The sequence below is a fragment of the Flavobacterium sp. SH_e genome (assembly GCF_025717045.1).
GTDB lineage: Bacteria > Bacteroidota > Bacteroidia > Flavobacteriales > Flavobacteriaceae > Flavobacterium.
The window spans coordinates 1-57,671 of record NZ_JAOVZN010000006.1 but is presented as its reverse complement, the minus strand read 5'-3'; the positions used below and the strand labels follow the sequence as shown (position 1 = coordinate 57,671).

Below are 57,671 nucleotides of genomic sequence, written 5' to 3'. Positions count from 1 at the left end.
ACAAGATAAATGAAATGGAAAAAGTAAAAGCAAAAAAACATTTAGGGCAGCACTTTCTTAAAGACGAAAGTATCGCAAAAGCAATTGCAGATACTTTGACTTTTAATGGATATGATGAGGTTTTAGAAATAGGGCCAGGAATGGGTGTGCTTACTAAGTATTTGCTTGAAAAACCAATCAACACGCACGTTATTGAGATCGATACAGAATCTGTAGCGTATTTGGATGCCAATTATCCAAAATTAAAAGATAAAATTATCTCTCAGGATTTCCTGAAGTATAATATAAATGAAGTTTACCAAAATAAACAGTTTGCCATTATTGGCAACTTTCCGTACAATATTTCTTCTCAGATTGTTTTTAGGACATTAGAGCTTAGAGACCAGATTCCAGAATTTTCTGGAATGTTCCAAAAAGAAGTAGCTGAGCGCATCTGTGAAAAGAAAGGCTCGAAAACCTACGGAATACTATCAGTTTTAGCCCAGGCTTTCTATGATACCGAGTATCTGTTTACGGTTAATGAAAACGTTTTTATTCCTCCGCCCAAGGTGAAATCGGGTGTGATGAGAATGACCCGAAAGGAAGATTATAGCCTTCCTTGCAGCGAGAGGTTGTTTTTTACAGTTGTAAAAACCGCTTTTCAGCAGAGACGAAAAACATTACGTAACAGTTTGAAAACATTAAATTTATCAGACAATTTGCGAGAAGACACTATCTTTGATAAACGTCCCGAGCAATTAAGCGTTGATGAATTTATTGAACTAACTCAAAAAATAGAAACCGATGGAGTTCAAAGTTAGTAAAGAATTTATACATCAGTTAGAAGAACTTATCAATAAGAAAAACGACAACGAACTTGAAGTTTTACTTAATGATTTGCACCACGCCGATATCGCCGAAATCTTAGATGAATTAGATTTCGATGAAGCAACCTATATCTTCAAGGTTTTAGATAGTGATAAAACAGCCGAAATTCTTCTTGAATTAGAAGAAGATCTGCGTGAAAATATCTTAAGCCGACTTTCACCAAAGGAAATCGCGGAAGAGCTTGATGAGCTTGAAACTAATGACGCTGCCGACATTATCGCCGAACTTTCCCAAGAAATAAAAGCAGAAGTAATCTCGGAATTGGTCGACGTTGAACACGCCAAAGATATTGTCGATCTTTTACGTTACGACGAAAATACGGCTGGTGGTTTGATGGGTAAAGAGCTTGTAAAAGTGAATGAAAATTGGAACGTTTTGACTTGCGTTAAAGAAATGCGAATTCAGGCTGAAAATGTTTCTAGAGTGCATTCAATTTATGTGGTTGATGATGAAAACCGTTTAAAAGGAAGGCTTTCTCTTAAAGATTTATTGACTTCTTCTACCAAAACTCAGATTGGTGAAGTTTATATCCGAAAATTAAATTTTGTAAATGTTGATACAGAAGATGTTGAAGTCGCTCGTATCATGCAGAAATATGACTTAGAGGCAATTCCAGTTGTTGATGAATTAGGCCGTTTAGTTGGAAGAATTACTATCGATGATATCGTAGACGTAATCAAGGAAGAAGCAGATAAAGATTACCAGTTAGCGGCAGGTATTACTCAAGACGTTGAATCGAATGACAGCGTTTACGAACTCACAAAAGCACGTTTACCTTGGCTTTTAATCGGAATGGTGATCGAAATTGTGGCTTCTTTTGTTTTGAAAGGTAATGAAGGAACTTTTCAGAAATATTCTACTTTAATCATTTTTGTGCCTTTGCTTTCTGCAACAGCAGGAAATATCGGAGTTCAGGCTTCGGCAATTGTGGTGCAAGGTTTGGCAAATGGAACTTTGAAAGATTTTAGTCGTGGTTATTTTACCAAAGAAATTACCGTTTCTATGATTTCTGGAAGTATTATCTCTTTGCTTTTATTAGGATATCATTCTATAATGTATCAGCAATATTTGGTAGGATTTGCGATTTCAATTTCAATGATTGTCGTGATTTTGTTTGCGGCAACTTTAGGCACTTTAGTACCGCTTTTCCTCAACAAAAATAAAATTGACCCCGCAATTGCTACTGGTCCGTTTATCACGACAACCAACGATGTATTTGGAATTATGCTCTACTTTGGAGTAGCAAACTTAATTCTTGGATTTTAGATTTTTGCCACAAATTAGCAGATAACAGTGATTTAAAATCTCTAAAATCTGCGTAATTTACAGGCGGAAAAAATGCTGTTTATCAGTTACAAATAATTAAAGCCAACCAGAATGAAAGTACACATTATTGGAGGAGGAAACCTTGGGGTTTCTATTGCCTTGGGAATTGCTAAATTCTCGAAAAACAACCAAGTTACTGTGACAAGAAGAAATACAGGAAGTATTCAATATTTATCTGAATACGGAATTACTGTTTCTAACGATAATAAACACAATATTCAGGATGCTGATGTTGTAATTTTAACCATAAAACCGTATCAGGTTGATACTGTTTTAGCTGAAATTTTGCCTGTTATTCAAAACAAAACGATTGCTTCAGCAGTAAGCGGGTTGTCTTTAGAAATGCTTCAGACTAAAACAAATTTTGAATATCCAGTTGTCCGCATTATGCCAAATATTGCAGCTCAATTTGGAGAATCGGCGACTTGTATTTCTTTTCCAGAAAAATATGCGGTAAATGCTTCGCCAATTGTTGATTTATTTCAAGATTTAGGAACAGCTCCAGTAATCGACGAAAAATTAATGGACGCGGCGACAGTTTTAGGCGCGTGCGGAACAGCATATGCGTTGCGTTATATTCGCGCGTCTATGCAGGCGGGAATTGAAATTGGTTTTGACTCTAACACCGCTTTGGCAATTGCAGCACAAACGGTAAAAGGAGCGGCTAAAATGCTTTTGGAAGAGCGTGTGCATCCAGAACAATTAATTGACCGTGTAACAACGCCTCAAGGTTGTACGATAGTTGGTTTAAATGAAATGGAACACAATGGTTTCAGCTCATCGTTAATTAAAGGGATTAAGACTTCTTTGAAACAGATCAAAGGTTAGGTTTTAAAGAAATTCCAATATTTTAAAATTCCAAATTCCAATCTTGTTGGGGTTTGGGATTTTTTGTTTTTAAGTTTAATCAATTATTCTCGAACAATATTTGATTACGGAAGGAAGATTGCTTTCATCTAGAACGTCTTTAAACATTGTACGATGATAATCGATTCCTAAATTCTCAATTTTAGTGCTGTCGATTTCATTGTTTTTCCTTAGCATCCATTCGACAAAAACCAATGAGTCTAAATTTCTAAGTGCTGGTCCTGTGCTCTTGGCGTCTAGTTTATGACAAGCTGCACAATTGGAATTAAAAATCTCTTTTCCTTTGTAAGCATCTCCTGTTAATTCAAAAGCTTGGGTTCCGCAAAACGAAATGGGTAGTTGAGGATCTAAGTTGAGGCGTGAAGGATTGTATTTTATTTGATAAAAGATAATACCAACAAGCAATATTATAAGTGATATTGATATCGAAAGGATTTTTCTGATTCTTTTCATTTATTAAGCTTACTAAATTGGAGTTTTATTTCAATCTGTTTAACGTATATTTCAAATAAACAAATCCCATAAGTCCTGCTAAAAATGAAGCAATTAGAATCGCAATTTTTGAAAAAACAATAATTTCAGGATTTTTGAAAGCCAGAACGGTAATAAAAATCGACATTGTAAAACCAATTCCGCCCAGCATTCCTGCACCTAAAATATGCGCCCATTTTAAATTTTTCGGTAAAGTGCACAAACCTGCAGTTACGCCGACAGAAGAGAAAAGTAAAATTCCAAGTGGTTTTCCAACTACTAGTCCGAGAATGATTCCGTAAGTGTTGGCATGATTTAAGCCTTCATGCCAGTTTTCGGTAATTGTTAAAGCAGTATTGGCAATTGCGAACAAAGGCAAAATGAAAAAAGCTACGGGTTTGTGTAAAAAATGCTGTAACTTGTATGAAGACGTTTTTTCGCCACCATCGCCAAAAGGAATAACGAATGCTAAGATGACACCAGTAATTGTTGCATGAACGCCAGAATTAAGCATAAAATACCACATTATGACTCCGCCAATGAGATATGGAATTAGGTTGTGAATTTTCATTCGGTTTAAAACAAAAAGAAGACACCAAATTCCAAGTGCAATTCCGAGATTTAGAAAAGAAATTGAAGTGGTGTAAAAAATCGCAATCACGATAATCGCACCCAAATCATCAATTACAGCCAAAGCAGTTAAAAATACTTTTAAGGAAGCTGGAACTTTTTTTCCAAGAAGTGACAAGATTCCAATTGCAAAAGCAATATCGGTCGCCATCGGGATTCCGGCTCCGTTTTGTGTGGTTGTTCCGTAATTTAAAACTAAAAATATTGCGGCAGGAACTAGCATTCCGCCAAAAGCAGCCATTATTGGCAAAGAGGCATTTTTAAAGTTTGATAATTCGCCATGATAAATCTCGCGTTCCAGCTCCAAACCGATTAAAAGGAAGAAGATGGTCATTAATCCGTCATTGATCCAATCTGTTATAGAATGTCCCGCAATTTCTTTTTCCCAAAATGCCACATACGGAATTTGAAAAGAGGAATTGGCAAGAAAAAGAGATAAAATCGTGACAAAGAGCAAGATAATTCCTCCTGATTTTTCGTTTTCAAAAAAGGCTGTAAAAGTCTTGGTTAATTTCATTGCAGAAGATTTTCTGGAGTATTGAAGTTAGAATTTGAAAATTCTTATTCTTTCAAAGTTAGAAAAAATCTAAGCAATAAAAAAGAGTTTGCCACGAAGGCTTGAAGACATGAAGCTTTTATTTTTTTGTCTTTCACTATTTCTTATCGATTTCGTGACTTTGAGAGATTAAAATCAAAATCTTAAACAATTCCTGTATTTTTGTATTTATAAAATTCAATACAAAATGAGTATAAAAATTCTTCATATCGACAGCAATAATCCAATTCTTTGGAATCAATTGGAAGAAGCTGGTTTCGAAAATCACGCTGATTTCAAATCTTCAAAAGAAGAAATCGAAGCAAAAATTCAAGACTATAACGGAATTGTAATTCGCAGCCGTTTCAAGATTGACAAGACTTTTTTAGATGCTGCAACAAAGTTGCAATTTATTGCAAGAGTTGGTGCAGGTTTGGAAAGTATTGATTGTGAGTATGCTTCTTCGAAAGGAATTCATCTCATTGCTGCTCCAGAAGGAAATCGCAACGCTGTTGCAGAACATTCGCTTGGCGTAATTTTATCTTTATTCAACAACTTAAACCAAGCAGACGCAGAAGTGAAAGCGGGACAATGGAACCGCGAAAGCAATCGTGGTCATGAATTGGATTTAAAAACAGTTGGGATTATCGGTTATGGAAATATGGGAAAAGCTTTTGCCAAAAAATTACGAGGTTTTGAAACAGAGGTTTTATGCTACGATATTTTGGATAATGTTGGAGACGAAAATGCGAAGCAGGTTTCATTGGAAGAATTACGCGAAAAAGCAGATGTTTTAAGTCTTCATCTTCCTTGGACACCAGAGACAGATAAAATGGTTAACAGCGCCTTTATAAATGCGTTTAAAAAGCCTTTTTGGATTATCAATACTTCTCGCGGTAAAAACATTGTGACAGCAGACTTAGTTGAAGCGATGAAAGAGAAAAAAATCTTAGGCGCAGGTTTGGATGTTTTGGAATATGAAAAACTTTCGTTCGAAACGCTCTTTCAAGATAAAAACACGCCAGAAGCTTTTCAATATCTTTTGGAAGCAAAAAATGTCTTACTGACGCCTCATATTGCAGGTTGGACTTTTGAAAGTCATGAACGTCTTGCTCAGGTAATTGTCGATAAAATCAAAGCGGTTTACAACAAAAAATAGCGTACAGGCTTTAGATTTTAATAACGAGGTTTTTCTTGTGAATTTTATTTAGTGAGATTAGTTTTATTTGTTAATTTTTAATAATATTGTTTCCGAATTTCAAAGAATGAGTCTAAATAGGTTCTTTTTTTTGAACTTTGGAGCATACCGAAAATCCTAAAAAGAGTAGGGAAAAGCTAACGATTTTAATTATGATTGAATGGTATAAAATTGCCATGTTCCAGAACTATGCAAACTTTAGCGGAAGAGCTAGAAGAAGTGAATATTGGTACTTTCGCCTTGCGACAGGAATTCTATTTTTTGCATTTGCTTTTTTAGCGATAATATTATCTGCAATTTTAGGTCCTACAGTTGGTCTTTCAATTGTGGGAGTTGTGTTTTTTCTTTACATGCTTGCTTCTATAATTCCTTCTTTATCAGTTACAGTTAGGAGAATGCATGATTTGGGCAAAAGTGGCTGGACAATTTTAGTTGCTTTAATTCCGTTTGCTGGACCTATTTGGATGTTAGTTTTGTTGATTACTGAAGGAGAGTTTGGAGAAAACTATTACGGTCCAGACCCAAAAAGTACAACAGAAGAAATTGATGAAATTGGAATTAATAATTAACTAAATAATATAAAAAATGGAAACAACAAAACCAGAAAGCTGGAACACGCCGTCGCAACCAAGACAGGAAAATAAGAAAGTATTAGCTGGACTTATGGGTATTCTTTTTGGATCTTTAGGAATTCACAAATTTGTACTTGGTTATACTCAAGAAGGAATTATACAAATCGTAATTAGTGTAGTTACTTGCGGAATTGGTAGTATAATCGGATTTATTGAAGGAATCATTTACTTGACAAAATCAGATGAAGAGTTTTACCAAACTTACCAAGTTGGTAAAAAAGGCTGGTTTTAAGAGAAAAACGCATATAATACTAGAATCCCATTCAATCAATTTTGAATGGGATTTTTTTATGCGGTAAATTGTCTTTTTCTGTTGTAATAAAAACTTTTAGGGATTGTTGCATGAAGTTTTGCTGTCTAATATTGCGAACTTTTTAAGAGTATTGCAAAGAAATAAAAACATGCTCATTTTGAAGTTATCAATATAAAATTATTTTTAAAGACATGGAAAACACAAATTCAGGAAAAGTAGAAAATAAAAAAGTGACTGCTGGGATTTTAGGAATCGTATTAGGCTCATTAGGGGTTCACAAATTTTATTTAGGATACCAAAAAGAGGGAATCATTCAATTAGTGGCAACCTTTGTTACTTGTGGTTTGGCAGGAATGATTGGATTTGTTGAAGGAATTATATATTTAACAAAATCGGATGATGAGTTTTATGAAACTTATCAGGTTGGAAAAAAACCTTGGTTCTAAGATTAGAATAAAAAGTCCCTTTCAGAAACGATTGGGATTTTTTGTTTTAATAAGGTTTATGTTGTCTAATCAATAAAAGCTTTAATAATGATTGAAATATATAAAAAGGTAGTTCTGCATAATTATGCGAGCTTTAATGGAAGAATACGAAGAAAAGAATATTTGGCTTTTATTTTAGTACACATTATTCTAGTAATAATATTGAATAAAATAGACAATGTTGCCAAATTGACTTTTGGAGAAGTTGAGATGGGAGCGTTAGAATTAACATACAATCTATTTGTATTGATTCCTTTAATTGGAGCAACGGTAAGGAGAATGCATGATGTTGGCAAAAGCGGTTTGTATGTCTTAATTCCATTTTATAATGTCATATTGCTATGCACAGGAGGTGAAGAAGGCACAAATAGATATGGTGAAGATCCTATAGATGAAATGGATTATTTAAGAGAATTGGGGAAAGATCTTAATTAGTTAAATAATGGATTTGGGAAAACACAATAGAGCATATTTATGATCTGTTTCCGTTCCAATTAAGAAAGAAAACAGAAAATCCCATTTGCTAATTAAGCAAATGGGATTTTCTAATTTTATATATCAAAAAATAAACTTAATCTTCCTTCTCAGATAATTTCTTTTCCAATTCAATCTGAAACTCTTCAATAACAGGTTTCATAGTACTTTCTGGAATATCTGCAATTCTAATGTACATTAAACCATCAATTGCGTTATTAAAAAGCGGATCAACGTTAAAAGCTACAACTCTTGCATTTTGTTTGATGTATTTCTTAATTAAAACTGGCAAACGTAAATTTCCTGGTTCTAATTCGTCAATGATTTTGTCAAACTTGTTCAAGTCAGATTCTGCTTCGTCGAAAATGAAATCTTTGTCGGCGTCTTTCAGTTTTACTTTGTACGCTTTTTTCGGGTGAATATATTGCGCGATGTATGGATCGTAATAATTAGATTTCATGAATTCAATCATCAACGATTTAGAGAAATCTGAAAACTGATTACTGATACTTACACCACCAACTAAATATTTATGTTCAGGATGACGTAAAGTGGTGTGAATAATACCTTTCCACAATAAGAACAAAGGCATTGGTTTTTGCTGATATTCTTTTACGATAAAGGCACGCCCCATTTCGATTGATTTGTGCATCATGTCGTGAAGTTCTGGTTCAAATCTGAAAAGATCAGTTAGATAGAAACCTTCAATTCCGTATTTTGGATAGATTTCAGAACCTAATCCCATACGGTAAGCTCCAGCGATTTTGTTTGTTTCATCATCCCATAAAAACATATGGTGATAATATTGGTCGTATTCGTCTAAATCGATAGATTCATTTGTTCCTTCACCAACTTCACGGAAAGTAATTTCTCGTAAACGTCCAATTTCGTGCAAAATGTTCGGGATCTGCTTTGCACTTGCAAAGAAAACCTCGTAGTTTTTGCTTTGTAAAAATCGGGAATCGCTATCTCTTAAAGCTTGAACTTCATCAATAAGTTTTGATTCGTTTGCAGGAGTAACGATTTTTTTTGGTGCTTTTGTGATTTTTAAGCTCGCTGTGTCAATCAGTTTAGTGTCTTTTTCAAATGGATTGGCAAGCATATAGGTTTTCTTTCTCAAAAATTCTGAATATTCTTCAAAAGATTCAATCTCATTTTGCTCAGATACAGAAATTGGTTTCCCTATACGAACTTTAATTACACGATCTTTCTGCGTAAGCAATTCAGAAGGTAATTTTGCAGTACGTAAAGTATCATCAATTTTAGAAAGCCAGTAGAATAATTTACTGTTTTTGGCATGAAAGTAAATAGGAACTACAGGAACTTTTGCTTTTCTGATTAATTTCAGCGCACCTTCTTCCCAAGGTTTATCAACTACTAATTTACCATCTTTATAAGTCGATACTTCACCAGCAGGGAAAATACCCAAAGGTTTTCCGTCGCTTAAATGACGTAAAGTTTCTTTAATTCCAATTACGCTCGACTTCGCATCCTTATGATTTTCAAAAGGATTAACCGGCATAATGTATTTTTTCATTGGAACAATTCTATGTAATAAGAAATTGGCAATGATTTTAAAATTTGGCTCTCTTTCAAGCATTAATTTCAAAAGCAAAATTCCGTCAATTCCTCCAAGCGGATGATTTGAAATGGTAATATACGCACCATCTTTTGGTAAACGCTTCAAATCTTCTTCAGGGATTTCGAACTTAATTTCCATTTCGTCCAAAATTCCGTTCAAAAACGCAAGGTCTTCCAAGTGTTTATTACGGTCGTAAATTTTATTAAGGGTCGAGATCTTAAGAACCTTCATAAGAATCCAGCCAGAAAATGTACCGAAAACTCCGTACTTTTCAACATTTATTGCCTTTGCAACTTCTTTCGCGGTAACTAAACCCATGTACTACTTTTAAATTATTAGAACAGCGAACAAAGATAACAAAAAAGTCTACTTTTCATTGTTTCCAAGACAAACTTTGCACTTTTTTATTACATTTGGAATCCTTAAAAAAATCACTGATGAAAATTATTTCTTATAATGTAAACGGAATTAGAGCTGCAATAAACAAAGGTTTTATTGAGTGGCTGCAACAAGCAAATCCTGATGTTATCTGCCTTCAGGAAATAAAGGCTACACAAGATCAAATTCCAGTAGACGATATTACAGCGGCGGGTTATCCGTTTCAATATTACTATCCAGCGACTAAAAAAGGTTATAGTGGAGTTGCTATTCTTTCTAAAACAAAACCAAATAATATTGTTTACGGAACAGGAATTCATCATATGGATTTTGAAGGCAGAAATCTTCGTGCAGATTTTGACGATGTTTCTGTTATGAGTCTCTATCTTCCATCTGGAACAAATATTGAAAGACTTGATCATAAGTTTATGTTTATGGATGATTTTCAGAATTATATAAATGAATTGAAACTTACAATTCCAAATTTAATTATCTGTGGCGATTATAATATTTGTCACGAAGCAATCGATATTCACGATCCGGTTCGTAACAAAACAGTTTCTGGATTTCTTCCTGCAGAACGCGCTTGGCTGGATGCTTTTATGAAATCTGGTTTTATAGATAGCTTCCGTCATTTTAATAAAGATCCGCATCATTATTCTTGGTGGAGTTACCGCGCAGGAGCGAGAGGAAACAACAAAGGTTGGCGTATCGATTATAATTTGGTCAGCAATGCGCTAGAAAATAGATTAAAAAGGGCTGTTATACTTCCAGATGCTATGCATTCAGATCATTGTCCTATTTTAGTCGAAATTGATTAATTTTTGGTATTGTTCTTGTAAAGTAAAATGCAGTTTAAATTTCAAGTATGAATTCAGATTCTTGCTTTTGGAGTTTGGAATTTAAAATTTGGAATTTAACTAAAAGTTTAGATTTGTTAAACGCCCCATAAAATAATTAAGTAAGATGATTAAAAAAGCCTCTATCGGATTGCTGGCAATAGCCTTATCCACAACCTCATGTGTTTCTAAGAAAATTTATAATGATTTGGAAACGAAATATTCTGATTTGAAAAAAGAGAATCGTTCTATTGCTGATGAAAATGAAAGTTTAAAGCAAGCAAAAAATCAGTTAGAACTAGATCGCGATAAACTGACTAAAGATTTAGCAAGCACAAAAGATGATTTGGCAAAACAAAAAGCCGATCTTGCTGCTGAACAAAAGAAATATAAAGTATTACAAGATTCTTACAATGCATTAGAGAAAAACAGCAACGATGCATTGGAGAAAAATATGGCTAAAAACCGTGAACTTTTAGCACAACTAGAAGCAAAAGGTAAAGCTCTTGCAGATGAACAAGCTCGTTTGGACAAAACAGCAGGTCGTTTGAAAGAACTTGAAGATATGATCGCCGCGAAAGAAGAAGCAATGCGAAAACTGAAAGAGACTTTGTCTAAAGCTTTAACTGGTTTTGAAGGTAAAGGTTTAACAGTTGAACATAAAAATGGGAAAGTTTATGTTTCTATGGAAAATAAATTGCTTTTTAATTCAGGAAGCTGGGCAGTTGGGACAGAAGGTAGAAAAGCGGTTGTAGAACTTGGAAAAGTTTTAGGTGACAATCCAGATCTTTCTGTTTTAATCGAAGGACATACAGACGACGATCCGTATGCTGGTTCTGGACCAATTGCAAACAACTGGGATTTGTCGACTAAAAGAGCAACAGCAATTGTTGCAATTTTAAGTGAAAACCCAAAAATCAATAAACAAAAATTAACCGCAGCGGGAAGAAGCGAATTCTCTCCTTTGGCAAGTAACACAACTCCAGAAGGAAAAGCTAAAAACCGTAGAATCGAAATTATCCTGACACCAAGATTAGATGAGATTGCGGAGATGCTTAATAGTATAAATTAAGTTGCTAAGGTTCTGAGATACTAAGATGCTAAGATTAAAAAAGCTCAAAGGTTTTTAACTTTTGAGCTTTTTTGTTTTTACTTTTTAGAATTTGAGATTTGAATTATTGAAGTTTAAAATTTTGTAACTTTGATTTCTAAAATAAGAATTATGGGACTTCCAGAATTGAAAGAAAAGATAAAAAATCAATTGGATTTGGCTGATGAAAGAGTTCTAAGAATTGTTTCTTCAGTTTTTGATAATTATTTAAATGAAGTGGTTTCTTATGATGCGAAAGGAAATCCTGTCACATTAACTGAATACCATAATAAAGTAGAAGAAGGTTTAGAAGATATTAAGTACAATCGAATAATTTCAAGTGAAGATTTGTCTAAAGAAATGAAAGATTGGGATAATGAATAAACCAACAGTTTTTTGGTCAGAAAATGCAAAATTAGATTTTAAGGAAATTTATTTTGAACTTAAAAGTAAATATTCAAAAAAAACCGCATTAAAAGTTAGAGACGAATTATTTAATAGTGCGAATAGTATCATTTGTGCCGAGCAATTTCAATTCGATGAATATAGAATAGATTGTCGTAGAATTGTGATCAGAAATTTTAAAATTCTATATCAAATAAAAGATGAATCTGTTTTCATTGTTAGGATTTTCAATACATTTCAAAATCCATTAAAAAGTTTAAAATAAACAGAGGTTCAAAGGGACAAGTAACAAAGGCTCAAAGGTTTTTACTTTTGAGCCTTTTTTATTTCCTGCAAGGTTTTAAAAACTTAGCACGACGGCTTATCAATTAAAAATCTTGTACTTTTTTTAACCTTTATCAAATTTCAATTTGAAAAATCCCTTTGTACCTTTGTCTCTTTGCAACTTTGAACCTTTAAAGAAAAAATGAAATACACTACATTACCTAACACCGATATAAAAGTTAGTAAAATATGCCTTGGAACAATGACTTTCGGGCAGCAAAATACAGAAGCAGAAGGGCACGAACAAATGGATTATGCTCTTGAAAGAGGAGTTAATTTTTTTGATACTGCTGAAATGTACTCGGTTCCTGCAAGTGAAGCGACTTACGGAAGCACAGAAAAAATTATTGGAACTTGGTTTAAAAAATCAGGAAATAGAGATAAAGTTATTTTGGCATCTAAAATTGCTGGTCCAAATCCGAATTTTGGTTATATGCGTGAGAAATTGGATTTTTCTCCAGCAAGTATCAAATTTGCTGTTGAGCAAAGTTTAAAACGACTTCAAACCGATTATATTGATTTGTATCAAATGCATTGGCCGGAAAGAAAAACCAACAATTTTGGTCAGCGTGCTTTTCACGGCCATGATGATGTTTGGGAAGATAACTTCAGAGAAATTCTTGAAACTTTCGACGGATTAATCAAAGAAGGTAAAATCAAACACATTGGAGTTTCTAATGAAAATGCTTGGGGAATGATGCGCCTTTTGGAAGAAAGCAAATACAACAATCTTCCAAGAATCAAAACCGTTCAAAATCCGTATTCTTTATTGAACCGTTTATTTGAAGTGAATTCTGCAGAAGTTTCAAAATATGAAAATGTTGGTTTACTTGGATATTCACCTTTAGCCTTCGGAGTTTTGACTGGAAAGTTCTTAACTGGAGAAAGTCACCCGAAAGCGAGAGTTAATCTTTTTCCGCAATACAAACGTTACAATAGTGACCAATGTACCGAAGCGACTAAATTGTATCTAGAAATTGCTAAAAAACATGGTTTAACGCTAACGCAACTAGCAATGGGATTTGTGTTACAACAACCATTTTTGACAAGTTCTATTATTGGAGCGACAACTATGGAACAATTAAAAGAAAACATCGATACAATTGATGTGGTTCTTTCGAAACAAATCTTAGCAGAAATTGATGCGGTTCAGGCAGTAATTCCAGATCCTGCGCCTTAAAAATGTCTACAGTTAAACCTAACAGGTTTTAAAAACCTGTTAGGTTTCCGACAAAATACAAAATCCCGAAAATTTATTAGTTGTCGGGATTTTGTGTTTAAAAGCTTTACAAATTCAAAACCTGATCTTTAGGATATTTTACTCGGTAACTTATTCTGATCTTTTTGGTTTCATTTGGTTTCAGCTGTAATTGCCAAGTCAAGATTCCAGTTTCGGCATTTACTTTGGCGCTGTCGCTTTGCAATAATTCCACTTCGATTTCTTTATTGGTTGTTAATGGATATTGATCTTTCAATAAAAGTTCAACCAATTCTTTTTTATTATTTCGAATGGTAATGTCGTACGTAAAAGTCTGTTCTTTTCTAGAAGATAAAAACTTAGTTCCCGATTTGTCAGCCACTTTTTCACGTTTGATCGAAACCTTTTTATCACGACCCATACTTAAATTCAAAGTGTCAGAAGTTTGATTCGGTTCGATAAACGTTTTTCCAACATACATACCTTCAAAAATGATATTTGCTTCGCCTTGCAATAAATTGTATTTGCTGTAATCTGCAATTTCAGCAAGTAAGAAAGCTTCATTTTCTACTTTTGGAACAGCATAATATTTATACGTTGCTGGAAGTTTAATCTCTTTTAATGAAACACTATGAACTTTTCCGTTAGAAAGAATGTCGTACGGAATATCAATATCAAAAGCAATATTAAGCTGGTTTTCTGAAACAGTTGTAAAATCAGAAATAGTAGATTCTTCCATAACAGGTGCCGCAAGCGCATCACTGTTTTTTTTCTCCTTCATCATTCCAAGAGCACTACTTTGTATTTGGTTTGCAGTAGCTCTTTGATTATAACCATAATTAGCATTGTTTCTCAAAAACCAAGAACTTAATATCGGAGCCTGATTATTTTGATTCGGATAACCGCTTGATAAAGTCAGTTTTACTTTTTTCCAGTCAACACCAGTGTTTTGAGCTACTTGAGCTTTGTAAACCATATTGATTGGCGCATTTACACTTTCGGTGCGCAAATCATAAAATGGAACCCAAGACGCGCTTTGTGTTAAATATGAAATCTCTAACGGAACAATTCCGGCCGCACTGTTCATTACCTGGACAATTAATTTTCCTGATGAAGTTTTTTCTTCTTTACTTGAATCAATTTCGAGTTTGTTGTTCAGTTTTTGAAGCGTTTCGTTTAGCTTTTTCTGTTTATCGGTTAATATATTGATATTATTGGCGATTTCGATTTGTTTGTTTTTATAATAATCAACCATTTTCATCAATTCAGTAACATTCAATCCAGAATTTGTTCCTGAAACTTGCTGATTTCGATCCAGCAATTGCATGGTTTTGGTTTCTGAACTAATTGTATTATTTACTTTTTGAAGTTCTTTCTGAACCAAAACAATACTATCATTTACTCTTTTGATTAAAGGTGATTTCGAATCTGTCTCATATTCTGAAATGTAATTATTGGTAAACTGAACTGAAAGTACCGTGACATTTGCCGGAGCGCCAATCTGCACGGAATTTTCATTTAAATATGAAGCCACATTTTTAATCACTATTTCACTCGTTCCAGCAGGTAAAGTAGTGCTTGCGGTCTGCGAAATTTCGGCAGCATTAAAATATACTGTAGCCGCTTTTACTTTTGCCGTAGTAAAAATGGGTTTCTGTGCAAAGGCAAAAAAACCAAACAGTAATAGGAGTGCGGTTGCTTGTTTTTTAATCATTGGAATATAATTTAAAGTCTTTTTATAAAAGTATAGATGACAAAAGTAGCTGAAAGGTTGGTTCAATAATACATAACCAAAATGATTTTCTTTTTAGAATTGTCAATCAATTTTTCGAGAACGCCGAAGAATTTTTCGTTTACCATTGGACATCCGAGACTATTGCAAATTGGATAAGGCTGTTCATCAAACGGAATTTCAGAATATTTATGCAGCACTATATTTCTATCAAAAGCATTGCTATTGGTTTTGTCTAAACCATATAATTTATAAGCTTTTCCAAATGTTCCAACATAAGAACCGCCAATGGCATATTTACCTAACGAACTGCAATTTGAATTTTTGATATTGCTGAATTTTAGTTCGCCTGGAATTCCTGTTTCCGAACCAGAACCGTGTCCGACTAAACCTTTATCTAGCAATTTGTCGTGTTTCAAATCATAAATAAAAAACCGATTTCTTCCAGATTCTATCTTCATGTCTAAAAATAGTGCAACATCTGAATTGTATTTTGAAGATTTCCCCAAGAAGCTTCTTATTTCAGCAATTTTACTTTTTAGTTTCTTTTCATAGGAATAAATCGGTTTTGTACTTTTTGTGTCTTTTATTTTCTCTTTTTTATTTTCGCAACTCAAACAAATCAAAGGAATCGCGGTAAAGAGCAGAAAGAAGATCTTCTTTTTCATTAGAATTCTTATTTCTCAACCGTATAGCCTTTCACTTTTGCGAAAGCTAGAATAGAAGAGTTTATTGTGTTTCCAAGATCATCTTGCATTTTAGTTTTTTTAGCTTCAGTATCAATATATTGCTGACGTTTTTTTGCCAAGACAGTAATTTCTTTCTGAATCGTTTCTCTTTCTTTTTTCTTTTCGTTTACGATTACCTGAATTTCAGCAGTAGTTTTATTTTGAAGTTCTGCCGGAAGTTCTTCTTTCTGAATTTTAGAAATAGCGCCTGCATCGTCTTTTACTTTATCTACCAAATCCCAACTTTCGTTTTTATAAGCTGCTTTGGATTTACTTACCGCGCGATCGGTATAATTGGAAGCCGAAACCATTTTAGCATTCTGATCCTGCATTACTTGGTTTCTTTTTTTATCTGCACCTTTAGCGCCGTAATTGATGTAAGTTTTGTTTATTTTTTCGTCACATTTAGCGATTTCATCGTCATAAGGCGTTGCAATATATTGAACCGCTTTGTCTGAATCGATATTGAAATATTTCCCTTTTCCGCGATCTGCGCCGTCTTTCCAAAATAAACCGATACCTTCCGTTTTATTGCCGCAAAAAATAGTATTCACATAAATATTGTTCTTCAAAGCATCGCTAATTGTTTCTTTATAACTGATTTTTCCCTGATCGAATCCTTCATTTCCTGCAATGTAAATCAGTTTCATGCTGTTGTTTTCTGCTGACCATTTTAATTCTTTGGTTGCATCCTGAATTACGGCACCGCAATATTCACTTCCGCCATTGGTTCTTAAAGCAAATAATTTTTCTGAAATCAAATCCAAATCTGTCGATAAAGGCGTGACTTGTCTAATGTAATTTGACTTTTCAGATAAACCGTCATTTCCATATTCGTATAAAGAGATTTCGATATCTGGCGTTTTTCCTTCGTATTTTAAAGTCGTCAAAGTGTTTACAATATTCCATAATCTCGATTTCGCCTGATCGATTAATCCGTCCATACTATTAGAAGTGTCCAATAAAAGCGCGACTTGAATTTTGGTCGTTTCAGCCGAATCTGGTTTTTCGATTTCAGTATTTTTTATTGGTTTTGCATTAGATGAATTACACGCAGCAAAAGAAATTGACGCCGCCAAAAGTGCTGTTATAAAAAGATTTGATTTCATAATTTTAGTTTTTAATTGGATGATTACAGATCAAACTTAGAAACTAAAAAAGCACGGTTTTGGGACAAATGGTGAAACGGTCTTTTGACTTGGTGAAATAGTTCTGGGATTAAATAGATAAATTGCAACGCAGATAAAAACTGATTTAAAATCCGTATAGATCGGTGTTTTTGCGATAGCAAATCCGTTTTATCTGTGTCAAAATGTTGCGCTTTTAATTATGCCCAAGATATTAAGATTAGTTGGTTGGTTTTGGAGAATTGACATTAATAGGTCTTAAATCGCCATTTTGAGTAATCAGAATAAATTCTTTATCTGTTTTGGCAACTTGTTTCTTTTCTTTTTCTCTGTTAATGAAAATCTTTACTTCATATTGTACCTGAATAACAGGTTCCAAAACCGAAGGGTTAATGATAAAATCAAATTCTTTGCTGAATACAGGCTGATAATAAAGCGTAGTCGATTTACTAGTCTGATTAACATTTGCCGATTTTTTTAAGTTTAAAGAAGAACTATTGTACGCTTCATACGATCTGTACATTTCGACAGGTAAATTCACAACAAAATCATCGGTAATTCTTTTTTCAACGTTTGTGAATGTTTCCCCAAGAAGAAGTTCATAATTCTTGATCTTTTCCTGAATCAGCAGTTTGGCTTTGTTCATCATTTCTTTTTTAATGGTTTCCAATGAATTGGAGAAATAATCAACTCGCACTAAATCGTATATTTCATGATTAGATAAAATCGAAATAAAATCATTCAGCTGATTTGGATCGGAATATTTTATGTGGATGTTTTTCTTTAACTCAAATCCCACAGGAACTTCATTGTAAGTTTTACGGCTGAAAACCTTTTTCTCGGCTTCATATTCATAAACGGGAACAAAAGAAATCATATCGACAAAAATCTCAACGCCTTTTTTGAGTTTGATTTCGCTTAGTAAACGTTCAATTCGCTGGTCAATTAATTCATTGACTTCTTTAGTTGTTTTACCCGTTTGAGTTGTGCTAAAAATTGCTGTATATGAATCTGCTTTTACATTAGCAAGTCCTTTTACACTTGCTACAATACCTTCGTGAGAAGGGAAACTAATATCAATTGTATTATTAGCAGAATATTGATTCTGATAATTGACATTTCCAGAAGCCTGTCCAATTATATATTGAGAAAAAAGGATAAAAGAGGAGTAAAGTAGTTTTTTCATAATAATGGTTTTTTAAGATTATGAGGTAAAAGTATTGATCGAAAAAACGTATTTTTGAGAGAATGGGTCAACAGGCCGTTTGACTTGGTGAATATGATAGGATAGGAATTTGAAATTAAGTTACTTTACACTTTCTAAATAACTTGTTTGTGAAACGTCATGTATTAATTGTTTTTAGTCTGCTTTTTTTAGCGTTTTTATTTCCTCAAGAAATAACTGCGCAGGCACTTCCTGAAAAAAGCGAAACAAAGAGTAAAGCCAAAATCAGTAAAACTGCCGAGGAATTATCTAAATCATTAGATGAAAACGATGAATCGAAAATTGCTCAAAACTATGAAAAGCTAGCTAACGATTTTCTAAGTAAAGGCGATAATGCAAAAGCAGAAGAATATTTTAAAAGAGCTTTAAACTCTTATACCAAATTAAAACAGACAGAAGATAAAACGCGCGTTACAAGAAGTTTGGCCAAAGTTCAGGAAAATCAGAAAAACTTCGATTCTGCTATAAAAAATTATGAAAAGGCTGGTTCACTGACCAAAGATGCAGCTGAAGAAAAAATCAATTTGAATGATGCCAACAGACTTAAAAATCAATCTAATCCTGCAAGTCAGACAGATTATTTGAATTCTAATATTGAATTGCTGAAAAAAGAGAAAAAAACCGAAGAAGTTAGTAAAGCATATGTTCAGAAAGCAGAGAATTCTTTGCAGTTGAAGGACAAAGCAGTAGCAATTGAAAGTTATAAAAAAGCTTTAAAATACGCCAAAGACAAACCAGAAGAAGTTAAAATTAAAAACGAAATCGCAAAAGTTTACGTTGCTGATAATCAGTTTGACAAAGCGCTTGCCATTAACGAAAAATTGCTTGCTGATGCTAAAACCAACAACGATTTTACCACAGAAATAAAACAATTACAATCGCTAGCCTCGCTTTATTTTGAAAAGAAAGAACCAGAAAAAGCTATTTCTTCCCTAAAAGAAGCTTACGATCTATCTTTTCAGAAAGGAAATTCATCCGAAGCAAAAAAGAGTTTGTCTTCATTAATCAAATATTATAAAACAAAAGGAGAAGACAAGGAAAGCATGGCTTTGTACGAACAGTTTTTTAATAATTTCGAACAATTAATCAAATCTGATACAACTTTAATCGATGCTAAAACTTTTCAGGTTACAGAAGATAAAATTCGTCAGCTTGAAAAAGAAAAGGTCTTAAAAGACGAATTGATTTCGAAGAAAAACTCCTTCAATTATTTCCTTTTAGGCTCAATTGGGTTGTTGCTGCTTTTGTTTTTATTCATTGTAAAAGCGTTGTATTCCATCAGAATCAAAAACAAAGAAATCGCTTTGCAGTCATTGCGTCGTGAAATGAATCCACATTTTATTTTTAATAGTTTAAATAGCGTAAATCAGTTTATTGCCGAAAATAAAGAATTGGAAGCCAATAAATATTTGACTTCCTATTCAAATCTGATGCGAAATATGATGGAAAATTCCAATAAAGATTTTATTTCATTGGATAAAGAAGTAGAGCAATTAAAGAAATATCTCGATTTAGAACATTTGCGTTTTCAGGATAAATTCGATTTTGAAATTGTGGTTGATGAGTCTCTCGACACCGAAAGAGTTTTTGTTCCGAATATGATTATGCAGCCACATTTAGAAAATGCCATTTGGCACGGATTACGTTATTTGGACAAAAAGGGTTTTTTATCACTTCGATTTGAATATAAAAACGGAAAAATTAATGTGATAATTGAAGACAACGGAATTGGTTTAACCAAAAGCCGTGAACTCAAAACGACCAATCAGAGAATTTACGAATCTCGCGGTTTGAACAATACCAAAGAAAGAATTGACCTTTTGAACGAATTGTACAAAAAAGATATTTCGTTTACTGTTTCAGAAAAAGAAAAACCAGAATCAGGCACAATTGTTCAAATTGTTTTTCCATTAATTGACAAAATATGATGACTTTGCAGAAGATTAAAAGTGTAATTGTCGAAGATGAATTGGCAGCGCGCGAAGTGCTTAAAAATTATTTGAGCAAATATTGTCCGCAAGTTGAGGTTGTTGGCGAAGCGCAAAATATAAAAGAAGCCGTTCCGTTGTTGCATGAAATTAAACCGCAGTTGGTTTTTCTGGATGTAGAAATGCCTTTTGGAAATGCTTTCGATGTTTTGGAAGCTTGCAAAGACCTTCACTTTGAAACCATTTTTGTAACCGCTTTTTCTGAATATTCGCTTCGAGCTTTAAACCAAAGTGCAGCTTATTATCTTTTAAAACCAATTAGTATCGAAGAATTGATAATTGCGGTAAACAAAGTGCATCATCAGATTTTAAATCATGAAATATTCAATCGAAATAAAATTATTGTAGAGAATTTTCACGAACAGAAACCAGAAAAACAACAAGTCATTCTGCCAACACTTGAAGGTTTTGAAGTTGTCAAAATGGAAGATATTGTTCGTCTTCGCGGAAATGGAAATTTTACCGATTTGTATTTAAACAATGGAGCAAAAAAAATGGTCTGCCGATTTCTGAAACATTTTTCGGAGATCTTGCCATTGCCTTTTATTCGTGTTCATAAATCGCATATCATCAATCTTAATTGTGTGAAATCATATAATAAAGGCGGAATAGTAACATTAAACGACGGAACTGAAATTGAAGTTTCGCCAACTTACAAAGAAGAGTTTTTGAAGAATTTTAAATAATTGTTTAACCGCAAAGGACGCANNTTGCGTCCTTTGCGGTTAAGCTTAACTATTTACAAATCAAATTCATCATCAACAGCCAAAGAATCTGTTTTGATTGCTGTAGAATCTGGAACTTTAATTTTTATTAGAGAACGTGCATTTCCTGAAATGTAAACAGGCAATAAGCCAATTGTATCTTCAGGAACTAAAAGTCCTCTTCTAAACATTAAATTCTTTAGGAATTTTTGGTTTTTAATAGCGTAATCTTTCAAGTTACCTTCATCATTAAACTGATACATGAATTTTCTTGGTTTCGGAATAATCGTTGCCAAGTATAAACATTCGTCAACATTTAAAGCCGAAGGACTTTTTTGAAAATAGAAATGACTCGCTTCACCAATTCCGTAAACATTTGGACCCCATTCAATAATATTGAAATACACTTCCAACATTCTTTCTTTGCTTACAATTCGGTTGTTTTCTAAAATGTAAACCAATAAAATTTCTTCAAGCTTTCGCGAAAGCGTTTTTTCACGAGTTAAAAAGACATTCTTAATTAACTGCATGCTGATTGTGCTTGCCCCGCGAGAGAATTTCTTAGTCCGAATGTTTTTAAGAATAGATTGTTTGAACGCTTCGTTTATAAATCCGCGATGTGAGAAGAAAGACGGATCTTCGGTTGTTAAAACACATTTTCTCAAATATGGAGAAATTTGGTCCAAAGGCGTATAATTCGGATTTGCATTTCCAACCAAAACAGGTCTTTGCAAGACATTCTGAATAATCGCACGATAAACAAATTCGCCATTTAGCTTATTTAAATCGGCTTCGCCATATTTGGTAATTCGTAAATCTTCTTTGTTAAGCTTACTGTCAAAAACAAGCGTATTGGGTTTATTTTTATTGAATTTGAAATCCAATTTGTAATCGAAATTTCCAGTTGCCTGCATTCCTTGAAAATGCGTGAATAAACCATCAGGAAGCGAAACGATAAAATCTTGCGCTTTCATTTTCGGAATATCAACTTTCAAAGTATAAACTGTGTCTTTTTCAGTGTCGTAAGAAATATAAGGACGAACTTTAATCTTGTTCAGCTGCATAGTCGAAGAACTATCGATAGAAATAAAACTATCGCCCAATAAAAATCGGTAATCAAAACGGGCATTTTTTATCACGACATCCTTACTCGCGATTTTTGGGTGGTTGATTTTAAGATTTGCGATAGAAGTGTAACCGTCGATATGAAGTTCGCTGCCACTTTTGTCAATGTTTTGAACATTAAGACGAATAGAATCAAAACTTGCTTTTAAGTTATAACGCTGATCTAAATACGGAACGCGAATCGCGCCAGTATCTAAGTTGAAAAAACGAATATCAGCTTTTTTGTTTCTTGGATCGGCAAATCCTTTAATGTTCCAGCGCTGATCAAAATCTTTTGCCTGGACATGAAGATTGGTTTCGAGCTGTTTGTTGCTTAAAACGAGTTTATCTACATCTATAGAAGTTTGTTTTCCGTTATCGTCGATTTTGAATTGAAAGTTTTTCAAATCCATATCGGTCGGAACCAAATTCAGCACTTTTGAAATGATTCTGTATGCAAAAGCAGCATATTTGCGTTTTTCGTTCGATTCTGTCTCCTCTTTGTCTCTTTTTAAAAAGGCATCAAAATTTCGTTTTTTGCCTTTTTTGACTAATTGAATATAACCGTTGTCAACTTTTAAAGTTCCAAGCTGAACATCGCCAATTAATAAATTACTTAAACTAATGCTAGTTTCTACATTCTTAATTTTGCAAAGCGTGTCAGCATTGATTGGCGCTAAAACCACATCTGTCAATTTTATGGTTGATAAACCATCAAATGAAGCTGACTCTACAGAAAAGTTACTGTTGTATTGCACGGCCATTTTATGAGTCACTTTCGCGATAGCCTGTTTTAAAAGCGAATCACGAAAATAGTAAAGTCCGATGCAAAGCACTACGATTATTATTCCTAGTATTTTTAATGCTTTGTATATTTTTTGTTTTGGAAAATTCATAAAATTAATTTGCTTCGAAATTATTTAGTTTTCAAATCTAGGATAAATTTAAATTTAAAATTATCAGCTTGTAGAGTTTTTCTTTTAATTTTTAAACAATATACCTAAAATGCTGATATAATAATGTTTGTGTTTACTTGTCGATGCTATTTCAAAAGGTAACGATCTTCTTGATTTTATTTTCTTTTGATATTTGTGGAAAACTGTAATATTATGTAGTAAATATCTTATATATTTGTTTTTATTAAACAATAAAAAAATCGGTTAAATGAAAATTTTAAAAAAAATTATGTTTTTGTCTTTTGCAATTAGTGCATTAGTCTTGTCTTCATGCAGTAGTGATAATTCGTCTGATGATACAGAAAATCCAAGCAGTCAGGAAGGATTTATGAAATTTAAGTATAATGAAAAAGTATATAATTTTTCTGAACCCGCTTTAATTACTTCAGCAAGTGTAAATATAATGGGAAGTTCAGGAATTGATGACACATATAAAAAAATCTCTTTATGGATGCCTTTAAATATTACAACAGGAAGTCATCCAATAGTATATGATTTGTCAAATCTTACAACTACTTATCAGGCGACTTTTAGTTTTATGCCAGAAATAAACAATTCTAATGCTACATCTGGCACTATAAATATAACTGCTAATGATGATAAAAAAATTGAAGGAACTTTTAGTTTTTCAGGTACTTCAAAAGGAGAAACATTTACAGTTACTGAAGGAAGTTTTAGAATTATAAAATGGTAATAATTTAAGAAGGTTATAAAAAATCCTGCTAAAGTATATTATACATTCTAGCAGGATTTTTTTATAATAGATTATTCTAAAAATCATCCAAATAAAATACTTGCAACATCTTCAATTTTTGCTACAAGCTCAATCTTAATTCCAGTATTTTTTAAAGCAATTTTGTTGTATTTTGAAACAAAAATAGTATCGAAACCTAGTTTTTCAGCTTCTTGAATGCGTTGGTCAACACGATTTACAGGACGAATTTCGCCAGAAAGTCCGACTTCTCCAGCAAAACAGAATCCTTTTCCAACAGGAATATCTTCATTTGAAGATAAAATCGCGGCCACAACCGCCAAGTCAATTGCAGGATCGTCAACAGAAATTCCGCCAGTTACATTCAAGAAAACGTCTTTTGCGCCTAAACGAAATCCGGCTCTTTTTTCTAAAACAGCCAAAATCATGTTTAGTCTTTTGGCGTTGTAACCTGTTGTGCTTCGTTGAGGCGTTCCATAAACAGCTGTGCTTACTAAAGATTGTATTTCGATCATCAATGGACGCATACCTTCTAAAGTTGTCGCAATTGCAGTTCCAGATAATTCTTCGTCTTTATGAGAAATTAGGATTTCAGAAGGATTGCTAACTTCTCGTAATCCGCTGCCCAACATTTCGTAAATTCCAAGTTCAGAGGTCGAACCAAAACGGTTTTTAAGCGAACGCAAAATTCGATAAATATGATTTCTGTCGCCTTCAAATTGGAGAACAGTATCAACCATATGTTCCAAAATTTTTGGTCCAGCGATGTTTCCGTCTTTGGTAATATGTCCAATCAAGATTACTGGTATATTACTTTCTTTGGCAAATTTGATCAATTCTGCTGTGGTTTCGCGAATTTGAGAAATACTTCCTGCGGTCGATTCGATATAATCGGTATGTAAAGTCTGAATAGAATCGATTATGACTACTTCAGGCTGAATGGTTTCAATTTGTTTGAAAATGTTTTGCGTTTTGGTTTCAGTAAGAATATAACAGTTGTCGCTGTTTGGCGTAATTCTTTCTGCACGCATTTTAATTTGTTTCTGACTTTCTTCTCCAGAAACGTATAAAGTCTTATAAGGTAATTTTAAAGAAACCTGAAGTAAAAGTGTACTTTTTCCGATGCCGGGTTCACCGCCCAAAAGCGTCAAAGACCCAGGGACAAGTCCGCCTCCTAAAACACGATTCAATTCACTGTCAGTAGTGTCCATACGAACTTCTTGAGCAGAATCAATTTCAGTAATTTTTAAAGGTCTTGGCGCTTTGCTAACAGGAGCCGATTCACTTTTCCAGGCAACCTTGTCTTGTTTTTGAATAATTTCTTCGGCAATCGTATTCCATTCTTTGCAGGCATTGCATTGGCCTTGCCATTTGGCATATTGGGTTCCGCAGTTTTGGCAAAAAAAGGAAGTTTTAACTTTTGACATTATTTGGTTTTTTTAGCAAGCGTATTCATTTCGTCAATCTTCTCATACATCAAATCTTTATTCAAATCGCCAATTGGTTCCATTTGCGAAGCATTTTGATATTTTTTTGAAGCATGTTTAGGATCGCCCATTTTTTCGTACATCAAGCCTAATTCATATTCTCCCAACATGGCTTTTGGATAATTTACATTTCCAATTTCAGCCATTTTACTTAATTCATCGTAGGCGTTTCTTTTTAAAATAAGATTTTCTACTACTTTGAAATCACTATATCTAACAGGAATCTGAACGCCTAAAACTTCAGACATCGCTGTATATTTTTTTTCTAGATATTCTGCATAACCCGTTTGAAGAACCGCAATCTTGTCGTTGTATTCGGCAGAATTTATTGGTCTGTATACTTCAAAAATCTGATACAATGCACTAGGTATAGAATGTAATACTTCTGTATAATGCGTAGCACCTTTGAATACGTCATATTTATAATTCACTAACGGATTATTAGCAATTTTAATATTTCCGTTTAATTTTTCTATTGGTTCTTTTATTTTCTTGATATCGCCTTCTCCAGCAGAAAGATAATAGAACACTGGTTTTTTTATTTTAGCAAACTTTTCAGCAACCCGTACTTCCATTTTTGGTGCAAGTTCTGGGCTTAAACAGATGTATGCATCGAAAAGCGGAATTTCTTTATATAAATAAAAATTAGCAAAACTTGCCGTTAAATCATGACCTGCAATAAGTCTGAAAGGCGATGTGCGATATTTTTTCTCAATATATGGAATTAATTCAGCTCCTATAAATTCAAAAAATTTTGCTCCCTTTTCAAAAGGAAGTCCTTCATTTTGGTCGATTGTTGTGTCATCAAAACGTTCTCCGTCTTTATTTTGATGAATTCCAATGATAATCATTTCTGGAATATCATCCCAATAAGTGCCATAACTTATAGCTCCAGAAAATGGGTCAAATAAATAATCGCCATCCAATAAATAAAGAACTGGATATTTTTTGTCTTTGTTTGCTTCGTAAGAAGCAGGAAGTCCGATTGTGATTCTTCGTTCTTCTCCTAGTTTTTCTGATTTAATGTTGTCGAACGTTTTTTGTGCGAACGATGAAATTGAAATTAATAAAATTAGCAGGTAAACTTTTTTCATGATTTGTGGCATTTCAGTGAATTAAAAAGTATTGAAAATAGTGTAGCAATATACTATTTTATTTGCTTCCTTGTTAAGTAGATTAAAAATTGAAGCACAGTGTTTTATCGTCTTAATCATTTTTAAATTGAGACAAAAGAAGAGCTGTTTTGTGCAAAATGACTTTTGACAAAGTAGGGAAATTCGGTAAGAAAAGAAAATCCTAGGTTAAAGAATTGTCATTTTCGTTAGGGAAAATAATCCAAGGTTTGAAGGTTTTAGCTTCTTCAAAATCTAGGGTTGCGTAAGAAATGATAATGATGATATCATCTTTTTGTACTTTTCTTGCTGCAGGACCATTCAAAGTGATTTCGCCTGAATTTTTTTCACCTTTAATAGCGTAAGTTTCAAAACGCTCGCCATTATTAATGTTAACAATAGATACCTTTTCGCCTTCAATAATGTTTGAAGCTTCTAGTAGAGTTTCATCAATAGTAATGCTGCCAATATAATTTAAATCGGCTCCCGTTACTTTAACACGATGAATTTTTGATTTTATAACTTGAATTTGCATGCTGCAAAGTTAGATTAATTTAATGAAATGGTGTCAATCAGTCTTATAGAATTAACAAATACCGCTATAAATGCTCGGTAATTTTTGTCATTCTCTTTCTGATCGATAGGTAAAAGTGTGGATTCGTCAGCAATAACAAAATATTCAAGTTCAAATTTTTTGTTGTCTTTGAAAGAATTTTCTACAAATTCGACAGTTTCTTGCGGACTATGATTTTGGAAAAAGTCTTTTGCTTCGGTCAAAATTTTATAAATAATTGCAGCTTCTTTGCGTTCATCTGCAGTAAGACGTTCATTGCGTGAACTCATTGCAAGCTGATTTTCTTCTCTAAAAATAGGGCAACCAACAATGTTTACTGGTAAAATTGTTTTTTCGACCAGTTTTTTAACAATTTGGAGCTGTTGAAAATCTTTTTCGCCAAAATAAGCATTAGTTGGAGTTACGATTTCGAATAACCTTTTGACAATTGTTCCAACGCCGTTAAAATGTCCTGGTCTGAATTTCCCTTCCATTTGATTTTCTAATCCGTCAAAATCAAAATCTTGCGAAACGGTATTTCCCTCATAAATATCATCGACAGAAGGAGCGTATAAAATAATTTTATCACTTAATGTACGCATTTTCTTAACATCTTCTTCTAGTGTCCTAGGATATTTTGCTAAATCTTCAGGGTTGTTAAATTGCGTTGGATTGACAAAAATACTAACTACTGTGTCGTTGTTTTCTTTTAGTGAACGTTGCATTAAAGCCAAATGTCCTTGGTGTAAAGCGCCCATTGTTGGTACAAATCCGATAGTTGAATTTGCGGTTTTGATAGTTTTAAGATAGGCTATCAACGCTGCTTTACTGTAGAAAATATGCATTGAGGTATTATTAAAATTTATGCAAACATAATATATTAGTTATAAACTGCATAAATTTTTGTAATTTTGCGACGTTTTTATTACCAAAATTAAGTAAAATACTATTATGAAAGATAAGAGGATATTATATGTATCATCTGAAGTCGTGCCTTATTTGGCTGAAAATGAGGTTTCTTTAATGTCTTATGACGTTCCGAAAATGATTAATGATCAAGGCGGTCAGATAAGAATTTTCATGCCAAGATATGGAAATATCAACGAGAGAAGACACCAGTTACACGAAGTGATCAGGCTTTCAGGGATGAATTTGGTAGTGAATGATTTAGATATGCCCTTGATTATTAAAGTAGCTTCAATTCCGAAAGAAAGAATTCAGGTTTACTTTATTGATAATGATGAATACTTTAAACGTAAAGCAACCTTCGCTGATGAAGAAGGTGTTTTATATCCTGATAATGACGAAAGAGCAATTTTCTTTGCAAAAGGTGTTGTCGAAACTGTAAAAAAGTTAAACTGGGTTCCGGACATTATACATGTTCACGGATGGCTGGCGGCAATGCTACCAATTTACATGAAACATTATTACAAACATGAAGCATTGTTTTCTGAAACTAAAATTATTACTTCTGTTTACGGACAGTCGTTTGATGAAAATTTAGATTTGGAAATGATTAATAAAGTTAAATTCGATGGTGTTCCTCATGACGCTGTATCAGATTTAGAAGTTCCAAATTACGAGAATGTTTTAAAAGCTAGTATTTTACATTCAGACGGTGTTATCATTGCGTCAGAAAATGTTTCGCCAAGTTTAACAAAATTTATAGAATCTTCAGGAAAACCTTTTTTACCTTTCGCCACGAAAGATGCATTTGCTGAGGCTTATACAAATTTCTATAGAACTTTTGGACTTTAAATTTTTAACTTTTATTATAAAACATGTATAATACTTCTTTTGTTAAAAAAATCTTTTTAGCTGTAATTGCTGTTTTTTTATATTCTTGCGACAAAGATTTTAATGCGCTTGGTGATGGGTTAGTTGGTGATGATCATTTTGGGCTTGAACCTGAAAAATATGATGTTGTGGCTTTTAACCAAGAAGTAACTCCTATCCAGTCAAATAATTTGGGTACAAATGCGTTGGGTATTTATGATGACCCTGTTTTTGGAACTACAACAGCAAGCTTTGTAACTCAAATAGGACTTGAAACTTATGCACCAACTATTGGAGAATCTCCAGTAATTGAAAGTGTTACTCTTAGTATTCCTTATTTTAATACGTTAAAAACGACTAATGATGACGGAAGCCATACTTACGAATTAGATTCTATTTATGGAGATAAAAATGGAAAATTAAAACTAAGTATTTACGAGTCTGGAATGCAAATGAGAAACAGTTATTTTAATAATGGATCTCAATTGCCACAGTATTATTATACAGATCAAGATGCTGATTTTTCTGGCAAGAAAATTGGGGATCGATTGAATGATGGAGGTGTACTAGAAAATGACGAATTCTTCTTTAGTTCAGAAGAAATTTCGGTAACAACCATTGATCCTGATACCAAAAAAGAAACAGTTGACAGAAGTGTTCCGGCAATGAATTTAACTCTAAATAAGACGTTCTTCCAAAATAAAATATTAAATGCAGCGGCTTCGAAACTTTCTACAGAAGACATTTTTCAGGAATATTTTAGAGGGTTGTATTTTAATGTTGAAAGATCTGGAAGCAGTCCTGCTAACATGGCATTAATTGATTTTTCTGGAGGTAAAATTATTATTAAATATAAAGCTAAAACAGCTATTACAACAGATGCTGATAGTACTACAGAAGATAAGACAATTACTTTATTGCTGAAGAGCGGTTATAGTACGGGTGTGGCAAGTACAGCAAGTTTTCTTCAAACGGTTCGAAAACCTGATTACGAAAGTGCTATAACAACAAATGTAAATAAAACAGAAGGAGACGAAAGACTTTACTTAAAAGGAGGTCAAGGATCTTTAAGTGTTATTCGTCTTACAGATTTTGCTTCTCAATTAGAAACAATTAGAGCAAGTAATTGGAAAGTAAATGAAGCAAATTTAGTTTTTACTATTGATGCTGATAAAATGACTGGATTAGTAGAGCCTAATAGAGTTTATCTTTATGATTTGACAAATAATGTTCCTTTAGTAGATTACTATTCTGATGGAACGTCTAATACTGTTCAGCCAGGACTTTCGAAATATGTTTTCGGAGGTATAATTAATCTGGATTCTAATAAACGAGGAAAAACATATAAAATTAGAATTACAGATCATGTTCGTAATCTTATTAAAGACGCGACAGCAAAAAATGTTGATTTAGGACTAGTTGTTTCTCAAAGCATTAACGTAAGTGCTTCAAATGTATTGAAACTTAAAAACGAAACTATTTCACAAGCGCCGAGAGCATCGGTGATGAGTCCTCTAGGCACAATCTTATATGGTTCAAAAGCATCTGTTGCAGAAGATAAAAGAGTGCGACTTGAGGTTTACTACACGAAACCAAATTAATAAATATATATGTGTGGAATTGTTGGATATATCGGTCATAGAGAGGCCTATCCCATTGTTATAAAGGGATTAAAGCGGCTCGAGTACAGAGGATATGATAGTGCCGGCGTTATGTTATATGACGAAGAGGCAGGGATCAAACTTTGTAAAACAAAAGGTAAAGTTTCTGATCTAGAAGCTAAAGCTAATGAAGGTTTTACAACAAATGGAACTATCGGAATTGGGCACACGCGTTGGGCAACACACGGAGTTCCAAATGATGTGAATTCGCATCCTCATCTTTCAAATTCAGGAGATTTAGTAATCATCCATAACGGAATTATTGAAAATTATGCGCCTCTAAAAGAGGAGCTGATTAAAAGAGGTTACTCTTTTAAATCGGATACAGATACTGAGGTTTTAGTTAATTTAATAGAAGAAGTTCAGAAGAAAGAAAATATTAAATTAGGAAAAGCGGTTCAGATTGCATTAAACCAAGTAGTTGGAGCTTATGCTATTGCTGTTTTTGATAAAAAAAATCCAAACGAACTTGTTGCGGCTAGATTAGGAAGTCCGTTGGCAATTGGAGTTGGAGAAGGCGAGTATTTTGTTGCTTCTGATGCATCACCATTTATTGAGTATACTTCTAATGCAGTTTATTTAGAAGATGGCGAGATGGCAAATATCAGACTGCATAAGCCAATTAAAATTAGAAAAATCCACGATGATTCTTTAGTTGATCCTTACATTCAAGAACTTCAAATGAATTTGGAGCAGATTGAAAAAGGCGGTTATGATCACTTCATGCTTAAAGAAATTTACGAGCAACCAAGTGTAATTAAAGATACATACAGAGGAAGACTTCATGCTAATGAAGGAATTGTTCAGATGGCTGGTGTCGAAGACAATCTGGAGAAATTCTTAAATGCAAAACGTATTCTAATTGTGGCTTGCGGAACTTCTTGGCACGCAGGTTTAGTAGCAGAATACATTTTTGAAGAGTTTACACGTATTCCTGTTGAAGTAGAATATGCTTCTGAATTTAGATACAGAAACCCAATTATCAATAAAGATGACGTAGTAATCGCGATTTCACAATCTGGTGAAACTGCAGATACTATGGCTGCAATTAAATTGGCTAAAGAGAACGGAGCATTTGTATTTGGAGTTTGTAACGTAGTTGGTTCTTCTATTTCTAGAGAAAGTCATGCTGGTGCTTACACGCACGCAGGACCAGAAATTGGAGTAGCTTCTACAAAAGCTTTTACTACTCAAATCACTGTTTTAACAATGATTGCTTTAAGATTAGGAAAAGCTAAAGGAACTTTATCAAACACAGATTTCCATACTTACCTTCAAGAATTGGAAATCATTCCTGAGAAAGTATCTGAGGCATTAGAAACGAATGATAAAGCAAAAGAAATTGCTGCAGCTTTTAAAGATTCTCCAAACTGTCTTTATTTAGGTAGAGGATATAATTTTCCAGTTGCTTTAGAAGGAGCTTTAAAATTAAAGGAGATCTCTTATATACACGCAGAAGGATATCCTGCTGCCGAAATGAAACACGGCCCAATTGCTTTAATTGACGAATTTATGCCAGTTATTGTTATTGCTCCTAAACAAGGGCATTATGACAAGATTGTAAGTAACATTCAAGAAATTAAATCTAGAAGCGGAAAAATCATTGCAGTGGTTACAAAAGGAGATACTCAAGTACGTGAATTGGCAGATTATGTAATCGAAATTCCTGAGACTTCAGATGCATTATCACCATTAGTTACAACAATTCCGTTGCAATTGCTTTCTTATTACATCGCTGTAATGAGAGGATGTAATGTTGACCAACCTCGTAACTTAGCAAAGTCGGTTACGGTAGAATAATTATTTATCCAAATATAATAGTTTTAAAAAGCGAGATTTAGATCTCGCTTTTTTTGTGTCTTATAATTTAGGTTAAATGTAAAATTTAAAAACAAAGACTAGATAAAGTCGAAGCAAACTCTAAGTAAATTAAAAGTTTAAAAATGTTAAAAAAGCGAGATTTAGGTCTCGCTTTTTTTTATTATCAGAAATTTTTTTCTGGATATGTATTTTTGTGAAATTTTCAAAAATTTGATTAAAAATTATATGTATGCATAGTATATTGATTTTTCTTCTGTATTTCTTTGTTTTTATTTTAATAAATTCAATTGATGAATAGTTAAAATATTATGCGAAATGATGAAAAATATCAATTTTATTTAACGTTTTTTTATGCATATTAAAATATTTGTGTATTTTGGCTACATATACTAACGAAAAAACTACCCAAATGAGAGTCTACTTGCTAATTATGTTGTTATTCAGCGGAATATCTTTTGCGCAGAATACAATTACAGGTTCGGTTACAGATGGTACCAAACAGTCTATTCCAGGAGCCAATGTTGTTGTTGTTGGAGAAAATAGTGGTACTTCCACTGATTTTGATGGTTCATTTAAATTAACGACCAATTCTAAATTGCCTTTTTCGATAAAAGTTTCGGCAGTAGGATTTGTGTCTAAAACAATTAGTGTGACATCAGCAAATCAGAAGTTAAGTGTTATTTTAACAGATGAAGAAAACAAATTAGATGAAATTGTAGTTTCTGCATCAAGAATGCCAGAGAGAGTTCTGGAATCTCCAGTGACAATTGAAAGAATGGGGGTTCAGGAAATCAAAAAAACGGCTTCACCTTCTTTTTATGATGGTTTAGAAAATATGAAAGAGGTGCAGATGAATACTAGTAGTATGTCATTCAAGTCCATCAACACTAGAGGATTTGCAACTGTTGCGAATACTCGTTTCATGCAGTTGGTAGACGGAATGGATAACTCATCTCCTTTATTGAACTTTGTTTTAGGAAATATGATTGGGGTTTCGGAAGTTGATGTTCAAAGTGTGGAATTACTTCCAGGAGCATCTTCGGCTTTGTACGGTGCAAATGCATTTAATGGAATCTTATTCATGACAAGCAAAAGTCCGTTTACAAATCAAGGTATTTCAACTTATTTTAAATACGGAGCAACTTCGCAAGAGGCGGCAGGCACAAATGGGTTTTATGATTTTGGTATTCGATTGGCTCATGCTTTCAATAAATATTTTGCTGCAAAAGCCAACTTTACCTATATGCAGGCTACAGATTGGTACGCAACAAATTATGATGATAAAACAAGAGGCGGTCTAAATAGAACAGATCCTAGTTATGATGGTATAAATGTATATGGTGATGAGGCTTCGACAAACATTAAAGGTGTTGGTTTGAAGCTTGAAGCAATGGGATTAATTCCAGCTGGTGCATCTAACCTTTTACCGAATTCAACTGTTAGTAGAACGGGGTATAACGAGATTGATTTAACAGATAATAAAGCCGCGAATAAGAAGGTAGATTTCTCTTTACATGGAAGACCTTTTGGAGACGAAAGATTGGAAATTATCTGGCAAAGTAAATTTGGTACAGGTAATGCAGTTTATCAAGGTGCCAACAGATATTATTTAAATGACTTTTTTATGCAGCAACATAAATTAGAATTTAAAGGAAAAAACTTTTTCTTAAGAGGGTATATGACTGCAGAAGATGGAGGACATTCTTACGATATGGTTTTTACAGGTATTAACGTAAACAGAAAATGGAAAGATGATAATACTTGGTTTGGTCAATATGCTGGAGCTTATATTCAAGGAACTTTAGCAGGTATGACACCAGAACAGGCTCATGCGGCAGCTAGAGCTACAGCGGATACTGGCCGTTTCTTGCCAGGAACACCTGAGTTTAAAAATGCATTTAATCAAGTTATAAGTGATCCAGATGTTCTTAGCGGATCAAGATTGGTTGATAATTCTAAAATGTATCATTCAGATGCAAATTATAATTTTAGAGATATTATAAAATTTGCCGAAATTCAAGTTGGAGGTTCTTTCAGAGCATACGAACTTAACTCGCACGGAAGAATTTATACAGATGCAAATAGCCCAATTAACTATAATGAGTATGGAGCGTATGCACAATTGATGAAAAAATTTATGGATGACAGATTGAAGTTTACAGGATCTCTTCGTTATGATAAATCTAAAAACTTTGATGGTAATTATTCTCCACGTTTGTCTCTTGTTTATTCAGCAGGAGAAAAGAGAAATCATAACTTCAGAGGATCTTTTCAAACAGGTTTTAGAAACCCGACAACTCAAGATCAGTATATAGGGTTTAATATTGGAAATGCGGTATTGCTTGGTTCTGCTCCAGATAACTTGGTTAGATTTAATGAAACTTTTACTCTTAGTGCAGAAGGTCAGGCTTATGCAGGAAGCGCAACAAAAGTTATGAATGGAAATGACGCTTACGGAAATTCATATTTAGCAAGTTCTGTAACGGCATTTTCTGCAATGGCAGGAAGTGATCCTGTAGCAGCGGCTGCGTTGTTAAAGAAATCAAGAGCAAATTATGTGAAACCAGAAGAAGTAAAAGCTTTTGAATTAGGTTACCGTTCTATTTTTGAAGGTACATCAGTAGATATCAACGGATACTATAATATATATAATAACTTTATTGGTAATCTAAATGTAGTTTCTCCTTTCTATGGAACTGCTCAAGATAATCCAAATATTGCGGCAGGTGTTTCTGATCCAGGTGTTCAGTCAATCAGAGCGTTACAAAATGGCGAATATAGAGCATATCAATTATATACCAATTCAGATGTAGAAATACATTCATTGGGATTTGGTGTGGGACTTTCTAGAAAAATAATTGATGATTTCGAATTGGGACTAAATTATAACTATGCTCAATTTGACTTTGATCAGGATAAAGATCCGAGTTTCGAAGCTGGATTTAATACTCCAAAACACAGGATTAAAGTGTCTCTTGGAAATGATAAATTATTTAAAAACTTTGGATTTAATGTAAGCGGAAGATGGAATAGTGAATACGAATGGCAATCTAGTTTTGCTGACGGCACAATCAAATCTGCAACTGTAATCGATGCTCAGATAAACTATGGAATTCCAAAATTAAAGTCAGTTGTAAAATTAGGAGCGGCTAATATTGGCGGCAAAGAGTACTACCAAGTTATTGGAGCTGGATTAATTGGACAGCAATATTTTGCTTCTTGGACTATTAATCCATAATTGTTAATTCTAAGTCAAATTCATTATTGATGTTTCTGAATGTATAATTTGGAAACAGATAATTATAAAAATATTAAGTTATGATAAAAAATTTTAAATGGCTTTTATTGGTTTCGTTAACCTTTATGGCTTGTAATAGTGATGACGATGTGGCTCCAGTTGTGGAGTCGTCTGATGGTAAACCCTTGACTGCGGGTAGTGCTGATTTTTCAAAGTATGTTGCTTTAGGTGACTCTTTTGCTGCAGGATTTAGTGATAATGCCCTATTTATAAAAGGACAAGAAGGAGCTTATCCAAATGTTTTGGCACAGCAGTTTGCTTTAGTGGGGGGTGGTGAGTTTAAAACGCCTTTCGCAAATGACAATATTGGAGGGTTATTACTCGGAGGAAATGTTATAAGTGGGCCACGTCTGTATCTTAACGGTACGCCAGTTCCAGTTGTAGGCGTGCCAACAACTGAAGTTACAGCACATTTATCGGGAACATTTAATAACTTAGGAGTTCCTGGGGCTAAAAGTTTTCATTTGCTAGCTCCTGGTTATGGTGATGTTGCTGGAGTTGCCTTAGGAAAGGCAAATCCATATTTTGCTCGTTTTGCATCGAGTGCAACAACAACTGTTTTGGCAGATGCTTTAAGTCAAAATCCTACTTTCTTCTCGCTTTGGATTGGAGGAAACGATGAATTGGGTTATGCAACTGCTGGTGGAGATCCTGCTGTGAACCCTTTAACGCCTCCTGCAACTTTTGAAGCAGCATATAAAGGCTTGGTTGCTCAGCTTGTTGCTGGCGGAAGAAAAGGAGTTGTTGCTAATCTTCCTAATATAACAACTCTTCCTCATTTTCATGTAATTGTTTATAATCAGCTTACTCAAGCAAATTTAACAGTTGAAGGAGTTAATATGGTTGCAGCTTTAAATGCTCAATTATATGGTCCTTTGCATAATGCGTTAGCCTATTTAGGACAAGGAGATAGAATTAAGCTTTTGTCTACAACAGAAAATAATCCGTTATTAATAGTTGACGAAAATTTACCAGATCTTTCTGCAAATCTAAAAGCGGTATTAATGGGCGGTGGATTAGATGCGACTACTGCTACGGTAATGGGGCAGATTTTTGGAAAAGCAAGACAAGCGGTATCTACAGATTTAATTTGTTTAGGTGCATCTTCTAGAATAGGTAAAGCTCCAAGTGTGCCAGCAGACGGAATTGCTTCTCCTTCTCCTTCTTTGTCACAATTAGGAATTACTTTTCCTTTGCCAGACAGATATGTTTTATTGCCTTCTGAAGTAGATGAGATAGAAGCAGCCACAATAGCTTATAATTTGGTAATTGAGGCTGCGGCAGAAGCAAATGGTTTGGCTTTTGTTGATGCTAAATCGCTTATGGATCAATTAAATTCGCCAAATGGAATTACGGCAAACAATTTTACATTAAAATCAACATTTGTAACTGGAGGTATGTTTTCTTTAGATGGAGTTCATCCTTCTCCAAGGGGTTATGCTTTTATTGCAAATAAATTTATAGAGGCAATTAATGCGAAATACGGTTCAAACTTAAAAGGAGTTAATATTGGTAATTATCCAATTTTATTTCCAGCTACATTATAATTTAAAGCTATTTTTTAACTTTAAAAACCGCTCATTTTTAAGATGCAGCGGTTTTTCTTTTAGTAAAAAAAATGCTGTTTTTGTTATTTTTTAGGCAAGTTTTATGAATCAAACAAAATCATGGTATTTTTTATGAAAAAAAAATTGATTTTATATTTTAAAAAATTATCTTTGCGCTCTGAAAAAAGAGGTATTTTCGATAAACCTAAATAGCTATTTAATAAATACATAAGTAATGTCAAAAGTAATAGGAAAAGTTGCTCAAATCATTGGACCAGTAGTAGACGTAGTTTTCAACGGTAAAGATGTTGAACTTCCAAAAATTTATGATTCACTAGAAATCACTAAAAAAGACGGAACTATTTTAGTTCTAGAAGTACAATCTCATATTGGTGAAAACACTGTTCGTACCATTTCTATGGATTCAACAGACGGTTTAAGTAGAGGATATGAAGTAGTTGGAACTGGAAATCCAATCCAAATGCCAATCGGTCCAGATGTATATGGAAGATTATTTAATGTTGTTGGAGATGCCATTGACGGTTTAGGCGAATTGCCAAAAACTGGAGAGAACGGTCTGCCAATTCACAGACCAGCGCCAAAATTTGAAGAATTATCAACTTCATCTGAAGTTTTATTTACAGGTATCAAAGTAATCGATTTGATCGAGCCTTATGCAAAAGGAGGAAAAATTGGATTGTTTGGTGGTGCAGGTGTTGGTAAAACAGTATTGATTCAGGAGTTGATCAACAATATCGCAAAAGGTCACGGTGGACTTTCAGTATTCGCTGGAGTAGGTGAAAGAACACGTGAAGGAAATGACTTGCTTCGTGAGATGTTAGAGTCAGGAATTATTAAATACGGTGATGATTTCATGCACTCTATGGAAAATGGAGGATGGGATTTATCTAAAGTAGATATGCCAGGAATGAGAGAGTCTAAAGCTACTTTCGTTTTCGGACAAATGAATGAGCCACCTGGAGCTCGTGCACGTGTGGCACTTTCAGGATTATCTATCGCTGAGTACTTCCGTGATGGAGCTGGATCAGACCAAGGTAAAGACGTATTATTCTTCGTTGATAATATCTTCCGTTTTACACAAGCAGGTTCTGAGGTATCAGCACTTTTAGGACGTATGCCATCTGCGGTAGGTTACCAACCAACATTAGCAACTGAGATGGGTGCTATGCAAGAGCGTATTACATCTACAAACAAAGGATCTATTACATCTGTACAAGCGGTTTACGTTCCTGCGGATGACTTAACTGACCCTGCGCCAGCTACAACTTTCGCGCACTTAGATGCTACAACTGTATTGTCTCGTAAAATTGCTGAGTTAGGTATCTATCCTGCAGTTGACCCGTTAGATTCTACTTCAAGAATTTTAACTCCACATATCTTAGGAGATGAGCACTACAACTGTGCACAAAGAGTTAAAGAAATTCTTCAAAAATACAAACAACTTCAAGATATCATCGCGATCTTAGGTATGGAAGAGTTATCTGAAGAAGATAAACTTGCAGTATCAAGAGCTCGTCGTGTACAACGTTTCTTGTCTCAGCCATTCCACGTAGCGGAGCAATTTACAGGTATTCCAGGTGTATTAGTTGATATTAAAGATACTATCAAAGGATTTAACATGATTATCGATGGTGAGTTAGATCACCTTCCAGAAGCTGCTTTCAACTTGAAAGGTTCTATTCAAGATGCAATCGAAGCTGGAGAGAAAATGTTAGCTGAAGCTTAATATAAATTATGAATTATGAGTTATAAATTATTGAGTTTCTGCTCACTTATAACTCATAACTTATAACTCATAACTCAAAAAAAATGATTTTAGAAATAGTATCACCAGAGGCAAAATTATTTTCGGGAGAGGTAACTTCGGTTAGCTTACCAGGAGTTAATGGAAGCTTTCAGATTTTAAATCATCACGCGCCAATTGTTTCTATCTTAGAAGAGGGAACAGTTAAAATTGCAGCTCCAAGCTTCAATTTTTCTAAAGAGGCAGCTGATAAATTTACGAGAGTTAATGACCAAACTTATACTTTAGAGATTAAGTCAGGAACAATCGAAATGAAAAACAATAAGATAATTGTATTAGTTGACTAAGACAATTTTAGAATAAGTAAAAAGCCAGACAATTATTGTCTGGCTTTTTTTATGATTTAAAATGAAAGTAAATGTTTTTGTAATTGAATACTTTTTTGATCTTAGCTATAAGTATAAATTTTATTTGTCAGAAAATTAACAAAATATATTAAAACACATTATTAAATATTGTAATATTTTACTGTATATATATTAAGTTTGTAAATATATTAACATTAAAAAAATAGTATGAAAAAAGTTTTTTTAGGAATGCTGCTGATTACATTAGGTTTTGGGACAATGTCTCTAACCACAAGTTCTGATAATGTTATTAAAGCTTCAGTAGAAGCTGCAAATGTCGTAGTTGGCCCAACATACACAGCACCTTGGTTGGGAGTCTGCTGTGAGTCGCCACTTACTGCAATTGAGCGCGATATTGCAAAACGTGGCTATCCTGCGACCACTCAATATACTATTAATAGTACAACAAGTAATACAGTGACTTACACAATTAATTAAATTGTTTAAAATTTAGTTAAGTAAATATATTTTAAAGCCAGATTTTAAAGTCTGGTTTTTTATTTTTGGTAAATGGAAGAACTAGAATTTGATCAATTGATTTATGTTTCGAAAAGGCCTTTTTGGCATTTTCTGATTGCATTGCCATTATATTATTTTTCAATTTCAATGGTTTTTAAAACCTTGGATCTCTTTTCTTCAGGAAAAATGATTGAAGCACTAAAATTTATATTGGCAACATTTTTTATGTTGATCTGTGCGGCAGGATTGACTTTTACAAAAAGAGTTTATACAAATGCCAAACTGAAGACAGTTAAATTTAATTTTACTCTGTTTAAGATTCCATTATGTAAAGATTCTGTTTTTGAAAATGTAGAATACATATCGGTATATAAAAATTATTCAGATCGCGATTTTGAAATATATATTTGGTTATCTGAAACAAAGAAAAAGTCGATCTCTGTTCATTTAGATTTGAAATCTGCATTTAGTTATGCATTAAAAATAGCAGATGGTTTGAAGGTTAATTTACTCGATGCTACTGAGAAAGGAAACTTTAAATGGGTAGAAAAAGAAAAAATACAATAAATTGTAAGTCAGACGTTTTGTCTGGCTTTTTTATTTCATTACTTTTGAAGTATTAAAATCTCTTTATAAAATATTTGATCAATAGTAAAAGTTCAGTAAGCTTTTACAGTTTTGCTTCATAGTTAGAAAATGAAGCATAATTTTCTATGTCAAATTTTATAAAGAATATATATGAAAAATATATTAAAAGTCGCTGTTCTTGGCGGCGGCGGAAGAACTGGAAAATATCTTGTAAACCAGTTATTAGAAAACGGATTTAGTGTAAAACTACTATTAAGAAATCCAGACGAATTTACTATTCAAAATTCAAAAATAGAAATTATCAAAGGTGATGCTATTGATGAAGAATCTATAAATGTATTGCTTCAAGATTGTCAGGCCGTATTGAGTACAATTGGACAAAGGCCTGGAGAGCCAATGGTGGCAAGTCAGGCGACGAAGAATATTCTGAAAACTATGGACAAAAATGATATTCAAAGGTATATTTTGCTGGCTGGACTGAATATCGATACACCATTTGATAAAAAAAGCCCAAAAACAATTATGGCGACTGATTGGATGAAAACGAATTTTCCTGAAATCCAAAAAGACCGACAATTAACCTATGATCTTTTGGTTGAAAGTAAAATAGATTGGACACAAGTTCGAGTTCCATTAATCATTTTTTCTGATGAAACTGCTCCAATCTCTGTAAACTTAGAAGATTGTTTGGGAGAAAAAATTTCGGCTTTTGATATTTCGAAGTTTATAGTGAAAGAGATGGTTGAATCACATTATATCAGACAATCGCCTTTTATTAGTGCAATTTAATCTTAAATTTATACAGCGGATCTTAATAGAATCCGCTGTATTATTTTGTTGTAATTTCAATTGCATAACTTTGTTTTATGAAAATACCTGAAAATCTTAACCTGAAAATCGAAAATAGAAAGGAGAATAATCTTTTTAGGAAACTACCTGTTTTTACTAATCTGGTAGATTTTTCTTCAAACGATTATATCGGATTTTCTAAGTCAGAAATTATTTTCAAGCACACTCATGCTTATTTACTGGAAAATGAAACGCTGCAAAATGGAGCAACGGGTTCAAGATTGATTACAGGAAACCATTCTCTATATCAAATTGCAGAAAATTATATAGCTCAATTTCATGATACAGAAGCCTCTTTAATTTTTAATTCGGGGTACAATGCTAATTTGGGTTTTTTTAGCGCTGTACCGCAAGAAAATGATGTTGTTTTGTATGATGAATTATGTCATGCTTCAATAAAAGATGGAATTGCAATGTCGAGCGCTCAATCGCACCATTTTATCCATAATGATATTGAAGATTTGGAACGACTTATTCTTAAATTTCTAAAGACGAATATTTACATTGTTACAGAAACTGTTTTTTCGATGGATGGTGATAGTCCGAATCTCGAAGAACTGATTCAGCTTTCAGAAAAGTATCATTGTTATTTGGTCGTTGATGAAGCTCATGCTTTGGGTGTTTTTGGAGAAAAAGGAGAAGGCATGACGCAGTATTTACAATTGCATAATCGTTTTTTGCTCGAATAATGACTTTTGGTAAAGGCTTAGGATGTCAAGGTGCGGCAGTTTTAGGATCTGTAGAGCTAAAAGAATATCTTGTGAATTTTGCAAGAAGCTTTATTTTCAGTACAGGTTTGTCTCCACATTCTGTTGCAACGATTTTTATAGCTTATCAGCAATTAGAAATTGAAAAAGAAACGAGAGAGAAGCTTCGCCAGAATATCGTGTTTTTTAATCAGCAGAAAAATTTGCTGGGTTTAAAACCAATGTTTGTTCACAGTAAATCTCCAATACATTCTGCTATAGTTCCGGGAAATGAAAATGTAAAAAAGCTAACGCAGGAACTGCAAGATAAAGGATTCGATGTGCAGGCGATTCTTTCGCCAATTGTTCCAGAGGGTCAGGAGCGCCTTCGTTTTTGTATCCACAGTTATAATTCGCAGGAAGAAATTAATCAGGTTTTAGAACTAGTTAGAGACTTTGTTTTTTAAATTCTGATTTTCTAAAACTTAAACTTGAAAAAAGAATAAATTTTTTTGTAACGTTTCGTTTATTCGATTACTTACAAGCTGTAATCAAATAAACCATATTAAATCATGAAAACCAGATTTCAATTTATAGTTACAGTTCTTGCATTCTTGTTTGTTTGCACTATTTCGGCCCAAACAAAAACTCCAAAACTTGAAAATTCTCTCCTTTGGGAGGTTTCAGGAAAAGGACTTCAAAAATCTTCTTATTTGTACGGAACGATTCATATGATTTGTTCGAAAGATTATTTTTTATCTGAAAAAGCCAAAAGCGCTTTCGAAAAATCAGATAAATTATTTTTAGAAATCAACCTCACAGACCCAAACGAAATGAGCCAAATGCAGCAATTGGCAATGGGAAAAGAGCCGTTGAGCAAAAAGCTGACTCCAGAACAGCTCGCTAAACTAGATTCAATTTTAAAAAAGAGTACGGGTATGTCGGTTCAGCAAGTAGATAGTTTTAGTCTTTTGACTGTTTTGAGCTTGATTTCCATTAAAAGTTTTGGCTGCACAGATTTAAAGTTTTATGAAATGGAATTCTCGGATACTGCTAAAAAAAGAAATGTTCCTATTGCGGGATTAGAATCTGTTAAATCTCAATTTGAAATTCTTGAAAATGCTTATTCTAATGATGAAATGCTGACGCTTTTAGAAGAATCTACTGCTGAAGAAACGGTTGAATTGGTTGATGCTTATAAAAATGAAAATATCGAAGCCATGTATGCAGTTAGTACAGATAAACGATTTACAAGTGAAAAAACTAAAAAGCAGATTCTTGATAATAGAAATCTAAATTGGGTAAAGCAAATACCAGAGTTAATAAAGCAAAATAGTGTTTTTATCGCTGTTGGAGCAGCACATTTAGGAGGTGAGTATGGAGTTATTAATTTATTGAGAAAAGAAGGATATACTGTAAAACCTGTAATGAATTAAATCTGTTTTGAAAGAGAAAGAACATGAGTTTTTAAATCGGATAGAAATCCATAAAGGAATTTTGTATAAAGTTTCTAAGATGTATATGGATAATTCTGATGACCAGCAGGATTTGTTTCAGGAAATTGTATGCCAACTCTGGAAATCCTATGAGTCTTTTCGAAATGAAAGCCAGTTTTCGACTTGGATGTACAGAGTTGCAGTAAATACGGCAATTGTCTTCCTGAAAAAAGAAAAACGGAAAGTAGATAAATATGAAATTGCTTCGGAGAATGTCAAAGATGATGAAGGTGATTCTCATATAAAAGAAAGTCAGTTGGATCATTTTTACAAAGCGGTACAGAAACTTGAAAAAATAGATAAGGCCATAATTTTTTATCAGTTAGAAGGTTTCTCTCATAAAGAAATCGGAGAAAACTTAGGTATTTCTGAAGGAAATGCGAGAGTAAAACTGAATAGAGCCAAAGAAAAATTAAAAGAAATTATAAAAAATCAGGGATATGGATTTTAACGATATACAAAATGCATGGAATAACGATAAGCCAGAAAATGTTATTCTGCCAAAAAACTTAGAGAAGATCCAATCGGCTAATATGCCATTAGATAAAATCAGAAGAAATCTTAAAAATGAATTTGTTTATCAAATACTATCCATGTTTTTTCTTGGGACTATTCCGTTGATTTGTCATTTTAATGCACAAATGTTTTTTTTATACTATTTAATTTATAGCTTGTTCTTGGCAGTTTGCGTTTATTATTTAGTGAAGTTATATTTCTTTTTTAAAAGGTTGAATGCAACAACTTTGAAAACAAAAGACAGTTTGTATGAGACTTATTTTGATATTAGACTAAATATGGAATTGTATAAAACATTTGGTTTTTCGCTTACTCCCTTTTTGGTTATTTATTTATTAGGATTTTATTTTTACGGTCTTTCTAAGACGTCGGGTTTATCAAATTTTGAATTTTCTAACGGACAATTAATAGGTTTCTTTGCAATTGTTGTTTTTACAGTGCTGTCTATGGGAATTTCTTTAGAATGGTGGGTTCAAAAGTTTTATGGAAAATATGCCAAAGAGATCAAGAAGGTAATTGACGAATTGAAAGAAGAATAAAAAAGAAAACCCATCATTAAGATGGGTTTTTTTATAGCTAAAATATTAATGAAGTATAATTTTCTTTTTCGAAATATAGCCATTTTGAAGATTGGCTTTTACAAATAAAACCTGATTTCCTGTTTGTAAATTAGAAATAAGTAATTCAGTACTATTGATTTTCTTTTTGCTAAAGATTTCTTGACCAAGGACATTGTAAATAACCACATCATTAATCGATTCTTTTGATGAAGAAACTTTGATTACTTTGTTTTTTACAGAAACTGTTATTCCATCAGAAAGATTTTCAAACTCTTCATTTCCTAGAGTTTTATTGGTGTACTTAAGCGTAAAACGATCTGTGAAAGTTCCGATAGCCGTATTGAAAGTATAATTTCCTGCGCGAAGATCGGTTACCGTTCCCGCTGTCTTGTCTTCCAAGTAAACTTCTTGGGTATCAAAGAATCCGTCTGCCTGGTCAATTGCGATTGTCATATCTCCCGCAATGGCCGATTTGTACCCCAGCGGAATCACTTCGGTATTGTCAAATGGAAGCGCACGTCCCTGGATCGTCAGTTTCTTTGTTCCGTTGATGGTGTAGAAGTCAACATAAGAATTTGATCCCATCGTTGCCGCATCATAGTTGACGTCAATATCGTTCGTTGCTCCCTGCGCATAGCCAAGCAGAACCTGTTTGTAGGCCCCTTCGGTATTGCTCAGAGTCATCCAAAGGCGGTTCTTATCCACACCTTCTGTTTTTGCTGTTTTGTAGAACTGTGTGTTATTGCCGTCCACACGCATCAGATTGGTGAAGTTCAGAGTCGCAGTGGTCGGCTTGCAGATGAAACCCTGTCCCGCCGCAATGTATCCCTGGAACTGCTGTCCGTCAAGCTCTGCTCCTCCGGCACCTCCCAAAAGGTTGAAGACTGCAAAATCTGCACTGGCGTAAGTGTACACATTGCTTCCAGCCTGTTTTGTCGGAGTCGAGTTATGCGTCCATAAATACAGAGCTCCTAAATCGGTATTGGCATTTATTAGAGCCACTGCATCAATAGCTGAAGGATAAGGGTTACCCACAAGGTTCCATTTCCCTTGAGAAACCGTTGCCGGTATGTCTCCGTTGTTTGGAATTCCTGTAAACAGTCCTGTGAAAACTGAAGGACTGTTGATGTCAAAAGTCTGAGGGGCTCTTATGCTGAATCCTCTTCCTATTGTCATATCCATTTTTCCGTTGTAATCGATCACCCATTTTAGATCGGAATCATAATAGTAGTATTTGTCATAAAGGGTGTTTGGCGAGAAATCGTGCATGGTGAAGTTTGATTTCGTAACTGGGGTTGACCAGTATGTAAGATCATATCGGCGCACTGAAGTTTCTCTTTTGTAGACAATCTCTCCGGTGTTGACCGCATTGGTGGTCTGGATAAGACTTGAGTTGTTTTCAAATATCAGCTGTCCGTTTGTTGTTACTGCATTTGTAATTCTTAAGGTTATCCCTGTATGAATTGTAACAATAGCACCAGAATTAACAGTTAAAGCACACATAGAAGTGCTTGCTGTAAAAGGTTGATTTGGTGTTGTTGATGCAATAATAGCTCTTTTGGTCAAATCTGGAACACCACTTGACCACGCTGATCCGTTCCAAGTAGTTGTAGATTCATTGCTTATTGTTACGCTAGATGTAGTTTGTGAATTACAACCGCCAACACTCACTCTAAACGCATAAGATCCAACAGCTAAATTTGGAACTGTAAACGTGGTTCCGCTACCATTATAAGTTGCAGAAGCAGTTCCAGTTTGAGTTATCTGCCAAGTTCCTGAAGCTGGAAGATTAGTTAAATCAATGCTTCCTGCGCTAGGACAGGTTACATTATGAGTTGCACTTATAGTGGGAGGTGCAAGTAAAATAGTAATAGTAGCATTATTATTGCTGTAATCGTCTCCCGAAATATCTGTAACGGTATTTAAAGAGGGATCAGTTCCTGTAACTGTTGCCGAATTGACAATTCTTCCCGCTGTAACATCTGCCGCAGTAATGGTATAAGTTGCAGTTATTGTTGCCGTTTGATCAACTGCTAGAGAAGAAATTAAATTACTCGAAAATACCATTCCAGGCATCGGATCTGAAACACTGATATTCGTAATTGGAACTTGTCCAGTATTTTTTATATCGAAATTATAAGTTATTTGATCACCTACTTTACCGCATGATGATAATGTAGCTTTTTTGATCATACTTAAATCAGCAATTTTTAGAGAACTTGTATTGAAAGCAATAAAAGCGCAGTCTGAACTTCCAGAAAAGGAAACTACAAAACGATCAACTTGTGCTGCATTTGCTGAAGTAATACCGAATGCACTCGTTTCGATTCCTAACATTCTAATATCTCTTGTTGATGCAGGCGTATAAGCCATAACACCATCAGTCGCTCTAAATAAATCTAAGCTGTAAGTTCCGATAACCGAAACAGAACTAAAATTGACAGATAGCTGATTACCCACAGTATTTCCTGAAGCATCAACAAATTTAAAAATGTCTGCAGATGACGCTCCTCCTGGATCTGCAACCTGAGTAACAATTATATCTGGAATATTATCGTTTATTCCAACTAAATTTAAATTATTTGTTCCAATTTTAAATTCTGAAGAACCACTTGGAATATTTGCGATTCCTGTTCCAAGGCTTAACCCATTATTGCCATCTGTAAGTCTTGATGCTCTTTCGCTTCCAGTTGATGCAGCTCCAGCTAATGGAGGAGTTAAGGTTGCGGCACTTGCCGATCCATCTATCATTGAACCTTGCAGAAAATAGGTGATTGAATTTACTCCTAAAGTTTGAATTTTCAAAGCTCTAAAATTTTGTGCCTCAAAAGTTACAGCGTTAGCAGTTAATTTGCTATCATCTACACCTGTTGAAAAGGTTTTTCCTCTCCACTCAAACGCTAGTAAATTATTGACATTATCAGGACGGTTTCCTACACCTGTTGCAGCATTGGAAGTCCAGTAATTGGTTCCGCTTTTATTCCAGTCTGTATGAATTCTAGTGATAGTGTTACTTTGACTAGTTACTTTTAAAGATATCAGAAAAACGAGAATACTAATTTTTTTTAATAAAGAACGAGAATTCGATGGCTTTTTTGTGCTCATGAAGTTGGTTAAGATTAGTTGATAAAGGGTCTGTTTTTTGGTAAGCTTTTTTTGTTATTATTGTTTTGATATGTGAAAATCCGACAGTGATTAATTGCCGGATTTTTATTATATTAATCTCATTAGTTGAAAATTACTTTTTTCGTGACCGTATGGCCATTTTCTAAAATAACTTTTACCAATAATACTTGATTGCTTGATTGTAAATTACTTATCTGTAATTCGCTTGAATCGATTTTACTTTTGTTGTATAACAACTGACCTCCAATGTTATAAATCTGCACTTCTTCTATATTTTCAGAAGAGGTTACTTTTATAACTTTTGATTTTACAGAGACTAAAACACTGTTTTCAAGATTCTCAAAATCATCAGTGCCTAAAGTTTTATTCGTGTATTTAAGAGTAAAACGATCTGTAAAAGTTCCTGTAGCCGTAGTGAAAGTATAATTTGAACTACGCAAATCAGTTATGATTCCGGTTGTTTTGTCTTCTAAATAAACAGCTTGTGTGTCAAAAAATCCGTCAGCGTGATCAATAGCAATTGTAAATTCGCCAGCAATAGTTGTTTTATATCCTAACGGAATTACTTCTGTATTGTCAAATGGAAGTGCGCGTCCTTGAATTGTCAATTTTTTAGATTCATTAATACTATAAAAATCAACATAAGTATTACTGTTTAAAGTAGCTGCATCATAATCAATATCCCATCCGTTTGTTGCGCCTTCTGCGTATCCTATTAAAGTTTGTTTAAAGGCACTTTCGCTATTTTTAAAATTTAGCCATAAACGATTTCTTTCAGAGTTTCCAGTTGTTTTAAAGAATGTTTTATTATTTGCTTTAAGACGTAAGTCATTTGTAAATAAAACAGAACTTATCGTTGGTTTTACAAAGAATCCCTGACCAGCTGCAATATATCCTGTTGGTGTAGTACCTCCCGAATTTGCTTGTACTCCACCCATTTTACTATAGGTTGCAAAATCGGCACTGTCATAGGTATACACATTACTTCCTTCTGCTTTTGATGGAGGTGTATTGTGTGTCCAAAAGTATAATGCTCCTAGACCATCATTATTTGAAATTAAATCGTAAGCATTTATTGCAGATGGGTATGGATTTCCAATAAAGCTCGATTTTCCAGCTGCTAGGCTAACAGAAATATCTCCATTATTAGGCGTTCCATAGAATTGTCCTGTAAAATCAGCCGGTGTATTTATATCAAAAGTCTGTGGTGCTCTTATATTATAACCTTGTCCAACACCCATAACCATTTTTCCGTTGTAATCGGTGATCCATTTAGAATCCCAATAGTAATATTTGTCATACAAGGTGTTTGGCGAAAAATCATGTAATGTAAAACTTGGATTATCTACTGGTGACGACCAATAAGTCAAATCATAACGAGTTACATTTATAGTTCTTTGATATTCAAAAGCAGTTGTTTCTCCACTAAACATAGTTTTACTAGTTGAAGTCTGAAGAAGTGCTCCCCCACTTTGTATAAGTAGTTTTGCACCTGTCCCAACAACGATATCCTCATCAACAGTCAATGTTACATCAGTTGGAACTGTTAGCGTATATCCAGCATTAACAGTACAAGAACAAACTGAAATGTCTGAACTTAATGTGGTATTCCCGTTAATTACAAGAGTACTTCCGCTTGGAATAGTTCCTGTTCCGTTATAAACAGCATCAGTTTTTATAAAGTTGAATCCAAGATTGGCATCTCCACCATCTTCTCTTAAACGAATTTCTACCCTTGAATTACTGTTTAAAGCATAAAGCTGTCCAGAATTTACTAAAAAAGAAGCATTATTCCATCCGTCTTGAGAAAATATCAAAACATCATCGATATAAATTTCAACTGCATCATCATGATTGCTATGTTCTATTTGATATTGTCCGCAAACAAAACCTTTACGTTTGTAAACCGTTGTAAAGTTATCATTTGGTACTTGAGCTCCTTCCCAGATTGTTGCAGAAGAAGGAGATTTATCTCTTGTCCAATAAGCAGTTGAGTAAATATTTAAATGCGGATCAACATAATTTCCAGCATATCTAACGTTTGTCAAAGTTAAATCATTACCAACATAACCATATACATTCCAAACCTTATCTCCGTATTGAGTTGGGTCACCTTTAGGTAAACCAAAGTAGAAAGTAGTTCTTGAATCGCCTCCGTCTTCATAGTATTCAAGTACAAATTGATGATCACCAACAGTTAAGTCAGATGTGAAATAATCGTTTACATAACCGTGTCCATTCCATCTTGCAAAAACTTGTACCCCATCGATATACAGTCTAATACCATCATCGCTTCCTAAGTTAAAACCATATAAACCTGCTTCAGTTATTGTTGCAGTCATCTTATATCGTACAAAAAATCTATCTGAAGGAGCAGTATCGCAGGCAAAATTTGTAGTTACGCCAGAAATAGCACCACTTCCATTATTTCTATCAAAGTTTTTACTTTCAGTTACAGTTCCGATATAAGTGGCAATACTGCTGCTTGGTAAAGCAGGGAAAGTAATATTTGGCGGTAAAGCTACATTATCTGCTATTTTATAAACATATCCATTCCAAAGATTTGCTCCAAAAGCAACTTGATCTCCAGTTGGCGCACATGGCGGAGTAGTCACATTAACCGTTACAGTTGTAGTTGAGTAATTTGTACCATTTGAAATTGTATATTCGAATGTTGCAGTTCCTGTAAAACCAGGTGTTGGTGTAAATGTAATATTTGTTGTTCCATTAACTTGTACAGTTCCTCCAGTTGTTGGTTGTGTTGCTGTAATTGATGCTAACGGAGTATAATTTTCGTCGTTTGATAAAATCGGAATATTAATAGCTGTGTTCGAATTTGTAGATGCCGTATCTGGATTAGCAGTTATTAAGTTTGAGGGTTCTACAACACCGCTAAGAGTTGGTCCAACTTCTCCACCATAATCATTTTTTATATTGAAATATCCATTATAAAGATTTGATACTGCATATGGATAGATTCTGATGTAAAATGTTTGATTAGTGCTACTAGAAACAGTTGTTCCGGTAGGGAAGTTTAGAGTTACTGTCGTATCGGTTCCTTTTACCGTTGCTGTTGCGCCTAATAAAACTGTACCATTGTCAGCGAAAGTTGGGTCTGTAGAATAACGCACTTGGATCATAGATGCTCCTTCATTATTTGCGCCATTTCCATTCCCGTTTCCATTTCCATTCCCGTTTCCTGCAGGAGAGAAATAGATGAATTTGAATTGTGTAAGTGTCAGTTTGTAATTCGCTTTAGGCGTAACACTCATCTGAACATATCTATTGTAATCAATTGCTGTTGAGCCATTATTTTGCAATCCACTTAGATTAAAGTAATTGTTATAGATACCCATACTCCAGTTTGTGCCAGTTATGGTAAGATCATTTCCAATTATATTAGAATCTGTAACTACAGCTTTTGGCTGTTGCAACGCACCATTCCAAATAATTAATTTTGGACTAAGTTCAGTAACATATACTACAACAGTTGCAGTAGAAGTCTTAGTTCCGTTAGTTAAAGTGTACGTAAATGAAGTGGTTCCTGTGAAAGCTGTTGCAGGTGTAAAAGTAAAAATGTTATTATTTCTAGTAACAGTTCCTGCAGCCGTTGGAGGCTGTGTGAAAGTTATAGTTGCACCAGCTGTATTTGTGTCATTTGTTAATGGATTAAATGAAATAGCTCTTTTTTCTTGTGTAGTAACAATATCGTCATTTGCATTTAAATCAGTTGGGTCGTATTTTAAAACAGTTCCGGTAATTGTAGGAACAGTACCAGAGCTTTTTGTATTTGTATTTGCTAAAAATATTGGAGAACCATTATCTGTATTAGATTTCAATTTATAGCCATAAACACGCAATGTCAATTTTTCGCCAGCGTACAATGTGATGTTAGATAAATCTAAAGATTTAGTTACTTTACCAGTGCTAGTTGCTTCGTCAATAAGTAAATTGCTTGTAGCAAAATTATCTTTAGAATAACGCACTTGATATCTTTGAACGTATAGATTACTGTCGCCATTGTAAGTAAAATTGAATTTAGACAGTTTAACTTTATAACCTGTTTTGGCAGATGCTGTTAATTGGAAATATTTGCTTTCGTCAATGCTAAATTGCGTTGGCCATGAAGTCCCCTTAAACCCTTCATCATTTAAAGCTTGTAGAGTTATACCAGACCCACCTGTCAAATTATCTGCGCTAACTGCATCTGTAGAGGCGTAAATAGTTGGTGTAGTTGTTGTTGTGCCTTCCCATTTTATTAAATCAGATATTACAGGTGCTGTAACCGTTACATTTACTGTCGCTGTTGAAGTGTTTGTTCCATCTCCAATAGTATAAGTAAAAGATGTTGATCCTGTAAAACCAGTTGCCGGTGTAAATTTTATTGTATTATCTGAATTTACAACTGCAGTTCCGTTTGCTGACTGAGTTGCAATTGCTACTGATGATATCGGACTGTTAGCCTGAATGTCATTAGCCAAAACATTAATAAAAGTAAAATTGTTTTGAATAGTTGTTGCAGTATCATTGTATGCTTGCAAAGTAGGAACGTAAGCACTTACTTTTCCATTTATAGTTGGTACTGTATATGTACCGCCAGAATTAATGTCTGTATGTGAACTCATTAATGCCCATCTAGCATCACTCCATCCAGTATTTCCTCGGTCGTACGCATAAAAACGAATGTACATTGTTTCACCAGGCAGAACAACAACTCCTGTTGGGAATGATAATGTTACGTTGGTTTTTGATGAAAGTACTGGACTTTGATCATCTAGCAGTAATGTTCCGTTTGAAGGGAATGAGCTGTCTTTAGAATATCTTACTTGATATTTTCTTGGCCCGCTACTTCCGTCATAAGTGTTATATGCATATTTTAAAGTGGCTAAATCTATTTTATAACCAGCATTTGCCGTAACAGAAATTTGAATGTATTCTGATGAACTGATAAAATTTCCAACAGGCCAGTTTGTTCCAGTAAAACCAGCATAGTTAAGTGTAGTCAAGTGCGTTCCAGACATATTAGCTGAGGTAATATTCGAAACTAAGACGTTTGGAGCGAAACCACTAGGTTGATCCCACTTTACTAAATCAACATTTTGAGCTAACGCAAAAAAGGGCAATAAAAAAAATAAAAGTAGAGTTCTCTTCATGTTAAATGTTTTCTATCAGTTTGTTATGCTGGCATAAGATTTTGAGCCGTCGCAAAGATAGATACATCTACGAGCAGGGAATAGTTAGGGTTTTGATAACCTATATATAATCGATGAATTGTTAAAAAACTCGATGAACTACATTAAAAATTTTAATATTAGTCAATATTTCTTATAAAATGTTAAAAAATATTATAAGAATAATCGTAAGAAATGAGGTTTTTTTTAGACTGTTTTTTGAGATTTTAGACTAAAAACGTCAGATTTGCTATAAATTCCGCAAAATCGGAATAATTTATAACCAAAAGTTGTTTTAAGAAATAGTGGAATTTTATTGTAATTTTTAAGATCGATATGTTTGATTTTAAAAGAGTTATAATAGAAGCTTTTTTGAAATAAGAATAAATCTAATTTTCTTCTAATTCTTTCACTTTTTCATAAACCAAATTACTTTCAAAACCCCTTCGTAGCATGTAGTCACAGAACTTTTTACGCTTTTTTAAAGTATCACTTTCTGACAAATTATTCCAGCATCTTTCAGCAAGGTTTTCAAAGGTTTCAAAATACTCTTCAGACGAAATTTCCTTTAAAGCCAAAGTGACGTTCGTCGAGGAAATGTTCCTTGCCTTAAGTTCGTTTGTAATTCTAATTTTTCCCCAACTTTTGATTCTGTGTTTGCCTCTTGCGAAGCTGCATGCAAAACGAGTTTCATTTAGAAAATTCCCCTCGATCAGTTGTACGACAATACTTTCAATCTCATCGGGCGTCATTTTTAGGCTATATAATTTTGCGATAACTTCTTCATGACATCGTTCTTGGTAGGCACAAAAATGTTCAAGTTTTTGTAGCGCTTCTTTGGGAGTAAAAGTGTTATTCGTCGGTTTTTTCATGCGTTTTAACGTTTAATTGTAGTAATTGTCAATTAGTTGTAAATTAATTCTAAAATTTGTTAAGAAATAAACAAAAGAAATAAATTATAACCTTGCGTGTTAGGCTAATTTAAATATTTTTGTATGTGATTTTAACAGTTTCAGATTGGCCTAAAAGTCAACATTTTAACATTCTGATTCAGGTTTAAAATTAGAAGTTGTACTTCTCTTTTGAGAAGAAGAAATGCCATTTTCTGCTTTTTAGCAGCCCAAAAACAAATTTAATACAAATACCTACTTCATATGATGAGAAAATTACTTTACTCGTTTTTATTCTTCATTCTTTTGCATTCAACTAGTTTTGGACAGAAAATCTGGACTGGAACAACAAATTCCAATTGGAATGTGGGATCAAACTGGTCGCCTGCTGGAGTGCCTACTGGCACGGATGCAGTCCAAATACCGAGCGGTTCTCCTGTAGTGACTTTAAGTAGCAGTTGTTCTAGTATTACTTTTACAGGTAATACCGGGGATTTATCTGTTGATTCAGGAGTAACTCTTACTACAGGAGTTATAACGGTAAATTCATCGAATAGCAGTAATAGGGATATAAATATTTTAGGATCAGGTACTTTGTCTGCAAGTTCAGTTGTAGTTGGTTTAACTGCTACAACGCCATCAAGTAACCGTACTACAACTTTGACATCTACAATTGCTAATTTTAATATTTCAGGTAATTTAACATTAAATAGTAGAAGAACTAACGGCGGTGGCGGTAACAATATTTTAAATGATGCTGGTTTCTATTTCGAAGAAGGAACATTAGACATTAATGGTCAAATTACAACAGTAAATCAGCACAGTAGTAATACTAGTACATTTAGTATGGCAACTGGAGCTCAACAATCTGGGTTGCTTTTGTTAGGAAATGCTAGTCCATTTAGTAGTTTGAGCGGTACGGGAACAAATACTATTAATTTGAATGGTAGTAGTGCAACAGTGAATTATGATCTTGGTGGGGCGCAAACTGTTTACACAACGCCCTATAACAATTTAATATTATCAAATAGTGGAGTTAAGACATTTGCTGTTACAACTGTAAATAATGATTTAACTGTAACAGGCACAGCTTCTGCAACAACTGGTGCAAATTTGGCCGTATCGCGAAATTTGGCCGTTAATTCAGGTGCATCTTTTACAATAGGATCAAATTATACATTAGGAGTTACTGGAACTACAACAGTTGGAGGAACTTTAGCTTTTAATGGTACCGGGACAAAAACATTTACTGGTGATGTAACTATCAATTCTGGAGGTACTTGGAATGAAACAGGAAATTCTACAATGAGTTTTGCGGGAAATCTTCAGAATAATGGGACTTATACTGCTACAAATACAAGCGCACATAATTTCACAGGAGCTTCTAAAAGTATAAGCGGATCATCTTTAATAACAATCCCATCTGTAGCTGTATCAGGAACATATACAAACAATAATACAAGTGCGTTAACAATTTCAACGACTCTTTCAGGTGCAGGTACATTAACAAATGCTCCTGGATCAACTTTGAATATTGGAGGTACAAGTTCAATTGCGGTTGCAAATTTAATAAATACAGGAACTTTAAATCTTAATACTACAGGAACTATAACTGGAATTACGAATAATGCTGGAGGTACGGTTAATTTAAATAGTTCAGGGACTATTACTTCTTTTAACAATGCAACAGCAACTAGCCAGCTTAATATAACTGCATTGACTGTACCTACAATTACCACATTAACAACGACAGCAACTGGTAATACAGTAAATTATAATGGAGCAGGAAACCAAACGATTAAGGCTAATACTTATAGTAATTTAACGACTTCAGGCAGTGGTACTAAAACTTTGGGAGGAGCGACAACTGCTAATGCTAATGTAACTATTGGCTCAGGAACGACTCTAGATGTATCAGCTACTAATTATGCTCTTACTGTGGGAGGTGATTTCACTAATAGTGGGACGTTTACACCAAGAGCAGGAACAGTAACATTAAATGGAACGGGTCAATCTTTCAATGTTACTAACTTTTATAATCTTGTATTCTCAGGAGGAGGAACAAAAACTTTCCCAACTTCAGCGGTTGCAATTTCAGGCAATCTTTCAATTGCTTCTGGAACTTTGGCCAACTTAAATACCAATACAGGACATACGGCCGTCACGTTAACGCTTAATGGTACAGGACAAAATAATGGCTCTTATGGAAGTACAGTTAGTGCGGCAACTTTTAAAAATGGTACTTACTTTGGCACGAGCGCAGCTGGGATATTAAATGTAAGTACAGCAAGTTGTATAGCAGGTTATTGGACTGGTGCTACCAGCACAGATTGGAATACAGCGTCAAACTGGTGTGGAAATACAATACCAACCGCTACTACAGATGTTGTGATTCCATCAGGAACAACATATCAGCCTACAATTGCTGCATCAACAACAGCTTTGACTAGAAATCTAACTATCAATAGTGGTGCAACACTAACGATGGCTAATAGTACAAATGCTTTGTTAAATGTAAGTGGGAATTTTACAAATAGTGGAACATTTACTCCTGGAACAGCAGGAACAGTAACTTTCAACGGAACAAACCAATCAACAAATGTTACTAGCTTTTATAATTTAGCAATCTCTGGTTCAGGAACATTAACTTTTACTGCGACAACGAATGTGGCAGGACTTTGGTCTGTTTCTAAAGGTGCAAAAGCAGCATTAGGATCTTATTCGCATACTGCTGGAATATTGACTTTAGCTGGTGTTGGGCCTTTAACTTCGACATGGGGAAGTACCTCTTCAAACCCAACAGCAGCAAATACAAATGATACTTTTTTCTCCACAGGAAATACAGGTAGAATAACGGTTTCGGGTACACCACCTTATCCGGCAATTGACAATAATTATGCATCTTATGGTTCTACTGGACAAGTAACCGGTGTAAAAGGTGAGTACGAGGGATTATTAACTTTAAGTGCTCCTATTGGAAGTATTTTCATCAATGTGAAATTTGCAAGTTATGGTCTTCCAAATGGAACAGCACCAAATTTTACTATTGGTTCATGTCACGCATACAATAGCCGTTCTGTAACTACTGACTTATTAGGTAATACATCTGCAACAATTCCTTCATCAGGTTCTTATAATGCAACATTTGGAGATCCTTGTTATGGAATTGAAAAGAAATATTATGTTGTTGCAACTTATTCTACTCCTATCTGTGCAGGAACAAATCCTGGGACTATTACAGGATCTACACCAACAGGAGGTAATGGCTCTTATAGCTATTTATGGGAAGTAAGTACGACTAGTGCACTTACTGGATATACTGCCGCTCCTGGTGTAAATAATGGAAAAGATTATACGATTACAGGAACAGTTAATCAAAAAACTTTTTATAGAAGAACTGTTACATCTGGAATTTATTCGGATGAGACCATTGTTATCGTAGTTACGAATACTTTGGCAGAAATATCAGCTCCAACTTCTGCATCAACAACTGCTAGTACTATTTGTGCGGGTACACCAATTACATTAACTGTGAATGGAGGTAATATGGGAACAAATACAGGAGGGTATGCAGAATGGACTTCAGGAAGTTGTAACGGTACATTGGTAGGAAGATCAACATTGGCTAACGGTTCATTTACAGTAACTCCGACAGCAAATACTACTTATTACGTTAAATATAAAAATGCATGTGGAGAGACTGCTTGCGGAACTCCAGTTGTAATAAACAATACAACTTCTGTTACAGTTACACCAGCTACACTTAGCTCTACTATGTGTCAGCCTTCTGCTATCACTAATGTAGCAATTGGTTATTCAGGAACTACTGGAAATCCAGTAAATTACAGTATCGCTTGGGATGCTGCTGCAATTTCTGCTGGATTTGCAAATAAAACGAATGTTGTGCCTAGTCCAGGCTTTACTGCTGCAGGTGGAGCAGGTACAATTTCTAACGCTATTAATGTACCTGCGAATGTTGCCGCTGGAACATATACGGCTTCATTTAGTGTTAGTAGCGCAAGTTGTACTAGCTTTGGTACTACCATAACTGTAGTTGTTAATCCAAATCTTCC

At 34.0% G+C, this 57,671-nt stretch carries 45 protein-coding genes and 2 pseudogenes; 31 read left to right on the top strand and 16 right to left on the bottom strand.

Features of this window, described 5'->3' with window-relative positions; translation table 11 throughout:
- The first annotated feature begins 14 nt into the window (after nt 1–14).
- The 3 genes from rsmA to proC all read left to right on the top strand — a co-directional run bounded on the left by rsmA (nt 15) and on the right by proC (nt 3,021).
- Nucleotides 15–800 carry a 16S rRNA (adenine(1518)-N(6)/adenine(1519)-N(6))-dimethyltransferase RsmA gene (gene rsmA / locus OD917_RS11140; protein ID WP_263523597.1) on the top strand — a complete coding sequence of 262 codons (786 nt, stop codon included), beginning with the start codon at nt 15–17 and terminating at the stop codon, nt 798–800.
- Nucleotides 784–2,133: a magnesium transporter gene (gene mgtE, locus OD917_RS11135; protein WP_184159079.1), complete on the top strand. Its 1,350-nt coding sequence runs from the start codon at nt 784–786 to the stop codon at nt 2,131–2,133. Before rsmA ends, mgtE begins: the two co-directional genes overlap by 17 nt.
- A 111-nt stretch (nt 2,134–2,244) precedes the next feature.
- On the top strand, nt 2,245–3,021 hold the full coding sequence (gene proC / locus OD917_RS11130) for a pyrroline-5-carboxylate reductase (RefSeq protein WP_263523596.1): 777 nt from the start codon (nt 2,245–2,247) through the stop codon (nt 3,019–3,021).
- A gap of 242 nt (nt 3,022–3,263) precedes the next feature.
- On the opposite strand, the pseudogene OD917_RS22605 reads toward proC, so the two are convergent.
- Nucleotides 3,264–3,357: pseudogene (locus OD917_RS22605) on the bottom strand (c-type cytochrome); the annotation flags it as partial.
- Between the two features lie 181 nt (nt 3,358–3,538).
- Nucleotides 3,539–4,678 (bottom strand): Na+/H+ antiporter NhaA, encoded by a 1,140-nt coding sequence (nhaA, locus tag OD917_RS11120; protein ID WP_263523594.1) that lies wholly within the window; start codon nt 4,676–4,678, stop codon nt 3,539–3,541.
- 226 nt (nt 4,679–4,904) lie between these two features.
- On the opposite strand from nhaA, the gene OD917_RS11115 reads away from it, so the two are divergent.
- The 5 genes from OD917_RS11115 to OD917_RS11095 all read left to right on the top strand — a co-directional run bounded on the left by OD917_RS11115 (nt 4,905) and on the right by OD917_RS11095 (nt 7,699).
- The gene (locus OD917_RS11115) at nt 4,905–5,855 is read left to right on the top strand and encodes a 2-hydroxyacid dehydrogenase (RefSeq protein ID WP_263523593.1); all 951 of its coding nucleotides are present in this window, start codon (nt 4,905–4,907) and stop codon (nt 5,853–5,855) included.
- 191 nt (nt 5,856–6,046) lie between these two features.
- Nucleotides 6,047–6,463, top strand: coding sequence for a DUF805 domain-containing protein (locus tag OD917_RS11110; RefSeq protein ID WP_263523592.1), 417 nt, complete (start codon nt 6,047–6,049; stop codon nt 6,461–6,463).
- 16 nt (nt 6,464–6,479) lie between these two features.
- Complete coding sequence (locus tag OD917_RS11105; protein ID WP_111284944.1) at nt 6,480–6,758, top strand: TM2 domain-containing protein; 279 nt, start codon at nt 6,480–6,482, stop codon at nt 6,756–6,758.
- Between the two features lie 212 nt (nt 6,759–6,970).
- Nucleotides 6,971–7,225 (top strand): TM2 domain-containing protein, encoded by a 255-nt coding sequence (locus tag OD917_RS11100; RefSeq protein ID WP_263523591.1) that lies wholly within the window; start codon nt 6,971–6,973, stop codon nt 7,223–7,225.
- An 87-nt stretch (nt 7,226–7,312) separates the two neighbouring features.
- Nucleotides 7,313–7,699 carry a DUF805 domain-containing protein gene (locus tag OD917_RS11095; RefSeq protein WP_263523590.1) on the top strand — a complete coding sequence of 129 codons (387 nt, stop codon included), beginning with the start codon at nt 7,313–7,315 and terminating at the stop codon, nt 7,697–7,699.
- A gap of 136 nt (nt 7,700–7,835) precedes the next feature.
- Here OD917_RS11095 and OD917_RS11090 read toward each other — a convergent pair whose 3' ends face one another.
- The gene (locus OD917_RS11090; RefSeq protein ID WP_263523589.1) at nt 7,836–9,638 is read right to left on the bottom strand and encodes a lysophospholipid acyltransferase family protein; all 1,803 of its coding nucleotides are present in this window, start codon (nt 9,636–9,638) and stop codon (nt 7,836–7,838) included.
- A gap of 119 nt (nt 9,639–9,757) precedes the next feature.
- Here OD917_RS11090 and OD917_RS11085 point away from each other — a divergent pair, with 119 nt between their 5' ends.
- The 5 genes from OD917_RS11085 to OD917_RS11065 all read left to right on the top strand — a co-directional run bounded on the left by OD917_RS11085 (nt 9,758) and on the right by OD917_RS11065 (nt 13,536).
- Nucleotides 9,758–10,519, top strand: a complete 762-nt coding sequence (locus OD917_RS11085) for an exodeoxyribonuclease III (protein ID WP_263523588.1) — start codon at nt 9,758–9,760, stop codon at nt 10,517–10,519.
- Nucleotides 10,520–10,664: 145 nt separating this feature from the next.
- The gene (locus tag OD917_RS11080) at nt 10,665–11,609 is read left to right on the top strand and encodes an OmpA family protein (RefSeq protein ID WP_111284950.1); all 945 of its coding nucleotides are present in this window, start codon (nt 10,665–10,667) and stop codon (nt 11,607–11,609) included.
- Between the two features lie 129 nt (nt 11,610–11,738).
- Entirely contained in the window at nt 11,739–12,011 is a 273-nt protein-coding gene (locus OD917_RS11075; RefSeq protein WP_263523587.1) for a hypothetical protein, read from the top strand.
- Nucleotides 12,004–12,297 carry a type II toxin-antitoxin system RelE/ParE family toxin gene (locus OD917_RS11070; protein ID WP_263523586.1) on the top strand — a complete coding sequence of 98 codons (294 nt, stop codon included), beginning with the start codon at nt 12,004–12,006 and terminating at the stop codon, nt 12,295–12,297. The genes OD917_RS11075 and OD917_RS11070 overlap by 8 nt, the downstream gene beginning before the upstream one ends.
- Nucleotides 12,298–12,498: 201 nt before the next feature.
- A complete protein-coding gene (locus OD917_RS11065; protein WP_263523585.1) occupies nt 12,499–13,536 on the top strand; it encodes an aldo/keto reductase in 1,038 nt (345 codons plus the stop codon).
- A gap of 106 nt (nt 13,537–13,642) precedes the next feature.
- On the opposite strand, the gene OD917_RS11060 is transcribed toward OD917_RS11065, so the two are convergent.
- The 4 genes from OD917_RS11060 to OD917_RS11045 all read right to left on the bottom strand — a co-directional run bounded on the left by OD917_RS11060 (nt 13,643) and on the right by OD917_RS11045 (nt 18,327).
- Nucleotides 13,643–15,268 (bottom strand): DUF4139 domain-containing protein, encoded by a 1,626-nt coding sequence (locus OD917_RS11060; protein ID WP_263523584.1) that lies wholly within the window; start codon nt 15,266–15,268, stop codon nt 13,643–13,645.
- A 62-nt stretch (nt 15,269–15,330) separates the two neighbouring features.
- Nucleotides 15,331–15,954, bottom strand: a complete 624-nt coding sequence (locus OD917_RS11055) for a murein L,D-transpeptidase catalytic domain family protein (RefSeq protein WP_263523583.1) — start codon at nt 15,952–15,954, stop codon at nt 15,331–15,333.
- An 8-nt stretch (nt 15,955–15,962) separates the two neighbouring features.
- Nucleotides 15,963–17,123 (bottom strand): vWA domain-containing protein, encoded by a 1,161-nt coding sequence (locus tag OD917_RS11050; RefSeq protein WP_263523582.1) that lies wholly within the window; start codon nt 17,121–17,123, stop codon nt 15,963–15,965.
- 238 nt (nt 17,124–17,361) lie between these two features.
- The gene (locus tag OD917_RS11045; protein ID WP_263523581.1) at nt 17,362–18,327 is read right to left on the bottom strand and encodes an SIMPL domain-containing protein; all 966 of its coding nucleotides are present in this window, start codon (nt 18,325–18,327) and stop codon (nt 17,362–17,364) included.
- A 149-nt stretch (nt 18,328–18,476) separates the two neighbouring features.
- On the opposite strand from OD917_RS11045, the gene OD917_RS11040 reads away from it, so the two are divergent.
- Both OD917_RS11040 and OD917_RS11035 read left to right on the top strand, forming a co-directional pair.
- Nucleotides 18,477–20,294, top strand: coding sequence for a histidine kinase (locus OD917_RS11040; RefSeq protein ID WP_263523580.1), 1,818 nt, complete (start codon nt 18,477–18,479; stop codon nt 20,292–20,294).
- A complete protein-coding gene (locus OD917_RS11035) occupies nt 20,294–21,040 on the top strand; it encodes a LytR/AlgR family response regulator transcription factor (RefSeq protein WP_263524571.1) in 747 nt (248 codons plus the stop codon). Before OD917_RS11040 ends, OD917_RS11035 begins: the two co-directional genes overlap by 1 nt.
- Nucleotides 21,041–21,093: 53 nt before the next feature.
- On the opposite strand, the gene OD917_RS11030 is transcribed toward OD917_RS11035, so the two are convergent.
- Nucleotides 21,094–23,058 (bottom strand): transglycosylase domain-containing protein, encoded by a 1,965-nt coding sequence (locus tag OD917_RS11030; RefSeq protein ID WP_263523579.1) that lies wholly within the window; start codon nt 23,056–23,058, stop codon nt 21,094–21,096.
- A 268-nt stretch (nt 23,059–23,326) separates the two neighbouring features.
- Between OD917_RS11030 and OD917_RS11025 the strand changes: the two genes are divergently transcribed.
- Nucleotides 23,327–23,812, top strand: coding sequence for a DUF6252 family protein (locus tag OD917_RS11025; RefSeq protein ID WP_263523578.1), 486 nt, complete (start codon nt 23,327–23,329; stop codon nt 23,810–23,812).
- Nucleotides 23,813–23,895: 83 nt separating this feature from the next.
- Here OD917_RS11025 and radA read toward each other — a convergent pair whose 3' ends face one another.
- From radA to panC, 4 genes are all read right to left on the bottom strand, one after another.
- On the bottom strand, nt 23,896–25,257 hold the full coding sequence (gene radA / locus OD917_RS11020; RefSeq protein ID WP_111284960.1) for a DNA repair protein RadA: 1,362 nt from the start codon (nt 25,255–25,257) through the stop codon (nt 23,896–23,898).
- Nucleotides 25,257–26,411 carry an alpha/beta hydrolase gene (locus OD917_RS11015; protein ID WP_263523577.1) on the bottom strand — a complete coding sequence of 385 codons (1,155 nt, stop codon included), beginning with the start codon at nt 26,409–26,411 and terminating at the stop codon, nt 25,257–25,259. The genes radA and OD917_RS11015 overlap by 1 nt, the downstream gene beginning before the upstream one ends.
- 202 nt (nt 26,412–26,613) lie before the next feature.
- Entirely contained in the window at nt 26,614–26,964 is a 351-nt protein-coding gene (panD, locus tag OD917_RS11010) for an aspartate 1-decarboxylase (RefSeq protein ID WP_008465481.1), read from the bottom strand.
- Nucleotides 26,965–26,978: 14 nt separating this feature from the next.
- On the bottom strand, nt 26,979–27,827 hold the full coding sequence (gene panC / locus OD917_RS11005; protein WP_263523576.1) for a pantoate--beta-alanine ligase: 849 nt from the start codon (nt 27,825–27,827) through the stop codon (nt 26,979–26,981).
- Nucleotides 27,828–27,933: 106 nt separating this feature from the next.
- Between panC and OD917_RS11000 the strand changes: the two genes are divergently transcribed.
- The 8 genes from OD917_RS11000 to OD917_RS10965 all read left to right on the top strand — a co-directional run bounded on the left by OD917_RS11000 (nt 27,934) and on the right by OD917_RS10965 (nt 39,695).
- Complete coding sequence (locus tag OD917_RS11000; RefSeq protein WP_263523575.1) at nt 27,934–28,740, top strand: glycogen/starch synthase; 807 nt, start codon at nt 27,934–27,936, stop codon at nt 28,738–28,740.
- 23 nt (nt 28,741–28,763) lie between these two features.
- Nucleotides 28,764–30,359 (top strand): DUF4270 domain-containing protein, encoded by a 1,596-nt coding sequence (locus tag OD917_RS10995; RefSeq protein WP_263523574.1) that lies wholly within the window; start codon nt 28,764–28,766, stop codon nt 30,357–30,359.
- A gap of 9 nt (nt 30,360–30,368) precedes the next feature.
- The gene (gene glmS / locus OD917_RS10990) at nt 30,369–32,219 is read left to right on the top strand and encodes a glutamine--fructose-6-phosphate transaminase (isomerizing) (protein WP_263523573.1); all 1,851 of its coding nucleotides are present in this window, start codon (nt 30,369–30,371) and stop codon (nt 32,217–32,219) included.
- 430 nt (nt 32,220–32,649) lie between these two features.
- Nucleotides 32,650–35,478 carry a TonB-dependent receptor gene (locus tag OD917_RS10985; protein WP_263523572.1) on the top strand — a complete coding sequence of 943 codons (2,829 nt, stop codon included), beginning with the start codon at nt 32,650–32,652 and terminating at the stop codon, nt 35,476–35,478.
- Between the two features lie 80 nt (nt 35,479–35,558).
- Nucleotides 35,559–37,085 (top strand): SGNH/GDSL hydrolase family protein, encoded by a 1,527-nt coding sequence (locus tag OD917_RS10980; RefSeq protein WP_263523571.1) that lies wholly within the window; start codon nt 35,559–35,561, stop codon nt 37,083–37,085.
- Between the two features lie 235 nt (nt 37,086–37,320).
- Complete coding sequence (atpD, locus tag OD917_RS10975; RefSeq protein WP_263523570.1) at nt 37,321–38,832, top strand: F0F1 ATP synthase subunit beta; 1,512 nt, start codon at nt 37,321–37,323, stop codon at nt 38,830–38,832.
- A gap of 83 nt (nt 38,833–38,915) precedes the next feature.
- Complete coding sequence (locus OD917_RS10970; protein WP_263523569.1) at nt 38,916–39,197, top strand: F0F1 ATP synthase subunit epsilon; 282 nt, start codon at nt 38,916–38,918, stop codon at nt 39,195–39,197.
- A 228-nt stretch (nt 39,198–39,425) separates the two neighbouring features.
- A complete protein-coding gene (locus tag OD917_RS10965; RefSeq protein ID WP_263523568.1) occupies nt 39,426–39,695 on the top strand; it encodes a hypothetical protein in 270 nt (89 codons plus the stop codon).
- Between the two features lie 31 nt (nt 39,696–39,726).
- Here the strand turns inward: OD917_RS10965 and OD917_RS10960 are convergent, their stop codons facing one another.
- Nucleotides 39,727–39,858 (bottom strand): hypothetical protein, encoded by a 132-nt coding sequence (locus OD917_RS10960; protein ID WP_263523567.1) that lies wholly within the window; start codon nt 39,856–39,858, stop codon nt 39,727–39,729.
- 5 nt (nt 39,859–39,863) lie between these two features.
- On the opposite strand from OD917_RS10960, the gene OD917_RS10955 reads away from it, so the two are divergent.
- The 6 genes and pseudogenes from OD917_RS10955 (at nt 39,864) to OD917_RS10930 (ending at nt 44,390) form a co-directional block, all read left to right on the top strand.
- Complete coding sequence (locus tag OD917_RS10955; protein ID WP_263523566.1) at nt 39,864–40,283, top strand: hypothetical protein; 420 nt, start codon at nt 39,864–39,866, stop codon at nt 40,281–40,283.
- Between the two features lie 171 nt (nt 40,284–40,454).
- On the top strand, nt 40,455–41,093 hold the full coding sequence (locus tag OD917_RS10950; protein WP_263523565.1) for an NAD(P)-dependent oxidoreductase: 639 nt from the start codon (nt 40,455–40,457) through the stop codon (nt 41,091–41,093).
- A gap of 77 nt (nt 41,094–41,170) precedes the next feature.
- Nucleotides 41,171–42,306, top strand: a pseudogene (locus OD917_RS10945) (aminotransferase class I/II-fold pyridoxal phosphate-dependent enzyme).
- A 105-nt stretch (nt 42,307–42,411) separates the two neighbouring features.
- A complete protein-coding gene (locus tag OD917_RS10940) occupies nt 42,412–43,275 on the top strand; it encodes a TraB/GumN family protein (protein ID WP_263523564.1) in 864 nt (287 codons plus the stop codon).
- Nucleotides 43,276–43,282: 7 nt separating this feature from the next.
- Nucleotides 43,283–43,786 (top strand): RNA polymerase sigma factor, encoded by a 504-nt coding sequence (locus tag OD917_RS10935; RefSeq protein ID WP_263523563.1) that lies wholly within the window; start codon nt 43,283–43,285, stop codon nt 43,784–43,786.
- The gene (locus OD917_RS10930) at nt 43,776–44,390 is read left to right on the top strand and encodes a hypothetical protein (RefSeq protein ID WP_263523562.1); all 615 of its coding nucleotides are present in this window, start codon (nt 43,776–43,778) and stop codon (nt 44,388–44,390) included. Before OD917_RS10935 ends, OD917_RS10930 begins: the two co-directional genes overlap by 11 nt.
- Nucleotides 44,391–44,435: 45 nt before the next feature.
- On the opposite strand, the gene OD917_RS10925 is transcribed toward OD917_RS10930, so the two are convergent.
- From OD917_RS10925 to OD917_RS10915, 3 genes are all read right to left on the bottom strand, one after another.
- A complete protein-coding gene (locus tag OD917_RS10925; protein ID WP_263523561.1) occupies nt 44,436–47,516 on the bottom strand; it encodes a T9SS sorting signal type C domain-containing protein in 3,081 nt (1,026 codons plus the stop codon).
- 122 nt (nt 47,517–47,638) lie between these two features.
- On the bottom strand, nt 47,639–52,690 hold the full coding sequence (locus OD917_RS10920; protein ID WP_263523560.1) for an Ig-like domain-containing protein: 5,052 nt from the start codon (nt 52,688–52,690) through the stop codon (nt 47,639–47,641).
- A gap of 407 nt (nt 52,691–53,097) precedes the next feature.
- Complete coding sequence (locus OD917_RS10915; RefSeq protein ID WP_263523559.1) at nt 53,098–53,580, bottom strand: regulatory protein RecX; 483 nt, start codon at nt 53,578–53,580, stop codon at nt 53,098–53,100.
- Nucleotides 53,581–53,862: 282 nt separating this feature from the next.
- Between OD917_RS10915 and OD917_RS10910 the strand changes: the two genes are divergently transcribed.
- A partial coding sequence (locus tag OD917_RS10910) for a beta strand repeat-containing protein (RefSeq protein ID WP_263523558.1) occupies nt 53,863–57,671 on the top strand: 3,809 nt, incomplete at its 3' end.

What these genes read in the sequence shown, in the direction of transcription:
- OD917_RS10920 (WP_263523560.1), bottom strand. Translation starts at nt 52,690, where the DNA reads ATGAAGAGAACTCTACTTTTATTTTTTTTATTGCCCTTTTTTGCGTTA.
- glmS (WP_263523573.1), top strand. Translation starts at nt 30,369, where the DNA reads ATGTGTGGAATTGTTGGATATATCGGTCATAGAGAGGCCTATCCCATT.
- OD917_RS11100 (WP_263523591.1), top strand. Translation starts at nt 6,971, where the DNA reads ATGGAAAACACAAATTCAGGAAAAGTAGAAAATAAAAAAGTGACTGCT.
- OD917_RS10930 (WP_263523562.1), top strand. Translation starts at nt 43,776, where the DNA reads ATGGATTTTAACGATATACAAAATGCATGGAATAACGATAAGCCAGAA.
- OD917_RS10985 (WP_263523572.1), top strand. Translation starts at nt 32,650, where the DNA reads ATGAGAGTCTACTTGCTAATTATGTTGTTATTCAGCGGAATATCTTTT.
- OD917_RS10915 (WP_263523559.1), bottom strand. Translation starts at nt 53,580, where the DNA reads ATGAAAAAACCGACGAATAACACTTTTACTCCCAAAGAAGCGCTACAA.
- OD917_RS11095 (WP_263523590.1), top strand. Translation starts at nt 7,313, where the DNA reads ATGATTGAAATATATAAAAAGGTAGTTCTGCATAATTATGCGAGCTTT.
- rsmA (WP_263523597.1), top strand. Translation starts at nt 15, where the DNA reads ATGGAAAAAGTAAAAGCAAAAAAACATTTAGGGCAGCACTTTCTTAAA.
- OD917_RS11025 (WP_263523578.1), top strand. Translation starts at nt 23,327, where the DNA reads ATGAAAATTTTAAAAAAAATTATGTTTTTGTCTTTTGCAATTAGTGCA.
- panC (WP_263523576.1), bottom strand. Translation starts at nt 27,827, where the DNA reads ATGCATATTTTCTACAGTAAAGCAGCGTTGATAGCCTATCTTAAAACT.
- OD917_RS11035 (WP_263524571.1), top strand. Translation starts at nt 20,294, where the DNA reads ATGACTTTGCAGAAGATTAAAAGTGTAATTGTCGAAGATGAATTGGCA.
- OD917_RS11045 (WP_263523581.1), bottom strand. Translation starts at nt 18,327, where the DNA reads ATGAAAAAACTACTTTACTCCTCTTTTATCCTTTTTTCTCAATATATA.
- nhaA (WP_263523594.1), bottom strand. Translation starts at nt 4,678, where the DNA reads ATGAAATTAACCAAGACTTTTACAGCCTTTTTTGAAAACGAAAAATCA.
- OD917_RS11070 (WP_263523586.1), top strand. Translation starts at nt 12,004, where the DNA reads ATGAATAAACCAACAGTTTTTTGGTCAGAAAATGCAAAATTAGATTTT.
- mgtE (WP_184159079.1), top strand. Translation starts at nt 784, where the DNA reads ATGGAGTTCAAAGTTAGTAAAGAATTTATACATCAGTTAGAAGAACTT.
- OD917_RS11090 (WP_263523589.1), bottom strand. Translation starts at nt 9,638, where the DNA reads ATGGGTTTAGTTACCGCGAAAGAAGTTGCAAAGGCAATAAATGTTGAA.
- OD917_RS10940 (WP_263523564.1), top strand. Translation starts at nt 42,412, where the DNA reads ATGAAAACCAGATTTCAATTTATAGTTACAGTTCTTGCATTCTTGTTT.
- OD917_RS11055 (WP_263523583.1), bottom strand. Translation starts at nt 15,954, where the DNA reads ATGAAAAAGAAGATCTTCTTTCTGCTCTTTACCGCGATTCCTTTGATT.
- radA (WP_111284960.1), bottom strand. Translation starts at nt 25,257, where the DNA reads ATGTCAAAAGTTAAAACTTCCTTTTTTTGCCAAAACTGCGGAACCCAA.
- OD917_RS11085 (WP_263523588.1), top strand. Translation starts at nt 9,758, where the DNA reads ATGAAAATTATTTCTTATAATGTAAACGGAATTAGAGCTGCAATAAAC.
- panD (WP_008465481.1), bottom strand. Translation starts at nt 26,964, where the DNA reads ATGCAAATTCAAGTTATAAAATCAAAAATTCATCGTGTTAAAGTAACG.
- OD917_RS11015 (WP_263523577.1), bottom strand. Translation starts at nt 26,411, where the DNA reads ATGAAAAAAGTTTACCTGCTAATTTTATTAATTTCAATTTCATCGTTC.
- atpD (WP_263523570.1), top strand. Translation starts at nt 37,321, where the DNA reads ATGTCAAAAGTAATAGGAAAAGTTGCTCAAATCATTGGACCAGTAGTA.
- OD917_RS10955 (WP_263523566.1), top strand. Translation starts at nt 39,864, where the DNA reads ATGGTTTTTAAAACCTTGGATCTCTTTTCTTCAGGAAAAATGATTGAA.
- OD917_RS11000 (WP_263523575.1), top strand. Translation starts at nt 27,934, where the DNA reads ATGAAAGATAAGAGGATATTATATGTATCATCTGAAGTCGTGCCTTAT.
- OD917_RS10950 (WP_263523565.1), top strand. Translation starts at nt 40,455, where the DNA reads ATGAAAAATATATTAAAAGTCGCTGTTCTTGGCGGCGGCGGAAGAACT.
- OD917_RS10965 (WP_263523568.1), top strand. Translation starts at nt 39,426, where the DNA reads ATGAAAAAAGTTTTTTTAGGAATGCTGCTGATTACATTAGGTTTTGGG.
- OD917_RS11105 (WP_111284944.1), top strand. Translation starts at nt 6,480, where the DNA reads ATGGAAACAACAAAACCAGAAAGCTGGAACACGCCGTCGCAACCAAGA.
- OD917_RS11065 (WP_263523585.1), top strand. Translation starts at nt 12,499, where the DNA reads ATGAAATACACTACATTACCTAACACCGATATAAAAGTTAGTAAAATA.
- OD917_RS10995 (WP_263523574.1), top strand. Translation starts at nt 28,764, where the DNA reads ATGTATAATACTTCTTTTGTTAAAAAAATCTTTTTAGCTGTAATTGCT.
- OD917_RS11080 (WP_111284950.1), top strand. Translation starts at nt 10,665, where the DNA reads ATGATTAAAAAAGCCTCTATCGGATTGCTGGCAATAGCCTTATCCACA.
- OD917_RS10980 (WP_263523571.1), top strand. Translation starts at nt 35,559, where the DNA reads ATGATAAAAAATTTTAAATGGCTTTTATTGGTTTCGTTAACCTTTATG.
- OD917_RS11110 (WP_263523592.1), top strand. Translation starts at nt 6,047, where the DNA reads ATGATTGAATGGTATAAAATTGCCATGTTCCAGAACTATGCAAACTTT.
- proC (WP_263523596.1), top strand. Translation starts at nt 2,245, where the DNA reads ATGAAAGTACACATTATTGGAGGAGGAAACCTTGGGGTTTCTATTGCC.
- OD917_RS11060 (WP_263523584.1), bottom strand. Translation starts at nt 15,268, where the DNA reads ATGATTAAAAAACAAGCAACCGCACTCCTATTACTGTTTGGTTTTTTT.
- OD917_RS11115 (WP_263523593.1), top strand. Translation starts at nt 4,905, where the DNA reads ATGAGTATAAAAATTCTTCATATCGACAGCAATAATCCAATTCTTTGG.
- OD917_RS11030 (WP_263523579.1), bottom strand. Translation starts at nt 23,058, where the DNA reads ATGAATTTTCCAAAACAAAAAATATACAAAGCATTAAAAATACTAGGA.
- OD917_RS10925 (WP_263523561.1), bottom strand. Translation starts at nt 47,516, where the DNA reads ATGAGCACAAAAAAGCCATCGAATTCTCGTTCTTTATTAAAAAAAATT.
- OD917_RS11050 (WP_263523582.1), bottom strand. Translation starts at nt 17,123, where the DNA reads ATGAAATCAAATCTTTTTATAACAGCACTTTTGGCGGCGTCAATTTCT.
- OD917_RS10970 (WP_263523569.1), top strand. Translation starts at nt 38,916, where the DNA reads ATGATTTTAGAAATAGTATCACCAGAGGCAAAATTATTTTCGGGAGAG.